Genomic DNA, 57,671 nt, shown 5'->3' with positions numbered 1-57,671 from the left:
GGAGAAGATGTCGAAAAGAAATTGAAATTGGCGATGAATGATGGAATGGATGTGCTTCTTGGTGGTGTGACGACATATGCCTTTGCAAAGCGCAACGGCCTCCCTGTAGTTCTTGTCGAATCCGGCGAGACTTCTGTCAAATATGCTCTAGAGGAGGCAAAGAGGATTGTTGCTGCCCAGCGTTTGAAGGAACGCCGTGCAGAAGAACTTCGGATTATTACTGAAAGCATCAGCGAGGCAATTATTGCGATCGATGAGAAAGGAGCAATTTCCAGAATGAACAATGCGGCTCGCCAGCTTCTTTCAAAATCTCAATATTCGTTTCGCGATCATGGCACTCGAGGGAGTAGCAGCAGCCCAAGAATGGGGACAGAGGATGCATCATTGCCCGCTGCTCTCCGGAATGTCATCCATGAAAAAAAGGAAAGCCGGAAGATTATTGAGCTCGGGAATAAGCGTTTGCTAGTAAATGTCATTCCTGTCACAGTAAAAGGAGCAGTAGCAAGTTCGGTAGCGACGCTCCAGGATGTCAGCCATATTCAAGCGATGGAAGAAGAAATACGCCGGGAAATGTATTTCAAAGGATATACGGCAAAATTCCATTTTGATGACATCGTCGCACATGATCCAATCACGCAAAAAACGATTGATCTTGCAAAGCGATTCGCATCCACAAACGCAGCAATTCTTATTCATGGCGAATCTGGTGTCGGGAAAGAAGTCTTTGCGCAGAGCATTCATAGCGCCAGCATGCGGAGTTCTCGTCCTTTTGTAGCGATGAACTGTGCGGCTATTCCAGAATCTCTCATAGAGAGTGAGCTTTTTGGATATGTAGATGGCGCTTTTACCGGAGCTCGCAAAAAAGGAAAACCCGGGCTCTTTGAACTTGCGCATGGTGGTACAATTTTTCTTGACGAGATTTCTGAAATGCCTTTCCATTTGCAGGCACGGTTATTGCGCGTGCTTCAGGAGCATCAGGTGATGCGCCTTGGCGATGATAAAATTATACCTGTCGATGTTCGCATCATTGCTGCTACAAATCGAGATCTTCCTATGCTCATAAAGAGTGGCCAATTCAGAAATGATTTGTATTGGCGCCTTAATGTGCTCAACCTCTACCTGCCGCCGCTGCGTGAGCGTAAAAAAGACATTTTGCCGCTTATTCATCATATGCTCCATGAATCGGATGGCTGCGGCTTAGCTCCACAGATCTCTGATGACTGCAAGCTTTATTTGGAATCCTATCCTTGGCCAGGAAACGTGCGCGAGCTCAAGAATTTTTGCGAAAGAATATCTGCTATCTGTGATGAACCTATTCTTACCACTGCGCTCGCGGCTTCTCTCCTTCAGGCTGATAATCGAGCAGCGGAGCGCTCTGAACAAAAAATGGGGACAGAGCTTGGCTCGACTTTTCCCCCGCAGATTCCGAAGGACATCTTTTCTTCTTCTGAAAGCTTGCGGAACTTGGTGGATAGCTTTGGATCTATTCAGGCAGCAGCACATTATCTGGGAATTCATCGCACAACGCTTTGGCGCCATCTCAGCAAGCCGGACCTTGCAAAAAGAAAACAATCTGGCGTATCACAATGATGCATTATGTTGCAAAAGTGTTGCGTGATGTTGCAGCGTGATGCGCATGCAATAAGGTATCGGCATTTATAGCAGCTTGAGAGTATTTATCTTGAACAGCCTTAATGCATCGTAATTGCATAGGCATAGAAGAAAACGGCTCGCTAAGATTTTAATGATTTGGCATCTCAAAACTGCTTTTGGCACAGTTTTTGCATAAAATTCCATATGCACGCAATCGAAAAAATCCTGGCCCTGGCATCGGGCAAATCTCAGGTTTCAGCAGGCGAGATTGTCACGGCCGAAATCGATGTCGCTGAAGTGAATGATCTCTATCTGCAGGTTGTGAAGTCTTTTTATGAGCTCGGGGGGACAGAGGTTAAGTTCCCTGATCGAACAACGTTTGTATTCGATCATTATTCTCCTGCGCCCACCATCAAGGCAGCGGACAATCATCGCCAGATGCGCGAGTTCTGCAAGAAGATGGGGATCAAAGCTCTCTTTGATATCGGGAAAGGAGTCTGTCACCAAGTCCTGATTGAAAGTGGGTTTGTTTCTCCCGGCTCCCTCGTCGTGGAAACTGACTCGCATACAACCACTCTCGGTGCGTTGGGCGCATTCGGTACCGGAGTGGGAGCCACCGACATGGCTTTAATCTTGCGAAATGGTTCACTATGGTTCAGGGTTCCCGAGGTGATGAAGATTGTGCTAGATGGCGAGCTTAAACCGGGAGTTATGGCGAAGGATCTTATTCTTCATGTAATTGGAAAACTCAAGCAAGATTGCGCCATCTACAAATGCGTTGAATTTGCCGGCAGCGCAGTCGATGCAATGTCGATCGATGAGCGCCTCGTTCTCTGCAACATGAGTGTCGAAATGGGTGCGAAAGCTGCATACATCCAGCCCGATGAAAAAACCTATGCCTATTTGGCCCGATATGGTATCCAGCATGCAAAGCGCGAAGTATTCACAGACCCAGATTATCGCTACTCGGCAGAATATCATTATGATGTTGGTACTATCGAGCCTAGTACAGCGCTTCCGGGGAGCGTGGACAATCTTGCTCTCGTTCGCGAGCAGGAGGGCATCCATATTGATCAGATATTTATCGGCACCTGCACTGGCGGGCGCCTTAATGATATTGAAACAGCTGCTCGAATCCTCCGGGGCAAAAAAGTTGCGCAGGGGACTCGCCTGGTCGTTATCCCAGCTTCTGAAGTGGTGTTCAAACAAGCTCTCGCTAAAGGCTATGTGCAGACGCTCGTTGAAGCAGGCGCGGTATTTTCGACACCGGGCTGCGGCCCTTGCCTCGGTGCGCATGAAGGCGTTCTAGCAAGCGGTGAAACCTGCCTTACCACTTCCTCGAGAAACTTCCCTGGGCGCATGGGCAGTACAGAAGCCAAAATTTATGTTGTTTCGCCTGCTACAGCCGCCGCATCAGCCTTAAGCGGGACAATTACTGATCCACGTTCGAACTTGTCAAAGTAAAGTGAGACACGCATGAAAATAACAAGTAGTTTGGTCTATAAATTCGGAAACAATATCGATACCGATCAGATTTATCCAGGAAGATATCTTGAGCTGACTGACCATGAGGAAATCGGGCGCCATGCGATGGAAGGGGCCGATCCGACCTTCCCTTCCCGCTTCAAAAAGGGCGGCATAATTGTAGCAGGAACGAATTTTGGTTGCGGATCGAGCAGAGAGCACGCGGTGATAACGTTGAAAAACATTGGCGTTGCCGCAGTTCTCGCAAAATCGTTTGCCCGCATTTTCTATCGCAATTGCATCAACCTTGCCTTGCCGGCAATCATGATTCCCGAACTCGATTCATTCGGGCTCGAAGAGGGACAGAGCATTGATCTTGACCTGGCCCGTGGGGTACTCACATCGAACGGCGTTTCACATCATTTTGTTCCTTTGCCTGAGGATATTTTGGAATTGATCGATAGAGGCGGCGTTTTTGCTCTTTACAAATCTTGAAGCGAGGGCAGATAATTCTTGCAAGGTGAATTTGCCTGTTCCGCTGAAGCGGAAGGCTTATGATAGGGAGGCTTTCATGAAAATGGTCAAGCGTGTAGCAATGGTTCTCATTGCAGTACTCGTGCTTGCAGGATCAGCGTTTGCGCAATTTCCGCAAAAACCGCTGAGCTATGTTATTCCTTTCAACCCGGGTGGCGAGTCGGATATCTTTGCTCGCGCACAGCAGCCGCTTCTCGAAAAAATTTTGGGCCAGAAAGTCGTTGTTTCCTACAAAATTGGCGGCGGAGGCGCGGTTGGTTGGGCTGAGCTTGTAAGGACCAAACCCGATGGCTACACCTTCATGGGATACAATCTTCCGCATATCATTCTCCAACCTCTGTCCCTCGCGAACGCTGGTTATAAAACAAACGAGATTGTGCCGGTCTATACTTTCATGTCGACCCCCAACATCCTTGCGGTCAGCGCGAACAGCCCATTCAAGACCCTCGATGATTTTGTGAAGTTTGCCAAAGCGAATCCAGGAGCAGTCACGGTGGGAGGAAGCGCAAGCGCATCAGCTAACGAAATTGGAACTGTCCTTTTCAACAAGTTGGCTGGGATAAAGACGACCTATATTCCATTCACCGGCTCCGGAGATGCTATTCCTGCGCTTCTGGGCGGCCATGTTTCTGCGCTCATGACCTATACGACGATGGGCAATCAGTATGAAGGACAGATCAGAGTGCTCGCCGTGGCTTCCGAAAAGCGGGTGTCTTCATTGCCGAATGTGCCAACCTTCAGAGAGCTCGGTTATGATCTTGTGGAAGGAGCTTACCGTGGCGCGGCAGTCCCGCCCAACACTCCAGAAGGCGTAAAAAAAGTACTTGCCGATGCTTTTGACAAAATCAACAAAGATCCGGAATTTGCAAAGAAAATGGAAGCGAATGGCTTTAAACTCGAATTCTATGGTCCAAAAGAGAGTGAAAAGCTGGTTGAAGAGAAGATAAAAGTCTATACACCGCTTGTAAGCGAATTAGGCAAATAGGCCCAAGCTGAATATTCGGGATGCCTGGTCTCTCAGCCAGGCATCTCTTTGTGCATTATGTGAATTCCTACAAAGGACTGCTCATATGACATATGAAGTGTTGATGCAATCTTTGACATCAATTTTTACAGTACAAAATTTGCTTTACATGATCATTGCCATTGTTCTTGGAATTATGGCGGGAGCGCTACCAGGGTTTACCGCAACAATGGCAGTAGCTCTGATGATTCCTTTTACTTTTACTATGTCGCCTGTTTCAGGGCTCATCACTATCGGGGCTCTATATTGTGCGACAATTTTTGGTGGAAGTTTTTCTGCAATTCTATTGAATACTCCTGGAACCCCCTCGTCTATCGGAACGACATTCGATGGCTATCCGATGGCGAAAAAGGGAAGAGGTATGGAGGCTATCTATACCGCGACTATAGGTTCAGGAGTAGGAGGTATACTCGGGACATTCGGCCTCATTCTTTTCGCTGTGCCGCTTGCAAAAGCTGCGCTGAAGTTCGGTCCGCCTGAATTCTTTTGGGTCGCTATTTTCGGTCTTACCATAATATCGAGCATTTCTGAAGGTTCTTTGCTGAAAGGAATCACTGCGGGGGTTTTGGGGATACTGGTAAGCATGATAGGCAATGCGCCAGTTGGCGGCGATATGCGCTTCGATTTCGGCCTGGTATCGCTGCAGGGCGGTGTCGAAATTGTATCTGTGCTTATTGGGTTTTTCTGTATTCCCGAGATCTTCAGAATGGCAATGAATCCTTCGTCAAAATACACAGACGAAAATGTTGTTTCTCTGGAAAAAGGCTCGCTAAAAAGAGCTTTCCATCATGTATTCGGGCATCCTTTAGCAACGCTCAGGGCTTCGATTATCGGGCTTTTTGTCGGTATTCTGCCAGGAGCTGGCGGCAATATCGCCAATCTCATTGCCTACAATGAGGCGAAGCGTGCATCGAAGCATCCAGAGACATTTGGAACAGGTGAACCGCAGGGCGTTGTCGCAACCGAAACTTCAAACAACGCAGTGGTGGAAGGTGCAATGGTTCCCTTGTTGGCATTGGGAATTCCTGGTTCTCCGCCAGCTGCGATAATTTATGGTGCGCTCTTGCTACAAGGGCTTTCTCCGGGGCCTCAGCTGTTTGTCCGAAATGCGTCTCTGGTTTATGCATTCATGCTTTCATTCTTTGTAGCGAATATCCTGATGGTAATCATCGGGTTTTTTGCGGGCAAAGGAATGTACAAAACGGTAATAAAAGTTCCTGTGCGCGTGCTGATTCCGTCAATCCTGTTTTTGACTATCCTCGGTTCCTATGCGATTCGCAATAATGCGATGGATGTCATAATCATGTTTCTGAGCGGGATCATCGGCTATATCCTGAAAGATCTCGGTTTCAATACTGGAGCTTTTGTCCTCGGGTTGATACTCGGCCCTATTGCCGAACGAGGCTTCGTTCAGGGATTCCTTATGGGGAACATGGTTTCTGTCAAGATGCCATGGATTATCTTCTTTACAAGGCCTCTTTCTATTGTCTTGATTGTGTTGTCCATCATTTCGGGTGCATGGCCGATCTTTCGGGCGGCAATGAAGAAGCGGAAAGACCGCAGTGCAATTGCAGAAGCCCTTGCATTCAGTACATCTGGATCGGGGACAGATGTTGATGGTAGTCAAAAGAAAACCATAAACTCAGATTATATCGGTGCCGCCATTGTGTTCGGCATTAGCGCGCTGTTCTATCTGCAAATCGGGAAATGGAGCAAGTACGCTATCATGGCGCCGCGAAGCATTCTTATTCTGCTCATTGCTTTGGGTGTCGCGCTCCTCGTCAAAGGAAGAATAAAACCCGAAAAAGTGATTCCAAGTTTCGCTTCAATAAACCGCTCGCTCGTATTTCTTGTAGTAGTGGGCCTTCTTTGGGTATTCTTGATGGAGAAAGTCGGCTTTGTTGTCACTAGTATGGCGGCTTATACTGCTATCTTGATTGCGTACTATCCTGGCAAGGGCGCACGGCGGGTGATCGAGTCGCTCTTGATCGCTGGTGTGATCGTTTTTGGAATGTATTTGCTGTTCGAAAAGCTTTTGAATGTGACGCTTCCGCTTGGCATCCTTATTTGACAGGTGTAGCCGAAACTGGAAAGCGAGGAGAGAAAGATGCACTTCAACTTGAAATATGGTAGCGGGACTGCCGCGGTCGATTTGGATGATTCGCGGATTATAGATGTAGTTCTCCCCAAGCCGCGGAAGCCGCTTGCCGATGCGCTTGAATCTGTGCGGCGCGTTCTTGCCAAGCCCGAAGGCACGCCGCCGCTTGCGGAGATGCTCGCTGCAAGAAAGCCTAAAAAGCTCGTTATTGTGGTGAATGATATCACCCGGCCAACTCCGTACTCAGTGCTCATGCCACCTCTCCTCGAGGTCATTCAGAAAGCGGGCATTCCGGATAGTCATGTAACTCTTGTTACCGCGACCGGCATCCATGATCCGCATACGCCAGAGCAGAACATATTAGTCTATGGTGAAGAAGTCTGCCGGCGCTTTAAGGTTATCTCGCACAACGCAACAGATCCGGCAGGGCTTGTTTATAAAGGCAAGCTGCCTTCGGGGTATGATTTCTGGCTCAACAAGCTGGTCGATGAGGCTGATTTTCTCATAACGATCGGTGTCGTGATGCCGCATTATTTTGCAGGTTTCTCGGGCGGGCGAAAATCAATTCTCCCCGGAGTCGCGGGCAAAGAAACGGTGCAGAAGAACCATGCGCGCATGGTCGAGCTCATGGATAATTTGCCTCCTATCCGGGAAAATCCGGTAAGCCTTGAGATGATCCATGCAGCGCGCCTTGCTGGTGTTGATTTTATTCTCAATGTGGTCGTCGATGATAACGAGCAGGTGGTGGAGGTTGTTGCGGGCGATCTTGAAAAAGCATGGTACAAGGCTGTGGATGTGAGCGAATCGATGTACATGATTCCAATCAAGGAGCAGGCGGACATCACGGTTTCAGCTGCATCCGGATTCCCGCGGGATATCAATCTCTATCAATCGCAGAAGGCGCTCGACCATGCGGACAGAGCAACGAAAAAAGGTGGAACAATTATCCTCGTTGCCGAATGCCGCGAAGGCTACGGCGAAAAAGTGTTTGAAGAGTTCATGAACCGTGGCTGGACGCCTCAGCATATCATGGCTGAAATCAAAGCTCATTTTGTGATGGGCGGGCACAAAGCATATGGATTTGCGAAAGTCGCCGCAGAAAAGAACATTATCATGGTCAGCTCGCTTCCGGAAAAGATTGTGGCGAGCTGTTTTGCGCGAAAAGCTGGCTCTGTCCAGGAAGCGGTTGAGATGGCGCTGAAAGAGCAGGGGACAGAGGCCAGATTCATCATTATGCCGGAAGGCAGCGTGACCGTGCCAGTAATAGCGGCAAAGGACGGCTGAAAAGGGGCAAGCGGAGGGGCGTGCGCCTAGAAAAGCCGCCGAAAATGGCTAGAGAGGACAGCTATACCATAATGGCTTTCCCTTCTTGTATCGATTTATATGCTGCTTCAATGATTCGAACTGCCGCAAGGCCATCTTCGCCTGTCACTGCAGGCTGGCGACCTTCTTGGATAGCTGAAATGAATTCCTCGATCATTGCTTGGTTCGCATCGGAGCCCCAGTAAAGCCATCGTGGCCCGAAACCTCTGTCCCCGTGGCTGTGTGCAGTTGTCCAGTCGTGGTCAGCGCCAGCCCCGGACGCGACGCCGGTTGTATCAGCAGGTGCGGTTTTTGCATTTGCGCTCGAAGCAGAGGCTTTCGGCGCTGGATATATAGTTAGATTCTGCCTGAACGCATCAACGCGAACTGCTCCTTTATCAGTGATAAGATCGAATGACAATCCGCCCCAGCTCGGCCAGCTGTCGGGCCTCGACCATGAGCAATCGATCGTCGCAAAGATGCCGTTTTCAAACTGCATTGAGACCATGCCGCCTGTCTCGACCTGCACTTCGTCAGCATGGAAGATTCGATTGGCTGCTGCATAGACTTCCACAACCTCTGTCCCCACATACCACCGCATGATGTCTGCAAGGTGGACGACATGGTCTGCAATCGCACCACCGCCAGCAAGCACCGGGTCTGTGAACCATGCTCTGTCCCTAGGCGGAAGCTGCCCCTGGTTCGAAGCATTGAAGCAAAGCAGCGCGCCCAGCTTGCCGGAAACGAGCTCTTCCTTGACTGTCCGAACGGGGACAGAGAATCGCATCGGGAATGCGGTCATCAAGATGACACCTGCTTTTTTGGCAGCATCCACAATTTCTTTGGCATCGCGGACATTCGTCGCCAGCGGCTTTTCGCACAGGATATGAACACCGGTCTGTGCCGCCTTCTTTGCCAGCTCGATGTGAAAGGCGTTTTCGCTTGTGATGATGACGCCATCGAGCTTCTGCCCAAGGAGTGCTTCATAACTCGCAAAATAGTGAAGGCCATACTGCTGGGCAAACAGAGCGCCCCGTTCGTTATCATGGTCAGCGATACCAACAATATCCACTTCCGGAATCGATCGCAGGCAGCCTATGTACGCATCAGCGTGAACATGCGCGGCGCTCATTATCCCGATTTTCATCGCTGGCCTCCTTTCGATGTGGCAGGTTCTCCTGTCAGCTCAAGCTCAGCTTGCCGGGCCTCCTCTCTGCGCGAATCCAGTGCGATCACCTGCCCTGTCTTTGCTGATTCAATCGCCGCGCAGGCGATTTTGAGCGCGGCAAGCCCGTCTGCAGCGCTGACTCTCGGTTCGCCTCCTTCTATGAGGCACCGGTAGAAATCCGCGATTTCGAGGTCGTAGGGGCTCTCGGCCAGGGGGCTCGCGGGGAGGCCGACATCGGGCGCTTCGCTTTTTTCCTGCTTGAGCAGCGCTTCGATTGGAGACTCAGAATCAGAGTCGTGCTGGATAACCCCTGCATCGCCGCACACTTCAAATCCCGTTTTGAATACCGGCGGCGGATACGCCCAAGCGCCTGCAACATGTGATAAAGCTCCGGATGCGTGTGTAAGTATCACCATGCCATAGTCTGCAGGGCTCTCTTTTCTAAACGAGGACACTTTTTTTGCATAGACCGATACGACATCCCCTGCAATCCATCGCGCAATATCGAAATCGTGAATCATGAGATCGAGCAGAATGCCGCCGGATTTTTCCTCGTCCAGAAACCAGTTGCCGACCGGTTTTTTCGGCCGGTAGCTCAAGCGCCGATACTGCGCGGTTCCCACTTTTCCGATATCCCCTGCATGAACGCGCGCAGCCGCAAGGGCATATTCAGGGAAGTAGCGCACTACATGGGCAACGAAAAGGCGCACTCCCGCGATCCTGCATGCATCGAGCATCGCTTCACCTTGTTCCACGGTTCTCGCCAACGGCTTTTCACACACGATATGCCTGCCCGCGCGAGCTGCGGCAATCGCCATGTCGCTGTGGAGGTGGGTCGGTGAGCAGATATCGACCACATCGACACTTTCTATCAGCTCTTCAAGCGAGGAAAAGACATGTGCCCCATATTCCCGGGCGATCTGCTCCGCTTCCGAGGGCGGGTCAGCCAGAAAGCCCGCAATTTTGGTCCCTGTTTTCTTCCAGGCCGCCGCATGGGTCGAACCCATGAACCCTGTACCGATTATTCCAATTTTCATATGCATTCTCCATGCGCGGGTTATGCTTTGATAGCGCCCGCGGTAACGCTTCGTATCATTTGTCTCGAGAAAATCAGATAGAGCAAAAGAACTGGAACCATCGCGAGCACAAGCGCCGAGAGCACCGCATTCCAGTCGCTGACATACTGGCCCAAAAATTGCTGGACTCCTAGCGTAATTGTCGCAGTTTTTGCGCTGGGTGCGACTATTAGCGGGAACCAGAGATCGTTCCAGATAGGGATCATGGTGAAAATGCCGATCGCTCCAAGGGCGGGCCTTACAAGCGGCAATACAAGTGCATATATCCGGTATTCGCTTGCGCCATCGATGCGCCCTGCGTCCTTGAGCTCATCGGGAATTTGCGACATGAAGCTTGTAAGGATGAAAATCGTGAGCGGCAGCCCCTGCGCGATGTAGATAAGGATAAGCCCCGTCAGAGTATTGACAAGCTCCAGCGATGCCATGAGTTTGAGGAGGCTCACCGTGCCTAGGCGAATCGGGATCATTATGCCGATCGAAAGATAGAACCCCAGGAAGGCGTTTCCGCGGAATTTGTAGCCTGAAAGCGCGAACGCCGCCATCGATCCAAACAACAGAATCAAAAAGAGCGAGGCAACAGTCACTATGATTGAGTTGCCGAAATTCACAATGAGATTGGATCGCTGCAATACTGTGTCGTATCCAATCAAACTGAAAGTCTTTGCATTTGGCAGCGCAAAAGGAGCCGCAAAAATATATTTCTTGAGCTTGAATGAATTCATCAGAATGAGCAGTATGGGGAAAAGCGCGATCAGCGAGAAAAAAACAAGGATAATATGCTGCAGAAGTCCGCGAAATCTTTGTCGCGCCAAGTCTCTGGAAGCTCTCGATGCTCGCCGTTTCATCATGCAGCCTTCCTCTATAGCTGATAGGTTTTCACGCGCCGCTGGAACAGGAACATATAGATTAGAACGCCAGTCAAAATAATTAGGAACATCATTGTCGCCACGGTCGCGCCCATCGTCGGATTCCCCAGCTGCAATTGCTGGCCAAAGAACGTCCGGTAGAACAGGGTGCCCATAATATCGGTAGAGTAAGCCGGGCCGGCAAACGCTCCTTTCATTGTATAGATCAGATCGAACGCATTGAAATTGCCGACGAAAGTCAGAATCGATACGATGCCGATGGTCGGCAGGATTAGTGGAAATTTTATCTGCCAAAAGGCTTGCATCTCTGTGCATCCATCGACGACAGCCGCTTCGATAAGTTCATCCGGTATTCCTATGAGCGCGGTATAGAAAAGAATCATCGGGATCCCGATAAATTGCCATACCGAAATGAGTGCCACTGCGGGCAGCGCGTACTGCGGCAATCCTAGCCAGGGCTGGAATAATTTCCCGAGCCCTACTGCCCTCATCATCGATTCGGCGACACCCCAGAGCGGATTGAGGATTAGCTGCCAGATAAAGCCGATAATCACCACTGACAACACTGTCGGCATGAAGAGCACAGTGCGATAGAATCCGCGCGCCTTGCCCTTTGTGACAAGGAGCGAAGCGAGCAAAAGCCCGATTGGATTTTGTACCAGCATGTGAATTATGAAAAACAGCACATTGTTTTTAAGCGCGCCCCAAAATCGCGGCGCAGTATCGGAGTCGGTAAAAAGCTTTACAAAATTCGCAAAGCCCGAAAAAACATAGGAATTGTCGGGCTGTACCGAAAAGAAACTGAGGATCAGCGATTCTGCCAAAGGATATATCATAAAGAGGGTATAACAGATCGCCGCCGGTCCCAGAAACACAATGAGGAAAAAAGGGAATTTCCGGCTTCCGCGTATATCAAGCACTGCGTTTATCCTTCTTTTTTAAGAAATAGAATGATATCTCATTTGCCAAATGGCTCAGCCTCGAGCGTTTTCTCGAAGTAATGAAGGGTGGCGCCATGCAGCGCCTTCCCGGATGGGGCTGCCTTGCAAAGAGAGCCGGAACGCTTCTGCCGGAAGCATCCCGGCTCTCTCAATTCATCGAACTGGCCTTGTTATTTTTTCGGCTTGTACCACTTGTCGAGGCCGGCTTGGACTCTCTTGCCGGCTTCTTCGGGCGTCATCGTGCCGTTGATGACCGCAGCGCTCACCTGCCACAGCTCGTTTTCGAGGTTCGGCGCGCCGTACTGATCGCCGCGCGACAGAATCTGATAGGAGTTGCGGATGGTCGATTTGCAGGTTGCTCTCCAGGAGAGGAATTCGTTCGCGAGCTGATCTTTCAGGGTGATCTTGTGGTTCGACAGCGTGAAGAATCCCGGCAGCGCGTTGGAATAGAGGCTGGCGAATTCCGCAGTAGTCATCCACTCCAGGAATTTCTTGGCTTCTTCCGGATATTTGGTCTTGGCGTTCATGGCGAGCGCGATGTCAGTATGGTCGCTGATGTAGACAGTGTCGCCTTTCTTTTCAATAGGAGGCGGGAAAATGCCAAGCTCGAATGCCGCATCTTTCTCGAAGAGCCAGATTTCCCACGAGCCGGTGGGGTAAATCGCTGCCTTTCCGAGGGTGAAAAGCTGCTGGGCATCGGGATATTTCACAGCCTGATAGCCTTTGGGCAGGTACGGCGCCCACGAGGCGAGCTCTTTCCATGTCTTGATATACGGCTCATCGGTGTATTTCTGCTTGCCTGCAAGGAGCGCCTGTCTGCCTTCCTCGCCCTTCCAGTTATTGGGGCCGATATTCTGGAAGCCCATCGTCGCTGCTTCCCACATGTCTGCGGTGCCCATTGCGAGCGGGATATAGCGGCCATCTTTCTTGATTGCCTCGAGTACCTGCATGAACTCGGCCTTGGTCTGCGGAACTTTCAGGTTCAGTTTCTTGAAAATGTCCTTGTTATAGAAGAATCCGTGAATGACCGAAGCCATGGGGACAGCGAACACGTGCTTGCCATCGTCCGTGATCCATGCGCTCTTTGCAACGTTGGAGAAGTTGTTCATGCCTGGCAGATTGGTAAGATCAGCAAGGTAGCCCTTGTTGTACAGCGCAAGCGAGGCATCGAAAGGCCTTGCGGTGATAAGATCACCTGCAGTACCGCCTTCCAGCTTGGAATTCAGCACGCCGTTGTATTCTGCAGGCGGCGTGGGCGCAAATACCACGTGGATGTTTGGATACTTCTTTTCGAAAGCAGGAATTATCTGATCCTGCCAGATCTGGATATCATCGTTGCGCCAGCTTTCGATGGTAAGCGTTACTTTCTGCTGCGCGAACGCAGAAAGGGCGACAAGCGCGATCATCGCCGCCAACAGCAATCTTTTCATACGAGCCTCCTGTTCCCCGATTAAGGGGGATTGCCAAGATTTTTTAAAACCCAGAAAATTATAGGACAGGCATAGGGTGGTGTCAACGAAAAATAAAAATCTAGATACATAGAAGCGGTCAAATCATGGCTGACGGACAAGGATGTGCTCGAAGTTGTCGATGTCCAGGAACAAGCATACAAGCTCGATGAACTGGCTGCCTACGCGAAGCAATTCTTCCAGGAGAACACTTTCCCGATCGTGTATATCGATGACCGGCTTATCGCAATCGGACAGATCCCCGATAAGAATTCACTCTTCGAAGTGAGCGCAAAGCTCGATGAGTACCAGATCACACGCGAAGCCATCTATAAGGCAGCAAAAGAATATGAGCTTGTGCCTGCCGAGCAAGAGGCCGAGGAGGTTTGACAATGATCAAAAAGGCGGCCGCAAAAATCCTTTGTCGAAAAAATCGGCTCTAAGCCGAATACCTCACTTCTGCCCATAATACGCATTTTTGCCGTGTTTCCGTTCGAAATGCCGGGCGAGCAAGCTTGCCTGCATGGGGGACGGAGGTGCAATCATCCTTGATAATATTGCGATTTTAGCGACCTCTTCCAGCACCGCTGCATTGTGCACCGCTTCGAGTGCCGATGTGCCCCAGACAAATGGCCCGTGCGAATGCACGAGCGCAGCGGGGACAGAGCTTGGATCGATTGCGCGGCTCTTGAAAGTCTCAACGATCACTTTGCCTGTTTCGAGTTCGTAGTCGCCCAGTATCTCTTCGTCAGTGAGGAGCCGTGTGCAGGGGACAGAGCCATAAAAATGGTCGGCATGAGTTGTGCCCTCTGCTGGAAGATCTTGCCCGGCCTGTGCCCAAGCAGTCGCATACGTTGAATGAGTGTGCACTATTCCCATGGCTGAGGAAAAGGCTTTATAGAGCACAAGGTGCGTCGGCAAATCAGACGATGGTTTGAGCGTACCTTCGACAACCTTCCCATCCAAATCCACAATCACCATATCGCCTGCGGTCATTCGTTCATAGGGCACGCCGGAGGGCTTGATGACGATGAGCCCTCGCGCGCGATCAATTGCGCTCGCGTTTCCCCAGGTAAAAAGCGCAAGCCCTCGGTCCGAGAGCTCCAAATTTGCTTGCAGCACTTCTTTGCGCAGCGATTCGAGCATGCGGAAAACCTCCTTAGTTAAATTTCGGGGTCTGACCCCAAAATTTAAAAATTTCAGTTTGATTGGCTGTCGGTTGATGGCCTATCGCAGGAAATCTTTTTCCAGCTCTTTGCGCAAAAGGGGGACAGAGGTTTCTTTACCGATTACCACAACTTCGATTCCGGCCATTCGCGCATAATCCTCGAGCATTTCTGTTGTTACTGCGTATGAGAAGCTCGTATGATGCGCACCGCCTGCAAGTATCCACAGCTCAAGGGCGCTTTTGAAATTGGGCAAGGGCTTCCAGAGCGCGCGGGCTACGGGCAGCTTCGGCATAGCGCGGGGCAGGGCGACCGCTTCGACCTCGTTCAGTATAAGCCTGAAGGAATCTCCCTTATCAATGATAGTCGCAGCTACTGCCATTCCAGGTTTTGCATCGAACACGAGGCGTGCAGGATCATCCTTCCCGCCAATCGAAAGCGGGTGCACTTCAATTTGAGGTTTTACAGCGGCAATGGTCGGGCAGACTTCGAGCATGTGCGCGCCGAGCACAAGCTCGTTGCCAGGTTCAAGATGGTACGTGTAGTCTTCCATAAATGAAGTTCCACCCTCAAGACCGCGAGCCATCGTTTTCATAGCACGAACGAGGGCGGCAGTTTTCCAGTCGCCTTCGGCTCCGAAGCCATAGCCATCTGCCATAATGTTCTGAACGGCAAGCCCCGGCAGCTGTGGAAGGCCCGCAAGATCCTCGAATGTCGTGGTAAAGGCGCCGGCTCTGGTATCTGCAAGGAATTGCCTGAGCGCGACTTCAATGGCTGCCTGTTCTCGGACCTGCTTGAATTGGCTGCTATCATGGCGCACTGAATCAAGAATGACATAGCGGCTCTGATACTGTTCAAGCACCGCATCGATATCTCGAGGAGAAGCTTCCTCGTAGCGACGGGCAATTTCACCAATTCCATAGCCATTTACCTGCCAACCAAACTGAATCTGGGCTGATACTTTATTGCCTTCTGTTACCGCAACTTCGCGCATATTATCGCCCAAGCGCGCAACCTTGGCTGTTTTCCCGTCTGCAAAAGCGACTGCCGCGCGCATCCATGCAGCAATCCGATTCAGTACAAGCTCGTCCTGCCAGTAGCCGACCACGACCTTGCGAAGCGTTTTTAGGCGCGTATGAATAAAGCCGTGTTCTCTGTCCCCATGCGCTGACTGGTTCAGATTCATGAAGTCCATATCGATGGAGTCCCATGGAATGTCGCGATTGAATTGGGTGTGCAAGTGCAGAAGGGGCTTTGCATTTTCCGAAAGCCCTTGAATCCACATCTTGGATGGCGAGAAGGTATGCATCCATGTGATAATGCCTGCGCAGCTCGGGTCCGCATTCGCTTTGCGGAAAAGGCTTGTGATTTCTTCGGGCGAAGTGACGACAGCAGGTACGACAGTTGCAGGGATGGCGGCATTCTGATTAAGGAATTCCGCTATTCTCAGGGCATGGGCATTCACTTGCTCAAGGACCTTTGGTCCGTACAGCGTTTGGCTTCCAACGACAAACCAGAATGCATAGGAATCAAAGGCTTTCATGTGAGCTCCTTTTCGATGAATGATCCGAGTTTGAGATATTGTCGGTACAGGCCGTCATAGATTGCTGTGTTGGCAGCATTCGGCGTTACGACTGCTTCGATATCAGGCTTCATTGCAGCTTGCGCATGGGGGACAGAGGCATAGATTCGCGCGACCACTGCAGCGAACATAGCAGCTCCGAGCGCAACCGACTGGTCGCTCGCCACAATTTCGATCGGGCGACCGAGCACATCCGCAACAATCTGCATGACAAGCGGCGATTTGCGGGCAACTCCTCCTATTGCGCGGATTTTCCGGATCTGGACGCCTTCCAGCTCGAATCGCTCGACGATTGCACGGGTTCCGAAGGCGGTTGCCTCGATGAGCGCGCGATAGATCATTGGGGCTGTTGTGCCCAGCGTCAGGCCTGTGAGCGCTCCTTTCAGTTTCTGGTTGGCATCGGGGGTGCGCCGGCCGTTGAGCCAGTCGAGCGCGAGCACGCCAGATTTGCCCGGATTTATCTGCGACGCGGCTTTTTCGAGCATGAGCATGATGCGGCTGTCCAGTTCTTCGATGAAGGCGCGGGCATAAGCCGCATCAACCTCTGTCCCCGCCTGGCGGGCTGCGCCTTTTACAACCTCTGTCCCCTGATCAACCTCTGTCCCCAATTCGCGCAGCGGCCACATGAGCAGATTCTTGAACCATGCATACACATCGCCAAAGGCACTCTGGCCTGCTTCATAGCCGAGCATGCCGGGGACAATGGAGCCATCGACTTGCCCGCAGATGCCTTTTACCAGGTGCTCAGATTCGCCTGCGGCAGCGCGCCCCCCCTCAGTTTGCGCTTCGCCAACATGGTCCCCTGTAGCGCGACCCCCGCCAGCACGCGCCCCGCCAGCATGCCCCTCCTCTGAAGGTTTACCCGCACGATTTTCTTCCGCAGGCTTGGGTCCGACAATCATATCGCAGGTGCTGGTGCCCATCACCTTGACGAGGACTCCTTCTTCAACGCCGCCGCCGACTGCCCCCATGTGTGCATCATAGGCGCCGACAGCTACCGGAATCCCCGCAGGCAAATGCAGCAGCAAAGCCCATTCGTCTGTAAGCGCGCCAAACACGGTGTCGCTCGTGAAAGTCTCTGTCCCCAGCGTCTTTTTAATGCGCACAAGCTCAGGATGCAGCGCTCCCAGAAACTCATCTCCCGGGTAGCCTCCGAAATTTTCATGCCACATCGCCTTGTGCCCCATCGCACAGCGGCTGCGCTTGACCTGGGAGAGTGAGCGGGCACCTGTAAGCAGAGCTGGCATCCAGTCGCAGTGCTCGATGGCCGAAAAACCGGCGCGAATGACATCGGGCGCGGCCTTTGCGATATGCAGCAATTTCGCCCAGAACCATTCCGAGGAATACACTCCGCCTTCGTACATCGTAAAATCGACTTTCCATTTGCGTGCAAGTTCGTTGATCTGGAACGCTTCGTCAGTCGCGGTATGGTCTTTCCAGAGGACGAACATTGCATCGGGATTGTCCGAATACTCCGGAAGCATCGCGAGGGGTTCGATGTGTTCGGTGACAAGGCACGGCGTCGAGCCGGTGGTATCGATTGCCATTGCTTTTACATGCGGCAAAAGCTCTGTCCCCGTCTGAGCCGCCAGCTTTTGCATCACGGTTTCCAGCGATTCGATATAATCGAGTGGATGCTGACGGAACTGGTTTTTCGCAGGGTCGCAATAGAGCCCCTTAGACCAGCGAGGGTAGGGGGCAACTGCGCTGGACAACTCATGCCCATTCGATGCATCGGTTATCACCGCACGGCACGAATCGGTTCCATAATCGATGCCAATGACATATTGCGGGTTGTGCACTGCTTCCATTCTTTTTTCTCCTTCGGTTGTTTATGCTGAAAATACTGTGCTCATGATGTTTTCCTGAGAGATATCCTTTTTTTCGAGGACGCTTTTGACTTGCCCTTCGTGCATGACAACCACGCGATCGGAAAGAGCAACAATTTCCGGCAGTTCGGATGAAATGAGGATAATGCTCGTTCCCTTGTCTGCGAGGTCGGTAATGATCTTGTGTACTTCTGCCTTTGCATGCACATCGATGCCGCGCGTCGGTTCATCAAGGATGAGAATCGACGGTTTTGTCGCAAGCCACTTTGCGAGGACAACTTTTTGCTGATTGCCGCCCGAAAGATTATTCACTGTTTGTTCTGGCCCGCTCGTCTTGATGTCGAGAAGCCGGATGAAAGAATTTGTCACCTCGAGTTCTTTCTTTCGATCCAGCATGCCGAGCGTCCCTGTTACAGCGCTATGGATGGCCATTGTGATATTCGCCCGCACAGGCATCTGCAGGACAAGTGACTTCATTTTGCGGTCTTCTGACAAGTATGCTATGCCATGCTGTATTGCCTGCCAGGGAGAACGAACATCTATTTCTTTACCATGCAGTACCATGTTGCCAGAAGTTTTTTGTTCCGCACCGATCATCAATAGTGCGAGTTCTGTTCTCCCTGCTCCGATAAGCCCGGCCAGCCCGAGTATTTCGCCTTTCCGCAAATAGAAACTTACACCGCGGATGTAAGGGGGCCCCGAAAAATTCTCTATTTTGAGAATGGTTTCGTCCGACGCTTCTTTCGTTCGCTTTGAAAAGAATGAATGCATCTCGCGCCCGACCATGAGCGCAACGAGCTCATCTTGTGTTGCCGCGCTCGTTTTAAGTTCGCCTACATGTTTCCCGTCGCGCAAAACAACAATTCTGTCAGTTATAATAAAGACTTCTTCAAGCTTGTGCGAAATGAAGATAACAGCGATACCGCGTTCCTTGAGCTCTTTGACAATTTGAAAGAGCTTTTGAACTTCCTTATCAGTGAGAGAGCTGGTTGGTTCGTCCATGATGATGAGCTTTGCATTAGCAAGGAGCGCTTTGCCGATTTCGATCATTTGCTGGAGCGCAACAGAAAGCTTGCCTACCGGTTTTTCGAGCGGAATCTGTACATCGAGATAAGAGAAAATCTCTTTTGCTTTTTTCTTCATTGCGCGGAAATCGACAAAATTCGCGCTGGTTCTTATCTCATGGCCCAGGAAAAGATTCTCAAGCGCAGACAAGTTCGGGCAATTGTTGAGTTCCTGGAAAATGATCGCGATTCCCTTTTCCTGTGCATCCATGATTGATTTGAGCTTTATTTTTTTGTCTTGCCAGAAAATATCACCTGAATCTGGTGTATATACACCAGAGATTATTTTCATAAGTGTGGATTTGCCCGCGCCATTCTCTCCCAAAAGCCCGACTACTTCTCCTTTCTGAACAGAGAAATCGATGTCGTCCAATGCTTTGACACCGGGGAAGCTCTTTGAAATATGTTTAAGCGCAAGCAACGGTTCGGACATGGTTTTCTCCATTATTTATTCTTGATTCTGTCGAGTACCGCAGCGAGCACTATGATGATGCCGATGACTGCAGTCTGCCAATAGGGCGATACGCGCATCAACACAAGGCCGTTACGGATAACACCCATTATTGCAGCGCCTATGATCACGCCGAAAATACTCCCGCTCCCGCCCGAAAGCGAAGTGCCGCCGATGACCGCCGCTGCAATCGCATCGAGTTCCCAGCCAGTTCCTGTATCTGCTTGCGCCGAATTAAAACGAGCAATCAGAATGATGCCCACTACAGAAGCCATAAGTCCTGAAATCATATATAAAAATACTTTTATTTTCTTTACGTTGATACCCGAGAGAAATGTCGCTTGCTCATTGCCGCCGATTGCGTACGTCCGCCTTCCGAATGCGGTTCGCGATAGCAGAAAATGAGCGACTGCTGCCAATACAATCATAACCCAGAGGGGAATTGGCAGGCTTAAGAAATCACCCTGGCCGACGATAAGGAAAGGTTTCGGAATATTGGTGATCGGCCAGCCCTTGGTTACGATGAGAATGACACCGCGTGCAAAGGAAAGCATGCCGAGTGTTGCAATAAAAGGTGCAATCCTGACATAAGATATCAGAAGGCCATTGATGAGCCCTAAAGCAATGCCTGTTGCGAGTCCCAAAAGCACGCTCAGAATGATCGATTGCCCACCAGCCATCGCTCCAGCGGCAACGACACCCGATAAGCCCATGACCGAGCCCACCGACAGGTCGATACCTCCCGTAAGGATAACGAAAAGCTCGCCAAAAGCGACCACTGCGACGAATGAGATCTGGCGCGATACAAGATAAAGGTTGCTGCCGCTCATGAAATTCGGCGCAAAGATCGTTACGGTTGCCATAAGAATGATAAGGGCGAGAAAAATCGCCGATTCTCTGTACGAAAAAAGCGTTGCGAGAATAGATTTCTTTTCTTGGGCTACCATGTATTCCTCTTTTTAATGCATGCGGCAATTGGGCGGGCTCTGATTGCTTGCCGCCCGCACAACCGCACGCATGCAAATTATACATGAATAAACTTACGGATTGAATTCCTTTTTCATCTCATCCATGTAGGTATTCACGTTGCTTTTTGTGACAAAGAGAACGCCAGTATCGATGACTTTCGGAATCTGTTTGCCAGCCATAGCATCGAGCAGTTTCTCGACTGACAGCCAGCCCATCTTGTAGGTCTTCTGGACGAGGCAGAAGGACACAGTGCCATCTTTGATGCCTTCGAGGGTGTCCTTGAGATCATCAAATCCAGCAAGGATAATCTTGCCTGATTTTTTCTGCTGTCTCAGAACATTGGCTGCAGCAGGAGCTCCTTCCGCAGAGACCGCGAAAATCGCTTTCAGATTCGGATACGTCTGCAGGATGGCCTCAGTTTTGTTGGTAGCGACGGCGAAATCGCCCTGAACATCGACGACATCGAGCACTTTGATCTTCGGAGCGACTTCAGCAAGTGCGCGCTTGAAGCCTTTTGTGCGCAGGTTGAGGTTCGCTGCACCGAGCCCGCCCTGCAGGATGATGATCTCGCCTTCTTTGTTCATTAGGTCGGCCATCTTCTTGCCAGCCTCATAGCCGGCTGTCTCGTTGTCGGTGCCGATATAGGTGAGCGCAGCGCTCGAGGGAGCGGGTGCATCGAATGTGATGACCTTGATTCCCGCTTTGATCGCGTCTGCAATGACTGGCACAAGGCCTGCATCATCGAGTGCCGAAATCGCGATACCATCGACTCTTTGTGCGATCAAGTCTTCGATGACCTTGACCTGTAGCGGCAGTTCGAATTTCTGCGGATCGACTTTCTGGACTGTCACGCCATACTTGGCTGCAGCAGCCTTGAAACCTTCGTAGCATGGCTCATAGTAGGGATGCACTCCCTTTGGTACCATGACAAAGACCGGCTTTTTTGCTCCCTGCCCGAATACCGCAATCGGTACCAGCAGCGAAAGCACCAAGACTACTAAAAGTAGCTTTTTCATAAAGACCTCCTTGAAATATTTCAAGCCTCCCTACGGGGGCTGGATTCACTATGGGAAAACGCTAAATCATATTCCTTGCAGCCTTGCAGATGGCGCTATAGCTGGAGCTGGCGAAGATATGATTTTCTGCGGCTCAGGCAGCGCCTGCTGCAGCAGGTTTTCTTTAAGGTAAATATCGATTGGCATTTCGATCTCTGCCTCGACATCCTGTCCAAGGACAACCTTCCTATACAGCTGGTAAAGGCCCTGATAGCCCTGGTGATCCTGCCTCTGCGAAACAATGCAGTCGATAGTGCCCGCTTGCAACTGGCGCACATTTTCCGGTACCAGGTCATACCCCACGATGGCGACATGCGGGCTTTCTGCCCGTGAGTTAATTCTTGCCGCAATGCCATGCACCGATGCATTGGTGACAAATATCCCATCGATCGACGGGAATTCAGAAAGCAGCTGCCTGACGAAGAATTCGCGCTTTTCCTTGTGTTCGATATCAAAGCATTCGCGCAGCACGATTGTGTGCGGCGCAAGCGCAAAATATGCCTGGAAGCCTTCAATTCTTTTCTGGATATGATAATCTTCGCTATGTGTGCTGACGATGATATATGGCCCCTTGCGTTTTGAAAAAGCTTCGAGCAAGCGCCCCGCAAGCATACCGCTCTGAAACGCGTTCTGCCCGATGCGCGTGAGCGGCGTGAATGAAGGAATCTGGGCGTCGAAGAAGACGACAGGGAAGTCTGCCGGCATGCGCCTGAGGAGCAAAAGGCTTTCTTCGGGAATGACTGGCGCGATGAGAAGTCCTGAAAATAAGCCCGGGTCGAACGCAGCCATTGCTTTTGCAAAAGAAGACCGATTGTAGCGGTTGAATTCGAAGCGCTTGATATTGACGCCGAATGCTGCCAGTTCCTTCTGTGCTTTTTGAACTCCGGAATATGCAATGCGCCAATAGCCAGAGTCTTCATCCAGGTCCGGCATGACGATCGCGAACGTATGCTTTTTGTTGAGTTTGAGATGCCGCGCAATAGGGTTGGGTGTATATCCTGATTCTCTGACTATTGAAAGGATGCGCTCTTTTGTCTCTGGAGAAACACGTCCGCGCCCGTGCAGCACGCGGTCGACTGTGCCAATCGAAACTCCGGCTTTTTCTGCAATGCCTCGGACAGTCATCGTATATTCTCCCTTTTCTCGGCACGAGTGCCTGGTTCGCGTTAACGTACACACTAAGCGTTATCGTACACGCAGATTGTACGCCTGCTTTTGAAATCTGTCAAATAGAAATTTCAGGTATTTTTTGAGGAAGAACTTTTTCTTGACTTGAACTGATAATCGGTACACAATATTTATGTATAGCTTATGCAATCCCTGATCGAGGAGGAATTTTACATGAAACGTTCATTGGTGGTGCTGCTATTGGGTCTCATTATGCTACCAGCAGTGTTGTTCGCCCAGGGTACGCTGAATGTGTACACCATCATGCCGGAGAAGTATGCGACAGAGATCTTTGCTGCGTTTACAGCCGATACGGGAGTAAAGGTGAATTTTATCCGCCTTTCGTCCGGGGAGGCGCTCGCGCGCATTGTCGCGGAAAAAAAGAATCCACAAGTTGACTGTCTCTGGGGCGGGCCAGCAGATACGTATGAAGCGGGTATTCTCGAGGGTGTATTCGAGCAGTATAAGCCAAAAGAAGCGGATGCAGTGCCGGTTAAATTTAAGTCAGCGGACAGCTACTGGATTGGCATTGGAGTCATTCCCCTTGTGTTCATGAGCAACGGAAAATTCCTCAAGGATAAGAGAATCAATCCTCCGACGAGCTGGGAAGATTTGCTGAACCCAGCTTACAAGGGGGCTTTGCAGATGGCTGATGCTCGCACCTCAGGCACCGCGACAGAGCGCATTTACACGCTTGTAAAGATTTACGGAGAAGATGGCGCGTTTGCCTACCAGAAGAAGTTGCATCATAATATTCAGCTCTATACCAAGAGCGGTGCTGGCGGAGCCATGCCGATCGCTACCGGTCAGGCGGGCGCTGGCGTGTTCTATATTGTCGATGCGCTTGATATTCAGCAGCAAGGTTATGATGTTGTGCTTTCCTATCCGAAGGAAGGCGTGACCTATGGAGTTGAAGCTGCTGGTATTCTTAAAGGAGCAAAGAATCTCGATGCGGCAAAGAAATTGATGGATTGGGCTTCGTCGAAAAAGCTTGGGGAAGTCATGGTCGCCAAAAAAATCAACTATATCCCGACCAGGCCAGATGTAAAAGTGACTAACCCAAATCTTGACATGTCAAAAGTCAAGCTTCTTGACGCCGACATCGCATGGAAAGGCAAGAATCGCCAGGCATTCATCGAGCGCTGGGTGAACGAGGTTGTCCAGCAGTAATTTCTTTTGATATAGTGTTAAACCGAAGAGTCGTCCAGGAGCAGGTGCTTCGGGACGACTCTCGTTTTATCGAATACTTTGCTGCTATAAGGAAATATGTGAATGCCTTCGAATATAACTATTGAACAGCCGCCTGCCATGAACAGCAGCAAGGCGCAGCGAGCATCTCTGATTCGGAAGGATCCTGCGCTTTTTTCAGCGCTTATTGCAATCTGGCTTTCGCTTGCGATATTCATCTTCTTGCCACTAGTAAGACTACTGGCCGCTACTTTTATCGTCAACGGGACGCTTTCATTTGCAAATCTCAGCAAAATACTGAGCAAGGCTTACAATGTAAGAGCTTTCTATAACAGCTTGATCCTTGCTATGGCGGTGAGCGCTGCAGGAACACTTATAGGTTATCTATTTGCGCTCGCTATAACAAGGACCAATTGGCCAAAACCGCTCAAATGGCTTTTGAGTGCGATTACGATTTTGCCGCTCATCTCACCTCCCTTTACAAGTTCCATATCTCTGACTCTGGCGCTCGGACCGAATGGGATGCTCTTAAAGGCTCTTGGGCTTGGGCAACTCAATTTCTATGGATTTTGGGGGACATGGATCTCTGAAACGCTGACATATTTCCCGGTCGCATTCATGGTGCTGACTGCCATTTTGACAACCATGGACGCAAATCTGGATGATGCAGCACTGTCGCTCGGTGCGTCGCGCTGGAGAATGTTCGGTACAGTGACTGTGCCTCTCTCAATGCCGGGCATCGCGAACGCGATCCTTCTTTTGTTCGGGTCGAGTCTGGCAGACTTTGCGACACCGCTCATTCTGGGGGGGCACACTTTTCCGGTGCTTCCGACACAGGCGTATTTGCAAATCACTGGCCTTTATGATCTCAAGGGAGGTTCAGGGCTTTCATTTCTTTTGTTGGTTCCAGCCCTCCTTGTGTACCTGTTCCAGCGTTCTCTTGTTGGCAAGCGAAGCTATGTAACAATTACAGGCAAAACGGGAGCCAGGTCTCAGTTTTCGCATCTTCCGCACGCTCTCGAAATTGCTGTGGGAGCGGTCTCCATATTTATTTCAGCATTCATTCTATATTTGTACTTTATTATCCTATGGGGTTCTTTTGTAAAAATATGGAGCGTAAACAATACGTTTACCCTTGATCATTTTATCTATGTCTTCAGCCACGGGCGCAAGGCAATTACCGATACGCTCAAGATTGCGGTGGTATCGACGGTGGTCGGCTCGCTGTTGGCAGTTGTGATTGGCTATGTGATTCAGAGAAAAAAGTTTGCCGGGAGGCGAGTGCTTGAATTTTCAAGCATGCTGAATTATGCGCTTCCGGGCACGGTTGTCGGTATCGCCTACATTCTTGCTTTCAATGAAAAACCGATATTGCTCACCGGAACGATGACTATTCTTGTGGCGGCATATGTTTTTCGTTACTATGCGACGGGCATACGGTCTGTTATTGCTTCGCTGCAGCAAGTCGATCCAGCGCTCGAGGAGGCATCGCTCAGTTTGGGTGCCAGTTCCACAAGGACATTCTTTAATGTGACTGTGCCGCTCATTATTCCCGCAGTCCTTGCTGGAATGCGCTATCTTTTTATTCACTGCATGACAGCTATAAGCGCGACGATATTTCTCGTGTCTGTCCGATGGACACTGCTCACAACTCGAATTCTGGAAAGCATGACGGAACTGCAGTTTTCGCAGGCTTCGGCATTTTCTATCGTGCTCATCGTGCTCGTTTTTATTGCAGATGCACTTATGCTTTGGCTCATGCGCCTCAGCACACGAAAATTTGGAACAACCCAGGAGACTCTGTATGACAACACCGGCGCTTGAATTGGTCGATGTAACGAAGATCTTTCAGAAAGACAAAGAGAAAGTAAAAGCGGTCGATTCAGTCAGCCTCTCGGTAAGCAAAGGCGAGATGGTTATTTTTCTTGGCCCATCTGGCTGCGGAAAAACAACGACATTGCGCATGATTGCAGGCTTCGAGCTGCCAACCTCCGGCAGGATCACCATTGATGGCGCAGAAATGACAAATGTACCGGTGAACAAGCGCGGTATAGGTTTCGTTTTTCAGAATTACGCGCTCTTTCCTCATATGAGCGTTTTCAATAACGTCGCATACGGGCTCAGATCCCGAGGAGAGTCCGATTCCATTATCCAGGGAAAGGTGAAAGACGCACTTGCGCTCGTAGGCCTTGCAAATGCAGGGAACCGTTATCCGAACCAGTTGTCTGGAGGTGAACAGCAGCGTGTTGCGCTTGCTCGCGTACTCGTGATGGAACCAAAATTGCTGCTGATGGACGAGCCTTTGTCGAACCTCGATGCCAAGTTGCGCATCTATATGCGCACCGAGATAAGACGTATCCAGAAAAAACTGGGAATTACCTGCTTGTATGTGACTCATGATCAGGCAGAAGCGCTCACCATGGCTGACAGAATCATGGTCATGAACAAAGGGCGGGTGGAACAGGTGGGAGCGCCGTATGACCTCTACAGCCAGCCGCAGTCGCTTTTTGTAGCTGATTTTATCGGTCAGGCTAATATCCTAAAGGTACCCGTGACGGGCATCCACGGAGAAACAGTCCAGGCAGCAATGCCTGGCGGTTGGGTGCTCTCGGCTCGTGCCACAATCCCCGAGCGCATCGAGCCAGGGAAGAATGCATCTCTGGTCATTCGGCCTGAAAATGTGCTCGTAGTCTCTAAGGCGCAAAAAGAAGGCCATCTCCCAGCTCGAGTCATGTCTGCAATATTCATGGGCAGCCATATTGAATACCATCTTGATCTTGGCAATATGGGCAGCCTTATCGCATTCTCATCATTCAAGCCTGGGATGCATATATTCAATGAAGATGATGAAGTTTCGGTAGTGTTGGATTCGGCCGTTTCCATGTTTTTACCCGCATAATGAAAGGGGAGCGTGATGTTGTCTCATGAGGTTTACCATGCTTACTGCGCAATTTTGCATGAGGAACTTGTGCCAGCGATGGGCTGTACTGAGCCGATTGCGGTCGCATATGCTGCAGCATATGCCCGCGATGTGCTTGGGATGAGGCCTGAGCGAATCGAACTGCGTGTCAGCGCGAATATCGTCAAGAATGTAAAAGGCGTGACAGTACCGAATACCGGAGGCATGCGTGGGCTTGAGGCTGCGGCAATCGCAGGCGTGGTTGGCGGAGACGCGGCAAGAAAGCTCGAGGTGCTGCAGTCGCTCGATCCCGGCCAGCTGGAGGAAGTTCGCAGGCTTGTGCAGGAAGGGATGTGCAAAGTCTCGCTGGCAGAAGGCATCGAAGGCCTATATATCGAGGTTTGGGCATTCGCCCCGCCTGAAGAAAAGGCTGCAAGCGCAACGGAAACAGCGGGCGTTCCTGTTCAGGCTTCTGCGCATGTTGTCGTCGAGCACACGCACACCGGAATTGCGCTTGTTGAGAAGGACGGGCGCCTTGTGTTCGACAGAAACAATGCGAAGGCGGCGGATACTAGCGGCCAGAGCACCATGGAACTCCGCCGCGATGAATGTGCTGGCTGTGACGCGGCTCCACGGGAATCCTCTATGGCTTTTGTGAGCGCAGACCGGCATGAATATGCGTTTCTCAACGTCCGGGACATTCTTGAATTTGCCGATACACTGCGATTGCGCGATATCGAGGCGCCCCTGCGCGCGCAGATCGAATTGAACCAGGCGATTGCACAAGAAGGGCTGAAAGGCGATTGGGGTGTCTCTGTCGGCAAGACTCTCATGAAATACCGTGATGCGTCGGATGTGCGAGTGCGCGCGCGGGCGCTGGCGGCAGCAGGCAGCGATGCGCGGATGGCTGGCTGTCCGATGCCGGTTGTAATCAATTCGGGTTCGGGAAATCAGGGCCTTACTGTATCCTTGCCGGTCATCGAATTTGCGCGCACGCTTAAGGTTGGCGAGGAAAAGCTGCTGCGTGCGCTTGCAGTGAGCAATCTCGTCGCGCTCGAACAGAAGGAATATGTTGGTAAGCTTTCGGCGTATTGCGGCGCGGTGAGTGCAGCGGTTGGCGCAGCAGCAGGAATTGCATATTTGCAAGGCGCGAGCTACGAGCAGCTTTCCGCGGTAGTTATCGATTCAATCGCAACGGCCGACGGCATTCTCTGCGACGGCGCGAAGAGTTCATGTGCGGCCAAAATAGCGACGGCTCTCGAATCGGCAATGCTTGCGCTCGAACTTGGTATGCACGAAGGGAGGCGCTTCCGCGATGGTGAAGGGCTTGCTGGCGCCGATGTCGAAGAGACTATCCGCAATGTCGGCATTGTCGCTAAAAACGGAATGCGCGCGACAGATGCTGAGATTATTCGTGTAATGCTCGAAAGATGATGCGCGCTGCGGGCAGGGCAGATGATGGCGCGCCAAGCCCGCGAGGGGTCCGCGCCAGGTTCTGTCCAAATTCAGCCCGAGAGCCCAAGGGGCATATGGCGCATCGCTAGAGGTTTAGCTCCATAAAGCGCAGCGCAATCTCCGGGTCGAAATGCGTGCCGGCATTGTCGCGGATATATTCGATTGCTTTTTCTTTTGACCAAGCCTTGCGGTACGGTCTGTCGCTTGTGAGCGCTTCGTACACATCGATAACAGCGAATATTCGCGCGGCGAGCGGAATTTCCTCTCCCTTCAGACCGTATGGATAGCCGGTGCCGTCGTATTTTTCGTGATGGTACAAAGGGATATCGACGCAATCACCCAGCGATGGAATTCGTGACAGAATTTCTTTCGAGATGAGCGGGTGCTTCTGCATTACTGCTCGCTCTTCGGGCGTAAGGGGGCTGGGCTTGTTGAGAATTGCATCGGGAATGCCAATTTTGCCGATATCGTGCAAAAGCGAGCCGATTCTGAGTTTTTTAAGCTCATTTTCGTCCTGGATGAAGCGCGAAGCGAATGACATGAAAAGTGCGGTGACTCGCAGGGTATGGCCTTTGGTCTCTTCATCACGGAATTCGAGGGCGCTGGAGAGCCCTTCGATGATTGATTCGTTGGCACTCTGAAGCTCTTGGTATGCGCCATCGAGCTCTTCGATGACACTCTGGAATTCAAGGGCGAGGCCTGTTTGATATGCTGCAGCCTGAGCGAATGCGAGCCATGTTTCGTCGGGCTTGAATGGATGGCGGAAAAACAGCTCGAGCACGGCTTGAACTTCGTTGAAGAGAATGACGGGAACGCAGTACTGCGAGACAAATTGCTCCCGAGCGATGAGCTCGCGGAATTGCTGGACATATGACGAATCCTGCTCCAGATCGTCTACCGCGACAATGCGGCGCTCTTCCGCGGCAAGCCCGACATTTTTCTGGCCAGCCTGGATGATCGCTCCTTTTATAAGATCCGTCCTGAATCCATCATAATTGCGACAGGCAAATGTTCCATCATTATTGCTGATATATAACGTGATACTGTCTGCACGCAATGTCTCTCGTATCAATCTGATAACTTTCGAGATTGCTGCACCGAAATTCCGTCCCGAACCGAAATATTCCCTGAATACATCGAGCAAAGAAAGCCGCTTCATCCATTCTCTGGCGTTTTCCTGTGCTTCGAGCCTGGCCAGAGGCTGTTCCATTTTTTCGAGGGCATAGGAAAGAAGAAGGGCTGACCCTTCCATAAAGGATGGCTTCCACTCCACCACGCAGAGAGCCTTTGTCGTCCCACCAACGATGATGGGAAAGCGGGTTCCTTGAATTATGCCGAGCGAAAGCGATTGACTCATATCATCGCCATACCATGGCGGCACGCTCGTTCCTTGTTCATCCAGCCGTATGAAACCCGCGCGCTCGATATCGAACGTTCGTCTGATATATGCTGCAGCCTGCTGATAAAGAGCATGCAAAGTCTGACAGTTTGCGAGGATTTGGGGCAATTCCGCATCGATTTCGAGCCTTGTGCGGTATTCTTTTAAAAAGGTGATATCTTGACGAATCAGCAGATAACGCTGCGAAGTAGTATTTGTATCAAGCAGTTTTGCAAGTTGTCTGAGTTCATGGTATCGCGAACCGTCTTTGCGGGTTTCCATTCCTTCACACTGATGAGCTTCTTTGTGTTCCAGTTCTTCGAAAACCTGCGAGCAATCGCTTTGCGAAGAAGACGCAGTGAATTCATTCCCAAAGGGGATGTCCCTTGAGTTCGGCCAATGTCCAGCCGGTGAGCACTTCGTACGCAGGATTGATCCATTCGAACGTTCCCTCATTGTCTAGTATCGCCATCGCTATGGGTGAGCAGCTGAGGGCTTTGGTCTGCATTTCGATCTGCCTGCGCTGTTCTTGTTCAATCCGGCGCTGATCCGCCCATTCAAGGGCTTTCGTTATGATATAGGGGAGGTGGGCCGATTGGTCCTTGAGCACGAAATCATACGCGCCCGCTTTTATGAGCGCGACTGCGGTCGGCTCTCCGATCGTTCCGGACACCACGATGAAAGGGATAGTTTCGTCGACATCCTGCAATGCCTGCAGGGCTACAAAGCCATCGTAGCCCGGCACCGCCCAGTCTGAGATGATTATATTGTATGAGGTCCTGTCAAGTTTTCCATTTGCTAGGTGCCTAACCGCTTCGAGGTACTGTTCCAGAGTCGAGACATGGGTATAGCTGACTGACTTGAACGATTTGCGGAGCCTGTACATGAGAAGGTCGACATCATCTCTGTTGTCTTCGACTATAAGAATGTTCAGGTCGGTTTCTTGCGGTACAATCGTCATGAGGTTGGCCTCTGGGAAATCGCTAGAGCAGGGTGCAAGTTTGTATGGAGCCAATAGCAGCATATGAGCTCGATATAGTGCTGGAAGGTAGCAAAATCGACAGGTTTTCTGACAAAGCTGTTTGCGCCATTTTCATAGCTTTGAATCATGTCTTCCTCCAGCATCGATGTGGTGAGCACTACTACTGGCACATAGCGGGTGCGCTGCGAAGCGCGAAGTTCCCTGAGCACTTCGATTCCATTTTTGCCAGGCAGTTTTAAGTCGAGAAGAATGAGCCCGGGCTCTATTGGCTTTTGGTCGGGCAGAGGCTTGCGTCTGAAGGCAATGTCCAGCGCCTCTTCACCGTCCCGGGCAATCAGATACGGCAGATTGATCCCTTTTTGGCGAAGGGCAATGACCGCAAGCTCTGCATCGTCGGGATTGTCTTCGACGATGAGAATGCTCTCGTGGCTGGTGGTTGCCGTCATGTCTGTTTTACCTCGCCAAAATCGAAATAGAATGTTGCTCCCTGACCTGGCACGGACTCTGCGGATACCCTCCCATTATGTCGCGCAACAACCCTTTTGACAATCGAAAGCCCAATACCTGTTCCTTCGAAGCTTGCCTCGCTGTGAAAGCGCTGGAATGGGGCAAACAGTCGATCCCCGGCTGCTGCAACATCGAATCCGACACCATTGTCGCGCACGAAAAAGCGCGGCACATCGCTATTTTGCTCAGCCCCAACTTCGATGTGCGCTATATCGCGATCTTTTGTGAATTTTATGGCATTCGATATAAGGTTGACAAGGAGGATTCGGGCCAGGTCGGGGTCGGCGATTGCCGTCATCCCGTCCTGGACTGTGCATTCGAAATGCCGGTTACCCTGTTGCTCGGCCAGCTCGCCTAGGATCTCGCGCGCCATCTGGGTGAAATCGATGGGCTGAGGATTCATTTTTCTCGTTCCTGCGCGCGAGAGCATGAGCATGTCGTCGATGAGCTGTTGCATACGGGAGACGTTTGACTGAATCCGATCGAGGAGGTGGCCAAAGTCAGGTGTCTGTAAGGTATTCGCTTCCGAGCCTGCGCTTTTTTGATCTGGAGCCGGCTTCAGGATACCTTGCGCTTGCAGAGATTCGCCGAGAATGGCCGAAAAGCCGGCGATCGCGCGCAAGGGAGCACGAAGGTCATGCGAAACGGAATACGCAAACGCTTCGTACTCCTTGTTCAATTCCTGCAGGCGGCGGCTCTGCGCTTCGAGGAGCACTGTGCGATCCAGGACTTGCTGCTCAAGGCTCTGTGTGAGGGCTTGAAGTTCCCGTTCGGCGCGGACGCGCAACGAGTTGTCATGCACTATCGAGTATAAAAGCTCTTTGCTTTTGATGGTAATGGGCCCGCTGAAGACTTCGACATCGACGGGGTCGGCGTTCGCGCGCCTGTGCTTGAAATAGAAAACATTTTTATCGCGCATGCGTGCCCGCGCCATTTCCGCTTCGACTTCTTCCGGGCTCAATGTATTGATATCCTGGATGCGCATGCTGGTGAGCGTGGCGCGATCCCAGCCGTAGAATTCGACAGCGGCGGGGTTTGCGTCGATAATCCGGCCGGTGGATGGATCGATGATGAGCATTACGGTATGGTGATTTTCGAAAAGGCTTCGATACCGCGCTTCAGATTCGGCAAGGTCCAGCGCTGCCTTTGTGATGCGCTCGTTATCCAAAAACAGAAGGCAAATCAATGAAAACACGAGGGGAAATACGACTAGAAACGGGAATAGCATAAGTGGAATGATCTGGTGCCATCTGCCGCCAGGCAGCGCCAGCTGAGCGAGCACTACGCTCGCATGGATGATGAGGCCCAGAAACCATGTCTCGAGCATTATGTGTGGCTTGCGCCCCTGTGGGTTCGCGGGATAGCGCTGGCGTGCCTGCCATGCGATTATTGAAAGAATTGCGGGAAAGACAATCGAAAGCGAGCCCGGAACAACACCTGCTCCGCCCCGCAGGATGCGATATGCGAGAGCGATTGCAGCAGCAATCCCAGCAGTCAAGGGGCCTCCGAAAAACCCCGCAATGCCGATCACGACACTGCGCGCATCATAAAAGAGGCCTTTTTCTATTTCGAAGGGGGTGAGCATGGTGAGAATCGCGGTGACGCCAAGCAGGACTCCGTTGAGTACTGATACTGCCCACGGTGTACCCTTGAGCGATCGGGAAATGAAGTGGTAGAGCACCGATATGGAAATGAGAATCGTGATATTCTGGAAGAGAGCGGTCAGCACCTGAGACCTCCCCTGGGTGGGCTTGTCTCCAGCGACACAGCAAATGCTTGAACAGAAAGCCCCTCTTTATATCTATCGGTAAGTATAAAGGATACAAGCAGAAAAATCAAAAGAAGGCGCGGTGCGGGCCGATTTTCGCGGAGGCGCTGCAATACTGTCTGATTTTTCGAAAATGCAGTGAAGGCCGATTTTTCCAGTGGGCAGTACAGGGCCGGGCCCGCTGGATCAGGCGTTAGCGCAGCTCAGTCCAATGCCGGGAGGCGAATTTTTCATCGGCAAGGCGCTGGGCTTCCGCTAATTCTGCTTCGTCCGGGCTGGAGCCGACCAGCGAAAGGTCAAGGGCGCTCGCAAACCCTTGTTTTAGTGCGGCAACTGTCTCTTCATACAAAAATTTAAAAATGGGGTTCTGACCCCGATTTTTAAAAAAGTGCTGCACACTGGTCACGCGCTCCTTGACATCTTCGATGAGCTTGCCTCTGGCCTTTTCTTGGGGAACCTTGAGCAGGCTGAACATGAGATCCACTTCGACATCGAGGAGAATGGTGCCATGCTGGAGTATGCAGCCGCGCTTGCGCGTTTGCGCGTTGCCGGAAATTTTCTTTCCACCAGTGACGATGTCATTGATGGGCGCAAATTCGGCTTCGATGCCGAGGAGGGCAAGACCATCGATAATGCCGCCCAGCAGCAGGCGGTACGAATCGAGGATGTTGGGACGCGCAAGCTGATGCGAAAGCGGTACAACGATGCTGTACGTCACTTCATAATGATGAAATACCGCGCCCCCGCCGGTGATTCTCCGGACCACGTCGACGCCTGCAGCACGGCAGGCGTCGACGTCGACCTCTTCATGCAGGCCCTGGAAATAGCCAATGGAGACTGCAGGCGGCTTCCATCCGTAAAAACGCAGGGTGGGCAGGCTTTTGCCTTCCGCAACTGAGCCAAGAAGCGCCTCATCGAGGCCCATATTGAATGCCGCTGTATGAAAACCGGTTTCGAGAAGTCTGAATTCATGTGCCATGTTGCTGTTCCTTTTGCACAAGCAAGTTCTGCACGAGCTCAGCCAGGCCCGCCCCTCCGATTCCCGCACACTGAATGCCTTTTTCGAGCACAAGAGCATCGAAGCGCAGGCCGAGCTCATCAAGCGCGGTACCCTCAAGTTCGTGCTCAACCTCCTCGAAGGCTTCTTCCGGCACGGCAAAGAAATCGCCGCGGATCGAAATTCTTTGCAGGCGCGAAGCGGGAGAGAGGGGAGGCTCCACTTCGAGCGTCATGCGCAAAAGCTTGCAGCCGCCGGGTTTTCCGATAAGCTCGAGTTTCATGATATTAAACCGCCTTGAGTATTGCCCTCAGTTTCAGCCTCGTGCCCGCGCCGTGGCCCGGAGCCAGTTTTCCGCGCCGGGTTGTCCACAGCACCCCACGCCTCGCGCGCATGGTAGCTCGTCCGCGCGAAGGGCGCCGAGATAACCGACGCAAAGCCGAGAGCCCGCGCTTTTTCGGCATATTCCGCAAAGCGGGTGGGGGTAATGTATTCGGTAACAGGTATTTCCTGGGGCGTCGGCCTCAAGTACTGCCCCATGACGACAATGGATACACCAGCTGAGCGAAGTTCTCGCAACGCATCGAGCACCTCGTCCTCGGTTTCGCCAAGGCCGAGAAGCAGGCTCGATTTGGTCGGAATGCCCGCTGCATAGGCTTCGCGGAGGGTCTGCAGGCTCTTGTCGAATGATGCGCGCCGGTCGCGGACGGATTGCAGACGGCGCACTGTCTCGACATTGTGCGCAAGGACATCGGGTTTGGCTTCAAGCACTGTCGAAAGCTCTGTCCCCACATAGTCGGGGATAAGCACCTCGACCTGCGTCCCAGGGCTCAGTTCGCGGATCGCGCGGATGCATGCCGCAAAATGCGCAGCTCCCCGGTCCGGAAGGTCGTCGCGGTCCACGGAGGTGATCACTGCGTATTTGAGGCCGAGAGCCTTGACGGCTTCTGCAAGGTGCAATGGTTCAGCGGGGTCGAGCGGCTGTCCCTGGTGGGCGGTTTTTACGGCGCAGAAGCGGCAACCGCGCGTGCAGGTGTCGCCCATGATCATGAAGGTGGCGGTACCGGCGCCCCAGCATTCGCCTTTGTTCGGGCAGCGCGCTTCGTCGCAAACAGTGTGTAAACCCTTGGATGCGAGCACTTCCTCGACATGGCGCCATTCTCTGCCATGGGGAAGCTGCACCTTGAGCCAGGACGGCTTGGGGATAGTCATGGAATCTGACATGAGAAGAGTATAGACGAATTTTTAGGAAATGTCAGGAGAGGGCAGAGCCGGGGCGCCGGCAATTGGCATTGCCGCCCTCCGCCAGGAAGCCCATGCCATCGGCGATGAAGACGCGCGCATGTGCCATGCCATCAGCGAGCTGGGCGTCGCCATTCTCGACGTCTGTATTCGCAGGGCGAAGTCAATAAAAAAGCGATAAATCAGGAAAGAAAATCCAGCTCCTGCTGAGTTGGAGGCACCGGCGGCTTTTTATCCTTGATGATTTCGCGCAGGATTTCAGGATGATCAAGGGCGCGGGAAACAGCGAAGCCGGGAGCAAACACGCCAAAACCGGGATCATCTGGCAGGAAAGCATCAAAGCCCGCTTCCATGAACGGCGTTTTGCCGCGGAGCGTGATGAACCAGGCTGCGTTTCTGAGGCGGATGCGCATTTTTTGCAGGTGCTGAAAATCCAGGCCTCCTTTCTTGCGAGCTTCGAGAATGCGGCGGGCAGCGGTGGGCCCGATGCCCGGCACCCGAACCAGTTGCAAAAAATCTGCTGTCATAAGTTCGACAGGAAAAAGCCCGGGGTGGCGCAGTGCCCATGCAGCCTTCGGATCGAGATCTTCATCGAGATACTCGCTCTGCTCGAAAAGCTCGTCAGGCTCGAATCCGTACCAGCGGAAGAGCATATCTGCCTGATACAGCCTGAATTCGCGAGTATAGGGAGGAGCGGCGGGGTGGGGCAGCGAAGGGTCTGTCCCCTCCGGGCGGAACGCGGAATAGTATACGCGACGGACATTGAAGCTCTGGTAGAGATGACGGGCAAGCGCAAGAATGGTCGAATCGGGTTCGGGGCTTGCGCCGACGATCATCTGTGTTGTCTGGCCCGCGGTCAGGGGCGAAGCGGCAATGGTCGAGAGAGAATCGCTGGCAGGCTTGTCCGCCTTGTTCAGCTGCAATTCTCTCATATGCTCAGCAATCAGGCTCATTGGCGAGAGGATCGCGTCAGGGCTCTTGTCAGGGGCAATCCGCACAAGGCTTTCTTCGCTTGGCAGTTCGATATTGACTGATACTCGCGTTGCATAGCGCATGGCAAGGCGCACAAGGTCCGGTGAGGCGCCGGGAATGACTTTCAGATGAAGATATCCCTGATACCCGTACCGCTCGCGCAAGCTTCGTGCTGTCCAGATAAGCTGCTCCATCGTTTCGTCGGGGGTTCCCAGTACGCCGGAAGATATAAAAGCTCCATGGATGCGTCCACGGGCATCGAAATCCGAAACAGTGCGCGCCAGCTCGTCGGGCTGAAAGGATGCGCGGCGAACATTGGAAGAGCGGCGGTTTACGCAATAGGCGCAATTGTATGAGCATGCATTGGAGAGCAGGACTTTAAGAATGGGAACACTGCCCCCGCCAAGGCGCTTGACTCTGCAGATGCCATAGGCTGCGTCTTCGCGGACAGCAGAATCTGGCGGCGAGGAAGAGCCGGCTCGAGACGCCTCTGATGCAGGGCAGGAAGGAGCTTTAGTGTGTGCTGAATCGAGCGGCGCGCAAGAAGATTGTTCGATGCGTGTGCTCGGCGCGGCGGCATCCCAATCCGCAGCCTGCGAGAGAATGCGAAGGGTCTCCAGACGGTCCATGTACTATACAAAAGTATAGTTTCAAGAAATGGCTGCGTCAATTAGTATTGCATCAAAGGAACTGCCATGCTGCACAAATCCGCCACCATTCGGCAAACCGATATTGCCCTCAATCCGATCGATGTTTCATATATCCCCCATCACATGAACGAAGATGCACTTTCTGAGCACGCTGTGAGCCCTCCCATCTTCCAGACATCGAATTTCTGCTTTTCCAGCTTCGTCGAGCTCAAAGCCGCGCTTGAAGATGAGGTAGGCAGCTGCCTGTACACGCGAGGCAACAACCCAACGGTGAACCTTGTCGAGTCCAAGATTGCCGCCCTCGAACATGGGGAAAAGGCAAAACTCCTCGGCGCAGGGGTCGCAGCGATTTCCAATGCAGTCATGGCTTTTGTCAGGCAGGGCGACCACATCATCTGTGTAGCCGACAGCTATGGCTGGATGCAACGCCTCCTTACATATCTCGAACGCTTTGGCGTTTCGCACACCATCGTTGATGGCACACGCACCGAGGACATTGAGCGCGCCATTCGCCCCGAAACCAGAATCATTTATCTCGAAAGCCCGACATCTCTGACATTCTTCATCCAGGATATTCCTGCCATAACAGCAATTGCAAAAGCGCACGGAATCCGCACAATCATGGACAACAGCTGGGCCACACCCATTTTCTGCAACCCAATCGATTTCGGTGTGGACCTCGTCGTCCATTCGCTGAGCAAATACCTGGGCGGCAACAGCGACATCATTGGCGGGGTCATTGTCGGCAAGGCTGAAGATATCGATCATATTGTTTGGCAAGAATCACTCCAGATGGGAGCTGTGGCGGATCCATTCATGGCATGGCTTGTGATGCGGGGTATGCGGACGTTGCATATCCGTATGCCCGTGCATTACCGAAGCGCCCTTGCTGTCGCGCAGTTTCTCGAGAACCACCCGCGAGTCGCGAGCGTAAACTATCCGATGCTCGCATCCCATCCGCAACACGAACTCGCGCAGAAGCTTTTCAGAGGCGGCTCCGGGCTCTTCTCGTTCAGGCTCAAGACACATAGCGTCGAAGATGTGGCGCGTTTTGTCGATTCGCTTTCGCTGTTCAAGCGGGCAGTGAGCTGGGGCGGCTACGAAAGCCTTGTCTTCCCCGAGGCTGCGCATTACGCGGGCTCTGTCCCCGCGGACCGCCTGAACCTCATCCGGCTGCATATCGGTTTGGAGGATGCGAGTCTGCTTGTTCAGGATCTGGCGCAAGCGCTGGAGGGGGTCTGAAAAGCAAATTGGCTTTATTGTTCGCCCCTCATCAGCATGCCGCTGTTAAGGAGCCATCAAAAATAAAAAAGGCCCCGATTTCCGAGGCCTTTTTCTAGCGGGGGAGGGGATTGAACCCACGACCCAGCGGATATGAGCCGCTTGCTCTGCCAACTGAGCTACCCCGCCGTGCAGGTGGTTGTATATCGCAAAATTGCCTCGTTGGTCAATACCTTGAGTGTTTTCTGTACCTCCGTCTATAATTGATTATTGAGGTACGAATGGCTGAATGGCATGAAATCAAGTATCAGGAAATTTTCGAGGGGACGCTGACCGGCCTTAAGCGCCGCCGCGAAGTGGATCCGGTATTTTCGATCGAGGATGCAGAGCGCCAGCTTTCGCACCTCTATATTCTCGATGGCAATGATTGGCTCGGGCGCGGGGAGCTTGGCGACATTGTGTCGCAGGCGACGATTGCGGCGTATGAACTGTTCATCCAGGAATGGAAAGTTGAAATTGGGGGCGAACATGGCGGTTGAAATCAGAAAAGTAGAGTCGGGCAAAGATCTGCGGCAGTTTATCGATTTTCCTGTGCGGCTGTATTGGGATGAGCCCAACTATGTGCCTGCCCCGCGCCTTGACGAGATGCGGACACTCAGAAAGGACAAGAACCCTGCCTTTGAATTCTGCGAGGCCGAATATTGGACCGCGTGGAAAGACAGCAAGATGGCCGGGCGCATCGCGGGCATTATCAATCATCGCTACATCGAAAAGTGGGGCAACAAATACGCGCGGTTCGGCTGGATCGATTTTATCGATGACCCTGAAGTATCGAAGTCGCTTCTGGAGACAGTCGAGCGATGGGCAGCATCGAAGGGTATGAAAGCGGTCCATGGGCCTCTGGGCTTTACTGATCTCGATCGCGAGGGCATGCTGGTTGAGGGCTTCGACCAAATGGCCACGCTTGCGACAATCTACAATTATCCATACTATCCGAAACACCTCGAAGCGCTTGGATACCGCAAGGACATCGATTGGCTTCAGTATCAAATATTCACGCCAAAAGAGATTCCCGAAAAGGTTCAGCGCGTTACCGAGTTGCTTGCCAAGCGTTCGGGCGTCCATCTGTATGAATGGACAGACAAGCGCGTTATCGTCCAGAAATTCGGCAAAGAGCTTTTCAAACTCATCGATGAAACCTACAGTGGCCTCTATGGCACAACTCCTCTCACAGAGCGCCAGGTCGAGACCTATATCAAGCAATACCTCGGCTTTGTGGAGCCGCGTTTCACCAAGATTCTCGTGGATGAAGAGGAGCACCTCATCGGTTTCGGCATTTCGATGCCAAGCCTTTCTGAAGCTTTCTACAAGTCGCGGGGAAGGCTTTTCCCATTCGGATGGTATTATATACTCAATGCTTTGAAGCATCCGAAAGTGCTGGATCTGTATCTGGTTTCTGTAAAGCCTGAATATCAAGCGCGCGGTGTATTGGCGATCATCATGAATGCCTTCCAGCGTTCTGCTTTGGAGGCAGGCGTCGAATACGCGGAGACCAACCTCGAGCTTGAGGACAATGTCAAGGTTCAGAGTATCTGGAAGGATTATCCTAAGCGCCAGCACAAGCGGAATCGGGCATATATCAAGGAGCTTTGAGAGAGCGGCCGGCAGCTAGCGCGCCAGCGGTATGCCAATTTCCGGCTCGCGGAGGTATATTGGCCTTGCTGCGTCGTCTGCAGGGCCTTTTTCTTCGAAAATGCGCAAGCCTAGTTCAGCAATCGCGGCAACTTCCTTTTCTGCGTCGGGCTCGTGGATTATCCACCCCGGCCTCTCGAGGCAGATCGATTCGAGAAGATCCGCATCAGGGCCTATAAAATGCACTTCCTCTTCAGCATCTATTTTCGGAAGAAGTTGGTCAGGCTCGATGTCCATCAATTCGCCCATATTCTGTCCATGGCTGTACCGAGCGCAGTAGATGCGGTGTTTGCGTGCGTCGATGACAGGAACGACAATCCCGCCCATCTCGCGCCATGCAAAACCGTAGATATCGAGAGTGGGCACCAGAACAAGAGGGATTCCGAGCGCGAGCGATAGCCCTTTTGCCGTTGCGATGCCGATGCGCAGGCCAGTAAACGAGCCTGGTCCTCCTGCCACCGCAATCAGTCCAGCATTCGCGGGCGCGATGCCAGCTTTGCGAAATGTTTCCTCAATAGCCGGGATTATCTGTTCTGCATGCGTCAGCGGAGGCTGCACAATAGTCGCTTGGATGAGGCAACCTTTATATACGCCGATTTTGAGAATTGGCGTGCTTGTATCGATAGCCAAGATGGTCATAATGAAGTCTCCTTGCATGCAGGAATGGTAAAATGGCCCCAGCGCAACGCCTCGATCCAGTCGCCTTCGAGCATTATAAGGCGTGCTCCATTCTCTTCGACCGTGATGGTGATGATCTGGCTCTCTGGCGGCAGAATATGTGCGATGCGCTCGCTCCATTCGATGAGGCTGAGCGTTCCTGGAGCGCCCAGGAGCTCTTCACCGCCGGTCTGAAAAAATTCTTCTTCATCTGCAAGGCGATATGCATCGATATGCACAAGGTGAAGTCGGCCGTCGTATTCGGATATGATGGTATAGGTCGGGGAGATAATCGCTTCTTTGATCCCGAGTCCCTGGGCAATGCCTTTGGAAAGCGTGGTTTTTCCGGCTCCAAGATCCCCTCTGAATGCAATGACAGCACGTTCCGGTGCAGCAGCGCCGATTTTCCTGCCGATTGCAAGTGTTCTGCGGACATGTGCACTAGGTAGGACAATCAGAGAAACGCCTCCATCGAGAATACATTCATGGCTTTATACTAGAATGCTATTGCGGATTTTTCTAGATCTGCAGGCTGGCACAGTCTGCAATGCCTCATTATATGATCAGTCCGAAATATGGTCTTTACATCTGCCCCGTTGCGTATAATAATTCTTGATTGAAAATATTAACTTTTGCCGATAATTATAGTGAACGTTCATTCAAGCTGGGGGTCTGTTATGAAAAAATTCCAGGCGAGCGACGGAAAGGAGCTGGCCTATCTCAGATACGATCCTAAGGAAAAGCCGAAAGCGGTTGTCCTTATTGGCCACGGCATGAATGATCACAAAGAGCGCTTTATACCTCTTGCTGAAGCGCTTACTCCGATCGGGATATCCTGCTGGATTCCCGATCTCAGAGGGCATGGCGACACCGACCCGGATGTGAATAAAGGGTATTTAGCAGATTCCGATGGATTTGAGCGCGTGGTTCAGGATCTTGTCGAGCTCGGTGATTATGCATCGAAAGAGATGGGCGGCTTGCCGCTTTTTTACTTTGGGCATTCGTTTGGTGCGCTTGTCGGCATGGCGCTCATTGCAGTGAATGGCAAGTATTTCGATGGCGCGATTCTGTCGGCGCCCCCGGCTCAGCCGAATCCTTTTCTGGATAAAATTGGTGGGCTGATTGTCAGTATTGGCGCTGCCATTCGAGGACTCCATGCGCCTGCCAAACTGGCGAATCAGATGACATTCGGGGATTATGCAAAGACTGTTCCCAACGCGCGCACCCGTTTCGACTGGCTTACTCGCGATGCCTCCATTGTCGATGCGTACATTGCAGACCCCAAATGCAATTTCATATGTACCTATGGCTTTTATCGCGACCTCATCCATGGCCTGCGGAAAGTGTATGGGGAGGGTTTCCTCGAGAGCATCCCACCGACTCTGCCGCTTTTCCTTTTCTGCGGTTCGGCCGATCCCGTGATTGGCATGCAAGCAGGCTGCGAGAAGCTTGCGCAGCAGTTCCGTTCGCTTGGCATTATCGATTTTGAAACGAAATGTTACGAGGGCGGAAGGCATGAATCGATCAACGAGATCAACAGAATGGAGGTTCTGAACGATATTGCCGACTGGTTCTCTCGACACATTCGCTGATTTTCTGTAGTGTATCGGAGTGCACAGTGGAGCAGCTTTGTGAGAATCCGATACTTCCGTAATACAAAAGGCGGCCTTCAGGCCAAAGCCAGAGTATACGATAACACCGAACACAACATCGATCCTTCACTTGTCGATCGCGATGCTTCGGCTATTGTGAAAAGGCTTGTATCGCATGGCTTTACTGCCTATATCGTTGGAGGCGCAGTCAGAGATCTTCTTCTGGGAAAGCGCCCCAAGGATTTTGATATCGTCACCGACGCGCTCCCGAACCGAATCCGGAAAATTTTCAGCAATTCGCGAATCATTGGGCGCCGTTTCAAACTTGTGCATATCTATGCAAACCATAAAATTTTCGAGGTCAGCACGTTCCGTTCGCTTTCTACAGGGACAATCGGCAACGAATATGGCACAATCGATGAAGATGTCCAGCGCCGCGATTTTACCATCAATGCGCTGTATTACGATCCTTTGACATTCGAGCTTCTGGATTTTCTCGGTGGGCTTGAGGACCTGCGTGCGAACCGTCTCAAGGCCATCATTCCGCTCGAAAAAATATTCCGCGAAGACCCCGTGAGGATGATCCGCGGTGTAAAATATGCTGCGGTCAATAATTTTTCATTTTCATTTGCCCTAAGATTTGCGATCCACCGCGATGCTGCCCTGCTGAAGGAAGTGAGTTCATCGCGGCTCGCTGAGGAATTCTACAAAATCATTGCATCGGGCAAATCGGCGATTATTATCCAATGGCTGGACCGTTACAAGCTTCTCCAGTATTTCTTGCCCGAAGTGTCGAATTCTTTGCGGCGCAGCAAGGACTTCAAGGATACCTTTTTTCAGCATCTCGAATCGCTCGATGCTCTTGCCCGAACGCCCGAAGATGCTTCGCTGTTGAACAATGCGAGCGCTGCAGAAATTGTGCAGACCGACAGGCGGCTTATTTCTCCATTTGTCGCCTGGTTTGTTCGGCAGCGGCTAAGAGATTTCGCCAGGCGCGAGGACGTGCCCAAAGAACCGCCTGCTTTCAGGCAGGCGGCGTTTGCCGATATCCGGGAATTCCTTGCCCCTCTCAACCTGCCTCGAGTCGCGCTGGAGGAAGCAATGGAATGGGTATTGCAGGAAGACAGCCTCATGCCCGCACCCCCGGTACCTAAGCGCCGCAAGCGCAGCCCGCGCCGGAAAAAGTCGAAACAGCGGGCGGAGGCTGCTCATATCGAGATTTCTGATGCAAATTTGCAGTAATTTAACAAGCTTGAAACGAATTTCTCATAATTTTTGTATCTTATAGATGCATGTCGAGGGATGCAATAATGGCGAGACGGAGCGGGTGATGGATCTTGCGCGGTTCATAGCAAAGCGGCTTTTGCGGCTTGTTCTCACTGTGCTTCTTATTTCGACAATTGTATTCTTTGTGATCCGCGTCATTCCTGGCGACCCCGCTCTGCTTATTGCAGGTATAGATGCAACGCCATCGGATATTGCGGCAATCCGTGCGAAACTCGGGACGGACAGGCCTCTCTCTGCACAATATTTCGATTTTCTTTGGAAGGTTGCACATCTCGATTTCGGCAATTCAATGATATCAGAGGAGCCTGTCACCGCATTAATTCTGCAGCGCTTTCCGCTCACGCTGGCGCTGGCAGTGCTCGGAATGGTGATCGGCACTGTTATCGCAATTCCGATTGGCATACTGTCGGCAGTAAAGCCCTGGTCGGCATGGGACTATGTGGGGTTGGTGATGTCTCAGCTCGGCATGGCAATTCCGAGTTTCTGGCTCGGGATTTTTCTTTTGCTGGTGTTTGCTGTAAAGATTCCGATATTCCCGCTCTTCGGCGCGGAGACATTGGCCAGTCTTGTGCTTCCTGCATTTTCGCTGGGCTTTGCGCGTGCTGCTATTCTTCTGCGTCATACGCGGGCATCGATGTCTGAAGAACTTTCGAAGGAATATATCATCGCTGCAAAGGCAAAAGGCCTTACCGACCGTATGATAAAGTACAAACATGCGCTCAAGAATGCGTTATTGCCGATTATCACTGTAGCGGGCATTGAATTTGGATATATGCTCGGCGGCGCGATTATTATCGAACAGGTTTTTTCCTTGCCCGGACTGGGCAGGTTGTTTCTGTATGCGATCTATCAACGGGATTTTCCGCTTATCCAGGGAGGGGTGGTGTTTATCGCTATTGTGTTCTCCCTTGTGAATTTTGCTGCGGATGTGCTGTATAGCGTGGTCAACCCGAAAATAAGGCTGGAATAGATGGATGAATCTGCGCCATTGCTGAAAATCGAAAACCTCAACGTTCGCTTTTCTCATAGAGGAAAGAGTGTCCATGCGCTGAGAGGGATAGATATTTCTTTTTATAAAGATGAAATACATGGGCTTGTCGGCGAATCCGGTTCAGGAAAGACAGTAACTGCCACCAGCATTATGGGCCTTTTGCCCCGGCCTTCCGCAGAAATCATTTCAGGAAGCGTATTCTATAAAGGCAAGAACTTGCTGTTGATGCCCGAGGACGAGCTGCGTACCTATCGAGGCCGCGCAATTTCGATGGTATTTCAGGAGCCAGCAAAATATCTCAACCCAGCCTTCAAAATTGGCGGACAAATCGAAGAGATGGTGATGCTGCATATGGGGTTGAGCAAGGTGGCGGCCAAGGCCAGAGCGCGCGAGCTACTGAAGCTTGTGGGTCTTGGCCGCGATGGAAGAGTTCTTGATGCATATCCTCACGAACTCTCAAGCGGAATGAAGCAGAGGGCAATGATTGCTATTGCTATTTCCTGCAACCCCGATTTCCTGATTGCCGACGAGCCGACAACTGCGCTCGATGTCACGCTTCAAAAGCAGATTCTGAAATTGATCCGCACGCTTAAAAATATCGAAAACATGGGAGTGCTTTTTATATCGCACGACCTCGGTGTCATCAGAGAAATTGCAGATCGCATATCCGTCATCTATGCAGGAAAAATTGTCGAATCAGCAGGCAAAGAAAGTCTTTTCAATAAGCCAATGCATCCGTATACTCGCCTTCTTATGCTGTCTATTCCTGATGCGCGGCATCGGGGGCGGAAGCTTGCGACCATTCCTGGGCAAGTGCTCGATGCGACCAGCACGCCCGAAGGCTGTCTGTTTGCTCCTCGGTGCCCCCTTGCGGAACAGCGGTGTTTTTCCTTAACTCCTGAGCTTGTCGAGCACGAGAAGGGGCATCTGGCTGCATGCCATTTTGCGGGGAAATCATGGAATCTCTAATGCAATGCCGCAATATTGTAAAAATCCACCGGGGAAGAGGCGTGGAGGGGGAGAGGCATGGTTTCAGAGCCGTCGACAATGTTTCTATTGAAATAGAACGAGGGCGTATTTTCGGGCTTGTAGGAGAATCGGGATGCGGCAAAACGACGCTTGCGCGAGCGATTCTGTATCTGGATCCTCCTACTTCAGGGAGCGTGCTGTTTGACGGAGTCGAACTCGGTTCTCTCAAGCCACCTATGCTGAGGAAGTACAGAAAGCGCATGCAAATCATATTCCAGGACCCACATTCCGCACTCGATCCGCGAATGACTGTCTACGACAGCCTGTCCGAGGGGCTTATCAACATTGGCGTGGATAAAGCAAGGCGAGATAAAAAAATACGCGAGTTGCTCGATCGGGTTGGAATAAGTAGTACGTATTCTCGGCGCTTTCCGCATGAATTTTCAACAGGGCAGCGGCAGCGAATCGTCATCGCCCGGGCGCTCACGATGGATCCTGAATTTCTCATTCTGGATGAACCTGTTTCAAATCTCGATGTTTCGATTCAGGCCCAGATAATCAATCTTCTCATGGATTTGAAAAAAGACTTGAACCTTACCTATTTGTTCATTTCGCATGATCTGAATCTTGTTTCCTATATGTGCGATGTGGTTGCCGTGATGTTCGGCGGCAGAATTGTGGAACAGGCTCCGACTGAGGCTCTCCTTGCTCATCCTGGGCACCCCTATACGCGCAGGCTTCTGGCTTCGATACCTGGAGGTGCGGGGAGATTCTGAATGCAAAAACAGCGCTCCGCTTTTGCGTGAGTTCTCAAAAGGGCACGTTGTGTCCTGCTATAAAAACTCTGCCGGCCAAGAGCCGGAAGGAATCGAAAGAACGACATGAAAAAGGTGCCAAGAATAGCCAGTCTTTGTATATTATTTGCTTTTTCTGCAGCAAGTCTTGTAGTTGCGCAAACCAAGGGGACTTTGGTGTTTGGGCTTTCAGGTAATCCTGACACGCTCGATCCGCAAAAAACTGCGGGCACACTTACATTTCAGGTAGTCAAGAGCTTTTATGATACTCTTGTAGAGCCCAATACTGACGGCACGATTGTTCCGGCTCTTGCGGAGAGCTGGACAGTCTCGCCTGATGGCTTGATCTGGACATTCAAGCTCAGACGTAATGTGGTCTTTCACAACGGCCAGCCATTTACCTCAAAAGATGTAAGAGCGAGCCTCGAGCGAATCAAGGATGAAGCGACAGCATCGCCCAAACGAAGTGAATTTGCAGCGATCAAGGAGATCAGAACTCCGGATGCCGCTACTGTTGTGATCGTGCTCTCGCAGCCATATGCGCCGCTCCTTGCAAGCCTTGCCTCAGGATGGGGCGCAATCCTTCCCTCGGGCCTCATTGCATCGGGACACAATTTTGGCGCAGAGCCTGTGGGGACGGGGCCATTCAAATTTGAAAAATGGATTCGGGACAATAAAATTACAATGGTCCGCAATGATACATACTGGATGAAAGGTCTTCCGAAGCTCGCGAAAGTCGAATTCCAGATCATTCCGGAGCGGGCAGTGCAGGTACAGGGCCTGAGCGCTGGTGTGATCGATGCGGTCGAATTCATTGACCCCGAAGACCTGCCGCTATTCAGCTCGAATCCGAAAGTCTCGATCAAAAAAGAATTGACGTCTCTTATTATGGTGATGGCGATGAATTGCTCGCGCGAGCCGCTTAACGATCTGCGCGTCCGGCAAGCGGTAAACTATGCGATCGATAAGCAGGTTGTGCTCGATGTCGCGTATGGCGGAGGCAAGGTTGGCTCTACCTTCCTTGATACGGGGAATGCATACTACACCGATTTTTCGTATCTTTACCCGTACAATCCGGATAAAGCCAGGCAGCTATTGAAAGCGGCTGGTGTCGATACGAGGGAATTCACTATAACGGTGCCGCAAAATTATCCGCTGCATGTAAAAGCAGCCGAGCTTATCCAGCAGATGCTTGAAAAAGTTGGCATGCATGTAAAGCTGCAGCTCGTTGATTGGTCTACATGGCTTTCGAGCGTCTATAACGGCGGTAACTATGATTTTACGGTAATTGGGCATACTGGAAAGCTCGATCCAGACGGTACACTTGCGGGCTATGGCACGGGGAAATATGTCAAATGGATCAATGCGACAGCAGCACAGAAGATCAAAGAAGCAGCTGCCATTTCCGATTTTGCTGCGCGCAAGAAACTCTACACCGAAGTGCTCGAGATCATGGCGAAAGAAGTGCCCTTTGTATATCTCGGGACATCCTATCGCTATGTTGGAACCCGATCGAATGTCGTCGATTTCCGGATGACGCCGAATCTCGATACCTTCGATTTCAGATGGACGGAACTGAAATAAGATATGATAGCCCGTAGATCGCAGAAAATAGTGTTTTCACTCGCAGTCCTGTATCTGTTGATGCTCGTAGCAGCTGCGATTGCGGCGCCTTTGCTGTCGCCATATAGTCCTTCTGAGCAATATCTCGACAGGCGTTTCCATGCTCCGAGCCTAGATAATCTGCTGGGAACCGATAATCTGGGCAGGGATATTCTCACAAGGCTTCTCTACGGGGCAAGATCGGCACTCATTGTCGGCCTGGTAGCAGTGTCGATCGCGTTTTCTCTTGGGGGATTGGTGGGATTATTGGCAGGCATGGGGCCGAAGCATATCGACAGTGTCCTTATGCTCCTCATGGATAGCCTTCTTTCGTTTCCAACGATTTTGCTCGCAATTACGGTTGTTTCGTTTATGGGATACGGGCTTGTGCAGGTGATGGTGGCATTGGGAGTTATCAGTAGCCCCGTCTTTGCCCGGCTGGTGCGCGCGGAGACACTTTCTGTAAAAACAGAAGGCTATGTGGAAGCGGCGCGAGCGCTCGGCACGCCTCCTGCAAAAATCGTGGTAAAGCACATCATTCCGAACATTATGGGCAAAGTTATTGTGCAATGCTCACTTACGTTTGCGCAAGCGGTGGTTATCGAGTCTTCGCTTTCGTATTTGGGGGTGGGGACTCAGCCGCCAGCTGCAAGTTGGGGCTTGATGCTCAAGGATGCGCGAAATTATCTGGCGCAGGCGCCATGGATGGCGATGTACCCGGGATTGTGCCTTGCGCTTACGGTGCTTGCATTCAATATAATAGGCGACTCTTTATCAGAACGATTCAATCCTCGGCTTGGATGAATCCGGGCGAATGTTGTCGGGGCATTGGGCGGATGGCCCCCTCAATACTAAGCAGGAGTCGTTCAGGTGTCTTTGTTGTCAGCAGCACATTTGTATGGTAAAATTTGAATATTACCAGCAAGTATTCAGCTAGGAGGTTTTATGTCTGTTCAGCGCATCAATCCGGTTCCGCAGGATGTCGATATCGCACAATCTGCGAACATACAGCCGATTTCCGAAATTGCAGCACGCTACAGCCTCGATGAGAAATATCTTGAGCATTATGGCGTCGACAAAGCAAAAATACATCTGGAATTTCTGGCCGATCCGCCAAAACAGGCGAAGCGGGCAAAATATATCGATGTCACCGCAATTACGCCCACGCCGCTTGGTGAAGGAAAGACGACGACGACAATCGGCCTTGCTCAGGGCCTTGGGTATATCGGAAAAAAATCGATCGCAACAATTCGGCAGCCATCTATGGGGCCGACCTTTGGAATAAAAGGCGGAGCGGCAGGCGGCGGCTACAGCCAGATTGTGCCGATGACGGATTTCAATCTGCATTTGACCGGCGATATCCATGCAGTGTCAGCAGCTCATAACCTCTGCGCTGCAGCCCTTGATGCGAGAATGTACCACGAAAGCCGGTGGGCGGATTCCTACTTCGAAAAATTGGGCCTTAAGAAGCTCAATATTGATCCCTATGCAGTGCTTTGGAGACGTGTCGTCGACATGAATGACCGCACGCTCCGCAGCATTATCATAGGAATGGGCGGACTCGAGAATGGCCCGCTGAGAGAAACCGGATTCGATATCTCAGTAGCCAGCGAAGTGATGGCTGTTCTTGCGCTTGCAACCAGCCTCGATGATTTGCGAAAGCGGCTGGGGCGAATTGTCGTAGCGCTCGATAAGTCCGGCAATGCTATAACCACAGAGGACATAGGCGTCGCAGGCGCGATGACCATTCTCATGAAAGATGCGCTTAAGCCCAATGCGCTTCAGACTTTGGAGGAACAGCTCGCATTTGTCCATGCAGGCCCGTTTGCAAACATAGCCCATGGCAATTCATCGATTGTTGCAGATTTGATTGCGAGCCAGATTGCTGACTATGTCGTGACGGAGTCAGGCTTCGGCTCTGATATGGGATTCGAAAAATTCATGGACATCAAGTGCCGTGCTTCTGGGCTCATGCCCGATGCTGTTGTGCTCGTTGCGACGGTGCGAGCCCTGAAAATGCATGGCGGCGGCCCGAAAGTCACGCCAGGAAAGCCCCTGGCTTCCTCGTACACGCAGGAAAATCTTGAGCTTTTGCAGAAAGGGCTCTGCAATCTTCAAGAGCATATCAGAATTATTCGAACATATGGCCTTCCGGTGGTGGTTTCCATCAACGCCTTTCCGACAGATACAGAAGCAGAGCATGCGCTTATAAAAGATGCTGCGCTCAAAGCTGGAGCATTCGATGCAGTGATTTCAAAGAGCTGGGCTCTGGGGGGCGAAGGTGCTGCGGATCTCGCTATGGCAGTGGACAAGGCTGCCTCGATGCCACATGAGCCGAAATTGCTGTATCCGCTCGATATGTCGCTCAAGGACAAGATCGAGATTATTGCCAGGCAAATTTATGGGGCTGGATCTATCGTGTATACGCCCGAAGCGAATGCAGCTCTGGAAAAGTACACAGCCCTCGGGTATGGGAATTTCCCCATCTGTATGGCAAAGACCCAGTATTCGCTTTCCCATGATCCAGCGCTGAAAGGCGCACCGAAAGGGTTTGAGTTCCCTGTTCGCGAAGTGCGGCTGTCAGCTGGCGCTGGTTTCATTGTCCCCATAACAGGCGAGATTACAACAATGCCGGGGCTTCCTTCAAAACCGGCCTATATTGGCATGGATATCGATACCGCAACAGGGAGGATAACAGGGCTATCCTGACAAGCCATATGATACAGCGCTATAGGGAGAGCCCGGAGGAGTGCAAAGGCTCGGCTTGATCGGCAGATCTGGCTCGATTCGCGCGTGCCAGTGCGGATATTGACAAGCGGAGCCTTGCTCTCCCACTATAGCGCTGTGGATCCCGAAAAATTATCCTTGCTTTCGGACGATGAACTCAGACTTCTGGCCGAAAAAATGGGTATCTACGTGCCAGATGAGCTGGAGCGGGTATTTCTGATCGAGGAAATTATCGATGCCTTCGAGGAAGATACTTCCGAAAAGGTATTTTCGCATGATACGCCTGGGCATGTGGAAGAAAAAAAGCTTGCAGGTCACGGATTCATCCCAAGCCAGTCTGAAGAAATCGTCATTCCGGATCACTATAATGAAACCTATATCAGCGCAATTGTCCGCGACCCCTTGTGGATTTTTGCATATTGGGATATTGCGGCATCTTTGCGCGAGAAGATTCTGGCCGAATTCGAAGAGCCCAAACTGCTGCTGCGCGTAAGCGAAATCGCAGATTCAGAAAAAGCATTTCATTACGATGTTTCGGTCAGTTTTGATGACCGGAAATGGTACATAAACGTGCCATATCCGAAGCGGTCATATCGCATCGACCTGTGCATCGCAAAAACCCAGAAAGCAAAAGTCATTGCGCGTTCGAATGTTGTGCGCATGCCGGCGCAATATATGGACATGCCATCCAAGCTGCCGCAGATGACCAAAAGCTTGCTTATACTTTCAGGATCGGAAGATCTCAACTTGATCGAGCCCAGGGAAGAGAATTCCTTGCGCATTCTGAATATGGATGGAGAGTGACCATCATGAAGCACTCCCCCTCGATCGCGCTGGTGCTCAATGCTCACTTGCCATTTGTCCGAAAGCCGCAGTATGCCCAATTCTACGAGGAGCGATGGCTTTTCGAGGTTATTTCGGAAACTTATCTGCCGCTGCTCCGGATGTTTCGCAAGCTCGAGCTGGAGGGTGTGCCATTCAAGCTGGGTATGGTATTTTCTCCGACGCTTCTTTCGATGCTCTCAGATCCGCTTCTTTGCGATCGGTATGTAGCGTATCTCGACAGCCAGATCGAGCTTGCGCTCAAGGAAAAGCGGAGGCTTGGCAGCGATGCGGCCTTTGCGCCGCTTGCGGATATGTACTATGAAATGTATCGCCGAAGCCGCGATGAATTCGAAAACCTCCACGGGCGCAATATCATACGGGCATTCGATTACTATTCCAAAAAAGGGTATATCGAGCTGATGACGACTGCGGCTACCCATGCCTTTTTGCCGCTGTATTCGGACATTCCGGAAGTGATCAATGCGCAGATTGAAACTGCGATCATCGCGCACCGGTCGGAGTTCGGCAAAAACCCTGCAGGTTTCTGGCTGCCACAGCTTGGGTGGTATAAGGGGCTTGCGCCGCGACTCCGGGCATACAATATCAATTATTCTATTGTAACGACAAAAGGCGCCCTGCTTGGTTCGCCCTTGCCGTTCTATGGTTCGTTTTCGCCTGTCATGACGCCAGCGGGTCTTGCAGCCTTCATTCGGGATGCAGGCGCGACAAAAGCAGTATGGTCTGAAACTGAAGGCTATCCGGCACATCCGGTGTATCGGGATTTCTACCGCGATATTGGCTATGATCTCGATACTGGCTATCTGGCTCCGCATTTAAGTGGAGTGGAGAGGGGATATACCGGGTTCAAATATTGGGCAGTCACCGGGAAGACTGATTTGAAGCGACCGTATGAAGCAGCTGCGGCGTCGGCGCAGGCGGTTGCGCATGCGCACGAGTATCTTTCCAGCCGCAAAGTGCAGGCTCGGGCAGCTTCCTTCTGGATGAAAGACAAGCCGCCGATTATCGTATGTCCCTATGATGCCGAGCTTTTTGGGCACTGGTGGTTTGAAGGAATCCAATTCCTGGAAGCATTTTTCCGCGCTGCATCGCGCAGGGATGAGGAAGCGATTCGGCTTGTGACCCTGTCGGAATATCTAGCGGAAAACTCGGAGCTTCCTGAATCGGAGCCAGAGTTTTCATCGTGGGCAGAGGGCGGCTACGCTGAAGTCTGGCTCGATGGACGCAACGATTGGGTGCACCGCCATACAAGAAAGGCCGCGGAGCGCATGCGCGAACTCACCGTGCGATTTCCCAATGAAACGGGCTTGAGAGAGCGAATTCTGAACCAGGCAGCTCGTGAAGTGCTGCTTTCCATGTCTTCCGACTGGGCGCTGCTTCTGCGGAGCGGAAAAGCTGCTGATTTCGCTTCCCGGCAAATTCGCGAGTCGATTTACAATTTCAATCATATTTACGAAATGCTTTCGGCTCACACAGTCGAAACGGAATGGATCACAAGCCTCGAAAAGCGGCACAATATATTCCCCCACATGAATTATCGCGTTTTTTCGCCCAAACAATAGAGAATAGCGCAAGGAGCTGAAAATGAATGTAGTCATTATAGGAGCCCAATGGGGCGATGAAGGGAAGGGCAAGATTGTCGATTTTCTTGCCTCGGATGCCCAGATTGTCGTGCGCTTTTCCGGCGGGGCGAACGCAGGGCACACAATCGTTCTTGGTGGAGAGAAATATGCATTGCATCTAGTTCCATCCGGCATTCTCTATCCTGATAAGATTGTCATCCTCGGTTCGGGGATGGTGATCGATCCCGAAGCGTTGTTTCAGGAGCTCGCGGGGCTGGAGCAGAAAGGCATCGACTGGAAAGGCAGGGTATTTATTTCTGACAGAGCGCATATTGTTTTCCCACGATATCGAGAGCTGGACAAGCAGGCTGAAGCAGGCCGCGCCAGACCGATAGGGACTACAGGGCGAGGAATCGGGATAGCATACTCGCTCAAAGCAAGCAGAGACGGTATCAGGCTGGCGGACATTGACGATGACGAACGGCTGGTCAACCTGCCTGGCGACGATCGCGCATGGCTTTCGATATGGAAAGAAAGGCTTTTGCCGCTCAGGATCGATCTTGCCGCATATCTCAGGCAGCATCGCAATTCCTGGCGTCTGTTCGAAGGAGCGCAGGGAGCGCTGCTCGATATCGATACAGGGACATACCCCTTTGTTTCGTCTGGCATGTCGTGCGCCGCGGGCGCCGCTGCGCAAGGCGGCATTGGGCCTCGGCACATTGACCGTGTGCTGGGCGTGTTCAAGGCGTATACCACTCGCGTCGGCAACGGGCCGTTCCCGACTGAGTTTGCGGACGATTCGCCGGGCTCGCTTTCGCAATATATCCGCAATGTGGGAAATGAATATGGGACGACGACGGGGCGCCCGCGGCGCTGCGGGTATCTGGATCTTGTCGCATTGCGCTATGCCTGTACAGTGAACTCTATCGATCGGCTCGTGCTGACCCACATCGATGTGTACGATGGCCTTGAGGAATTTGAAGCCTGTGTCGGGTACAAGATCGGCGACAAAGTAATTGAGGATTTTCCTGCATCAGTAAGGGATCTCACCGGGGCCCGGCCGGTGCTGAGAAAATTTTCCGGCTGGAAAACCCCTCTCGGAAAATGCAGAACATACGAAGAACTTCCGCTCAGGGCTCGCGAATATATCGAATTCATCGAGGAATTTACCGAAACTTCGATTTCGATTATCTCGGTGGGGTCTGACAGAAAACAGACCATTGTCCGGGAGAGTCCATGGATAAAATAGTCATCCTCGATTTTGGAAGCCAGTATACGCAGCTCATTGGGCGGCGCATAAGAGAGCTGGGGGTATATTCCGAAATCGTTCCCGGCGAAAGGAAACCTGATTCAGCCTTGCTTGAGGGGTGCAAGGGCATTGTGCTGTCGGGTTCACCCTATAGCGCCTGGCAGGAAGGCTCTCCTGCGCCCGATCTGGCAATGCTCGGAACGGGTTTGCCGATTCTTGCGATTTGCTATGGCATTCAGTGGCTTACGATGCATGCAGGCGGTGTTGTGGAGCGCTGTGAAACTCGCGAATATGGTTCCATGCGGGTAAGGTTTTTGCCGGCAGTTCAGGATTCCGGGCGCGCTGCGACGCTTCTGGAAGGGCTTCCGGACTCTTTTTTAAGCTGGATGAGCCATGGCGACAGTATCGTTCGACCAGGAGAAGAATGGGATGTCGTTGGCATTTCGGAAAGCGGGGTGCCTGCGATATTGGCGCATCGGGCGCGGCCATGGTTTGGCCTGCAGTTTCATCCTGAGGTCAGCCACTGCGAACACGGCATGGATATCCTTGCCAATTTTGTGTTTCGCATCTGCGGAGCGGAGCGCGGCTGGTCAATGGAAGCATATCTCGAGCAAGAAGCGCGGCTATTGCGTGAGCGCGTAGGGAAAGAGCCGGTTCTCCTTTTGATTTCAGGCGGTGTCGATTCGACAGTTGCAGGCGCTTTTTTGCTCAAGAGTCTCGATCCGGATCAAGTGTATTTGCTCTATATCGATACCGGGCTCATGCGAAAGGCTGAGAACGAGGAAGTGATGCATAACCTTTCGCGTCTCGGCGCGCGCCATCTTGAAGCAGTCGATGCCGAGGCCCAATTCTTGTCAGCGCTCAAAGGTGTAGCAGATCCGGAGACCAAGCGGCACATCATTGGAGATATGTTTGTAAAAGTGCAGCAGGATGCCGTGGTTCGCCTGGGCATCCCTGATGCGTTTCTCGCGCAGGGCACCCTCTATACCGACCTCATCGAATCCGGGAAAGGTGTTGGCAACAAAGCGCAGGTTATCAAGAGCCATCATAATGTCCGAAGCCCGCTTATAGAAAAAAAGCGGGCAGAAGGCAGGGTGATAGAGCCGCTTGACCGTTTATACAAGGATGAGGTGCGCGCGCTGGGACGCGTGCTTGGCTTGCCAGAAGAGATTGTCGGACGGCATCCTTTCCCGGGGCCGGGGCTTGGCGTTCGTATTCTTGGCGATATCACAAAGGAAAAATGCGATATTTTGCGGGAAGCTGACAGCATTTTCATAGCGGAGCTTCGCAAGCGCGGGCTTTATGATCGTATCTGGCAGGCATTCTGTGTGCTCTTGTCTGTGCGTTCGGTTGGTGTTGCCGGTGATGAACGTGCGTATAAATACGTAGTCGCGCTGCGCGCAATCCAGAGCGAAGATGGCATGACGGCACAGCCTTTCGCGTTCGAGCCGAAGGACCTTTTCGAGATTTCGGCTGCGATCACGAACAGGGTTCAGCAGATCGGGCGAGTTGTCTATGATATCTCGTCCAAGCCGCCCGCGACTATTGAATGGGAATAAAACGAGCGCAGTGACGAAGAAGTGCTGCATTGCACTGCCTTACGCCGCAAAAATCAGCCTTCTTCTGGGTATTCGTGCAAGCTTCCATCCGGAGCTCTCAGAATCCATAGGTCAGCTCTTCTTTCTGCTATGCCCTCTGGCAGATATATTTTGCCGCCGCCTCCGGGAGCATCCACTGCATACCGTGGCAATTCCAGCCCGGATAATTCTTTTCTCAAATTTTCGTAGAGAGCGAGTCCTTTCGATAACGGCACGCGGAAATGGGCTGTGCCTGCCGCAAGATCTCCTTGAAATAGATAATACGGATGGATGCCGGCGCGATTGAGCGCGGAAAAAAGCTCGATCAGTACAGAAGCAGCGTCGTTGATGCCGCGCAGCAGGACAGTCTGGCTGTGGAGGGGAATTCCGGCTCTCAAAAGGAGCTCGGCTTTTTCCATGAATTCCTGGCTCAGTTCTTTTGGATGATTGATATGGAGCACCATTTGGAGCGGCCGCATCTTGCTCAACAGCGCGATGAGATCCGATGTGAGGCGCTGAGGCAGAACGACTGGCGTTCGTGTGCAGAGGCGGATGAGAATCGGGCGCGGTACAGAACGCACCGCTTCGAAAAGCGAGGCAAGACTGGCATCGGGTGCGGTGAGGGGGTCTCCTCCGGAAATCAGCACTTCTCGCACTTCCTGATGCACAGCGAGATATGCTGCGAGCGCCTTGATCGCTTTCGAATCCATAAAGCTTCGCTCGGATGGCAAAAGCGATCTGCGAAAACAATGTCTGCAAAAAAGAAAGCATTGCCCCGTTGCGCGGACGAGCACACGCGAATGGTACTGGCGGACAGCATGCTCAAATATCGTATGGGATGACTCGCCAAGCGGATCCCGCAATTCCCATGACGTAACCAGGGCTTCTGATGGCGAAGGGATCGCTTGAGCCAGAATTGGGTCGACCGGCACTCCATTTTCATTCTTTTTGCAGTTTTCGGGCGGCTCATTCGCAAGCGAAAACCAGAATCGAGTGGCACGGAATGGCAATCCGCCTTGAGCAATAACATCATGCATCGGGAATCAATATAGTTTTTTGGTCATTGAATGACAATAGTATGGAAAAAAGAGAATGCGGCGGGGCTGTTCTTTTACATGGCTTTCAAGGCGAATGCTTTTCCTTGCCTTTTTGGCAATATTATGCAATAATATACATTTGCCGCTTGTAAATTTCCCAGAAAAGGACGCATGAGTTTTAGTATTTCGAATGCGCCAGCATTGCTGTGATGCAGGCTAGGGGGAGTGTGCGGCTTATGGAGCAATTATGAAAGAGCGAGCAGAGCGACTTAAGACCATCAAGGCTATTATCAAAGAGAACCGCGTGGATTCGCAGGAAAAGCTCCTGCAGCTTCTCGAGGACCATGGATATTCGGTAACCCAGGCAACGCTTTCCAGAGATCTCAAGTTTCTCAAAGTAGGCAAACTGTCGGACGGTCGTTCGGGTTATTATTATTCCATTCCTTCAGAAGAAGAGCGGAGGGAATCCGAGCGCCACTACATTCAGGACTTTCTGAGAGGGTATGTGTCGATTGAGTGGAATCAGAGCCTTGTTGTGGTCCGCACATTCTCGGGGCATTCGGATTCGGTTGCGCTTGCGATCGATAACATGGGGTTCGATGAGGTTATCGGCACGATTTCCGGAAGGGACAATGTCGTGTTCATCGCCCTGAAGCAAGGGATAAGCGGCGACGAATTCATTCGCTCGCTCAAAGCGAAAATCCCTGATTTCGAAGAAGAATAACCAGCGCAAAATTTGCATAGTGTTACGAACCTTGCAGAAGGTAGGTAGGAGAAAACTCACGCAAGCGCATAGCGAGGCAGATACTCCGCAGAGGTTTTGAGAGGGGTCGAGAATGCGCGCTTCCAGAGCTTCTGATCCAGTAGATCGAGGGAGAGCCTACTTACAAATGCCCGTTCACGGAACATCCATGCGCGCCCCATGGCCACGAGCTCGCGAGGTATGCCTGCCGCTTCTCCATGGGTCATACGCGCCTTTCGGTTCGCTTTGATCCGGAAGGGCTTTGCGTAGTTGTGCCACGCCATGTAGACGCAG

At 51.8% G+C, this 57,671-nt stretch carries 52 protein-coding genes and 1 tRNA gene (1 of these 53 running past the window's edge); 28 read left to right on the top strand and 25 right to left on the bottom strand.

The features are described 5' to 3' along the window. From GAP13_RS01085 to larAH6, 6 genes are all read left to right on the top strand, one after another. Nucleotides 1-1,590, top strand: the 3' portion of a protein-coding gene (locus tag GAP13_RS01085) for a sigma-54-dependent Fis family transcriptional regulator (RefSeq protein ID WP_158905309.1). Its footprint begins 384 nt before the window's first position; 1,590 of the gene's 1,974 nt are visible here — the last part of the coding sequence; its start codon lies off the left edge, out of view; the stop codon is at nucleotides 1,588-1,590. 207 nt (nucleotides 1,591-1,797) lie between these two features. After that, entirely contained in the window at nucleotides 1,798-3,057 is a 1,260-nt protein-coding gene (locus tag GAP13_RS01080) for a 3-isopropylmalate dehydratase large subunit (protein ID WP_158905307.1), read from the top strand. Nucleotides 3,058-3,069: 12 nt separating this feature from the next. Further along, nucleotides 3,070-3,552: a LeuD/DmdB family oxidoreductase small subunit gene (locus GAP13_RS01075; RefSeq protein WP_158905305.1), complete on the top strand. Its 483-nt coding sequence runs from the start codon at nucleotides 3,070-3,072 to the stop codon at nucleotides 3,550-3,552. Nucleotides 3,553-3,628: 76 nt separating this feature from the next. After that, nucleotides 3,629-4,576 carry a tripartite tricarboxylate transporter substrate binding protein gene (locus GAP13_RS01070; protein WP_158905303.1) on the top strand — a complete coding sequence of 316 codons (948 nt, stop codon included), beginning with the start codon at nucleotides 3,629-3,631 and terminating at the stop codon, nucleotides 4,574-4,576. 148 nt (nucleotides 4,577-4,724) lie between these two features. Then, entirely contained in the window at nucleotides 4,725-6,686 is a 1,962-nt protein-coding gene (locus GAP13_RS01065; protein ID WP_222126110.1) for a tripartite tricarboxylate transporter permease, read from the top strand. 36 nt (nucleotides 6,687-6,722) lie between these two features. After that, nucleotides 6,723-7,997: a nickel-dependent malate racemase, LarAH6 family gene (gene larAH6, locus GAP13_RS01060; RefSeq protein ID WP_158905299.1), complete on the top strand. Its 1,275-nt coding sequence runs from the start codon at nucleotides 6,723-6,725 to the stop codon at nucleotides 7,995-7,997. A gap of 61 nt (nucleotides 7,998-8,058) precedes the next feature. On the opposite strand, the gene GAP13_RS01055 is transcribed toward larAH6, so the two are convergent. The 5 genes from GAP13_RS01055 to GAP13_RS01035 form a co-directional block, all read right to left on the bottom strand. Then, entirely contained in the window at nucleotides 8,059-9,162 is a 1,104-nt protein-coding gene (locus GAP13_RS01055) for a Gfo/Idh/MocA family protein (protein ID WP_158905297.1), read from the bottom strand. Further along, nucleotides 9,159-10,220 carry a Gfo/Idh/MocA family protein gene (locus GAP13_RS01050; RefSeq protein WP_158905295.1) on the bottom strand — a complete coding sequence of 354 codons (1,062 nt, stop codon included), beginning with the start codon at nucleotides 10,218-10,220 and terminating at the stop codon, nucleotides 9,159-9,161. The genes GAP13_RS01055 and GAP13_RS01050 overlap by 4 nt, the downstream gene beginning before the upstream one ends. A 20-nt stretch (nucleotides 10,221-10,240) precedes the next feature. Further along, a complete protein-coding gene (locus tag GAP13_RS01045; protein WP_222126109.1) occupies nucleotides 10,241-11,107 on the bottom strand; it encodes a carbohydrate ABC transporter permease in 867 nt (288 codons plus the stop codon). An 11-nt stretch (nucleotides 11,108-11,118) separates the two neighbouring features. After that, on the bottom strand, nucleotides 11,119-11,949 hold the full coding sequence (locus GAP13_RS01040) for a carbohydrate ABC transporter permease (protein ID WP_241864254.1): 831 nt from the start codon (nucleotides 11,947-11,949) through the stop codon (nucleotides 11,119-11,121). 287 nt (nucleotides 11,950-12,236) lie between these two features. Then, complete coding sequence (locus GAP13_RS01035; protein WP_158905291.1) at nucleotides 12,237-13,496, bottom strand: ABC transporter substrate-binding protein; 1,260 nt, start codon at nucleotides 13,494-13,496, stop codon at nucleotides 12,237-12,239. A 144-nt stretch (nucleotides 13,497-13,640) separates the two neighbouring features. On the opposite strand from GAP13_RS01035, the gene GAP13_RS01030 reads away from it, so the two are divergent. Then, a complete protein-coding gene (locus GAP13_RS01030; protein WP_158905289.1) occupies nucleotides 13,641-13,904 on the top strand; it encodes a hypothetical protein in 264 nt (87 codons plus the stop codon). A 63-nt stretch (nucleotides 13,905-13,967) separates the two neighbouring features. Here the strand turns inward: GAP13_RS01030 and GAP13_RS01025 are convergent, their stop codons facing one another. The 7 genes from GAP13_RS01025 to GAP13_RS00995 all read right to left on the bottom strand — a co-directional run bounded on the left by GAP13_RS01025 (nucleotide 13,968) and on the right by GAP13_RS00995 (nucleotide 22,755). Next, the gene (locus GAP13_RS01025; RefSeq protein ID WP_158905287.1) at nucleotides 13,968-14,660 is read right to left on the bottom strand and encodes an L-ribulose-5-phosphate 4-epimerase; all 693 of its coding nucleotides are present in this window, start codon (nucleotides 14,658-14,660) and stop codon (nucleotides 13,968-13,970) included. Nucleotides 14,661-14,741: 81 nt separating this feature from the next. After that, nucleotides 14,742-16,223 carry an L-arabinose isomerase gene (gene araA / locus GAP13_RS01020; protein ID WP_158905285.1) on the bottom strand — a complete coding sequence of 494 codons (1,482 nt, stop codon included), beginning with the start codon at nucleotides 16,221-16,223 and terminating at the stop codon, nucleotides 14,742-14,744. Then, entirely contained in the window at nucleotides 16,220-18,073 is a 1,854-nt protein-coding gene (locus tag GAP13_RS13155; RefSeq protein ID WP_158905283.1) for a ribulokinase, read from the bottom strand. Before GAP13_RS13155 ends, araA begins: the two co-directional genes overlap by 4 nt. A gap of 21 nt (nucleotides 18,074-18,094) precedes the next feature. Further along, entirely contained in the window at nucleotides 18,095-19,588 is a 1,494-nt protein-coding gene (locus GAP13_RS01010) for a sugar ABC transporter ATP-binding protein (protein ID WP_158905281.1), read from the bottom strand. An 11-nt stretch (nucleotides 19,589-19,599) separates the two neighbouring features. Continuing rightward, nucleotides 19,600-20,553: an ABC transporter permease gene (locus GAP13_RS01005; RefSeq protein WP_158905279.1), complete on the bottom strand. Its 954-nt coding sequence runs from the start codon at nucleotides 20,551-20,553 to the stop codon at nucleotides 19,600-19,602. A 93-nt stretch (nucleotides 20,554-20,646) separates the two neighbouring features. Continuing rightward, on the bottom strand, nucleotides 20,647-21,591 hold the full coding sequence (locus GAP13_RS01000; protein ID WP_158905277.1) for a sugar-binding protein: 945 nt from the start codon (nucleotides 21,589-21,591) through the stop codon (nucleotides 20,647-20,649). A 66-nt stretch (nucleotides 21,592-21,657) separates the two neighbouring features. Beyond that, a complete protein-coding gene (locus tag GAP13_RS00995; RefSeq protein ID WP_158905275.1) occupies nucleotides 21,658-22,755 on the bottom strand; it encodes a LacI family DNA-binding transcriptional regulator in 1,098 nt (365 codons plus the stop codon). Between the two features lie 216 nt (nucleotides 22,756-22,971). Here GAP13_RS00995 and GAP13_RS00990 point away from each other — a divergent pair, with 216 nt between their 5' ends. From GAP13_RS00990 to GAP13_RS00975, 4 genes are all read left to right on the top strand, one after another. Beyond that, on the top strand, nucleotides 22,972-23,967 hold the full coding sequence (locus GAP13_RS00990; protein WP_158905273.1) for an ABC transporter substrate-binding protein: 996 nt from the start codon (nucleotides 22,972-22,974) through the stop codon (nucleotides 23,965-23,967). Between the two features lie 102 nt (nucleotides 23,968-24,069). After that, nucleotides 24,070-25,809, top strand: a complete 1,740-nt coding sequence (locus tag GAP13_RS00985) for an ABC transporter permease (RefSeq protein WP_241864253.1) — start codon at nucleotides 24,070-24,072, stop codon at nucleotides 25,807-25,809. Beyond that, nucleotides 25,790-26,884: an ABC transporter ATP-binding protein gene (locus GAP13_RS00980; protein ID WP_158905271.1), complete on the top strand. Its 1,095-nt coding sequence runs from the start codon at nucleotides 25,790-25,792 to the stop codon at nucleotides 26,882-26,884. The genes GAP13_RS00985 and GAP13_RS00980 overlap by 20 nt, the downstream gene beginning before the upstream one ends. 78 nt (nucleotides 26,885-26,962) lie before the next feature. Beyond that, entirely contained in the window at nucleotides 26,963-28,318 is a 1,356-nt protein-coding gene (locus GAP13_RS00975) for an L-cysteine desulfidase family protein (protein WP_241864263.1), read from the top strand. Between the two features lie 106 nt (nucleotides 28,319-28,424). On the opposite strand, the gene GAP13_RS00970 is transcribed toward GAP13_RS00975, so the two are convergent. The 7 genes from GAP13_RS00970 to lipA all read right to left on the bottom strand — a co-directional run bounded on the left by GAP13_RS00970 (nucleotide 28,425) and on the right by lipA (nucleotide 35,195). Next, on the bottom strand, nucleotides 28,425-29,999 hold the full coding sequence (locus GAP13_RS00970; RefSeq protein WP_158905269.1) for an HD domain-containing phosphohydrolase: 1,575 nt from the start codon (nucleotides 29,997-29,999) through the stop codon (nucleotides 28,425-28,427). A gap of 82 nt (nucleotides 30,000-30,081) precedes the next feature. Continuing rightward, the gene (locus GAP13_RS00965; RefSeq protein WP_158905267.1) at nucleotides 30,082-30,678 is read right to left on the bottom strand and encodes a response regulator; all 597 of its coding nucleotides are present in this window, start codon (nucleotides 30,676-30,678) and stop codon (nucleotides 30,082-30,084) included. Continuing rightward, nucleotides 30,675-31,145, bottom strand: coding sequence for a response regulator (locus GAP13_RS00960; protein WP_158905265.1), 471 nt, complete (start codon nucleotides 31,143-31,145; stop codon nucleotides 30,675-30,677). Before GAP13_RS00960 ends, GAP13_RS00965 begins: the two co-directional genes overlap by 4 nt. Beyond that, entirely contained in the window at nucleotides 31,142-32,935 is a 1,794-nt protein-coding gene (locus tag GAP13_RS00955) for an ATP-binding protein (protein ID WP_158905263.1), read from the bottom strand. Before GAP13_RS00955 ends, GAP13_RS00960 begins: the two co-directional genes overlap by 4 nt. 232 nt (nucleotides 32,936-33,167) lie before the next feature. Next, nucleotides 33,168-33,953 carry a lipoate--protein ligase family protein gene (locus GAP13_RS00950; RefSeq protein WP_158905261.1) on the bottom strand — a complete coding sequence of 262 codons (786 nt, stop codon included), beginning with the start codon at nucleotides 33,951-33,953 and terminating at the stop codon, nucleotides 33,168-33,170. Continuing rightward, a complete protein-coding gene (locus tag GAP13_RS00945) occupies nucleotides 33,943-34,254 on the bottom strand; it encodes a hypothetical protein (RefSeq protein ID WP_158905259.1) in 312 nt (103 codons plus the stop codon). The genes GAP13_RS00950 and GAP13_RS00945 overlap by 11 nt, the downstream gene beginning before the upstream one ends. After that, on the bottom strand, nucleotides 34,251-35,195 hold the full coding sequence (gene lipA, locus GAP13_RS00940; RefSeq protein WP_241864252.1) for a lipoyl synthase: 945 nt from the start codon (nucleotides 35,193-35,195) through the stop codon (nucleotides 34,251-34,253). Before lipA ends, GAP13_RS00945 begins: the two co-directional genes overlap by 4 nt. A gap of 28 nt (nucleotides 35,196-35,223) precedes the next feature. On the opposite strand from lipA, the gene GAP13_RS00935 reads away from it, so the two are divergent. Then, the gene (locus GAP13_RS00935; protein ID WP_158905257.1) at nucleotides 35,224-35,394 is read left to right on the top strand and encodes a hypothetical protein; all 171 of its coding nucleotides are present in this window, start codon (nucleotides 35,224-35,226) and stop codon (nucleotides 35,392-35,394) included. Between the two features lies 1 nt (nucleotide 35,395). On the opposite strand, the gene GAP13_RS00930 is transcribed toward GAP13_RS00935, so the two are convergent. Next, nucleotides 35,396-36,814 carry a putative DNA modification/repair radical SAM protein gene (locus GAP13_RS00930; RefSeq protein WP_158905255.1) on the bottom strand — a complete coding sequence of 473 codons (1,419 nt, stop codon included), beginning with the start codon at nucleotides 36,812-36,814 and terminating at the stop codon, nucleotides 35,396-35,398. A gap of 66 nt (nucleotides 36,815-36,880) precedes the next feature. On the opposite strand from GAP13_RS00930, the gene GAP13_RS00925 reads away from it, so the two are divergent. After that, nucleotides 36,881-38,077 (top strand): aminotransferase class I/II-fold pyridoxal phosphate-dependent enzyme, encoded by a 1,197-nt coding sequence (locus tag GAP13_RS00925; protein ID WP_158905253.1) that lies wholly within the window; start codon nucleotides 36,881-36,883, stop codon nucleotides 38,075-38,077. A 95-nt stretch (nucleotides 38,078-38,172) separates the two neighbouring features. On the opposite strand, the gene GAP13_RS00920 is transcribed toward GAP13_RS00925, so the two are convergent. Continuing rightward, nucleotides 38,173-38,245: transfer RNA gene (locus GAP13_RS00920), tRNA-Met, on the bottom strand. Between the two features lie 92 nt (nucleotides 38,246-38,337). Here GAP13_RS00920 and GAP13_RS00915 point away from each other — a divergent pair. Both GAP13_RS00915 and GAP13_RS00910 read left to right on the top strand, forming a co-directional pair. Further along, complete coding sequence (locus GAP13_RS00915) at nucleotides 38,338-38,595, top strand: hypothetical protein (protein WP_158905251.1); 258 nt, start codon at nucleotides 38,338-38,340, stop codon at nucleotides 38,593-38,595. Then, the gene (locus GAP13_RS00910) at nucleotides 38,585-39,709 is read left to right on the top strand and encodes a hypothetical protein (RefSeq protein WP_158905249.1); all 1,125 of its coding nucleotides are present in this window, start codon (nucleotides 38,585-38,587) and stop codon (nucleotides 39,707-39,709) included. Before GAP13_RS00915 ends, GAP13_RS00910 begins: the two co-directional genes overlap by 11 nt. A gap of 15 nt (nucleotides 39,710-39,724) precedes the next feature. On the opposite strand, the gene tsaB is transcribed toward GAP13_RS00910, so the two are convergent. Continuing rightward, a complete protein-coding gene (gene tsaB / locus GAP13_RS00905) occupies nucleotides 39,725-40,387 on the bottom strand; it encodes a tRNA (adenosine(37)-N6)-threonylcarbamoyltransferase complex dimerization subunit type 1 TsaB (RefSeq protein WP_158905247.1) in 663 nt (220 codons plus the stop codon). Then, a complete protein-coding gene (tsaE, locus tag GAP13_RS00900) occupies nucleotides 40,384-40,860 on the bottom strand; it encodes a tRNA (adenosine(37)-N6)-threonylcarbamoyltransferase complex ATPase subunit type 1 TsaE (RefSeq protein WP_158905473.1) in 477 nt (158 codons plus the stop codon). The genes tsaB and tsaE overlap by 4 nt, the downstream gene beginning before the upstream one ends. 222 nt (nucleotides 40,861-41,082) lie before the next feature. On the opposite strand from tsaE, the gene GAP13_RS00895 reads away from it, so the two are divergent. The 12 genes from GAP13_RS00895 (at nucleotide 41,083) to guaA (ending at nucleotide 55,580) form a co-directional block, all read left to right on the top strand. Next, a complete protein-coding gene (locus GAP13_RS00895; RefSeq protein ID WP_158905245.1) occupies nucleotides 41,083-41,997 on the top strand; it encodes an alpha/beta fold hydrolase in 915 nt (304 codons plus the stop codon). Nucleotides 41,998-42,036: 39 nt separating this feature from the next. Beyond that, the gene (pcnB, locus tag GAP13_RS00890; protein WP_158905243.1) at nucleotides 42,037-43,239 is read left to right on the top strand and encodes a polynucleotide adenylyltransferase PcnB; all 1,203 of its coding nucleotides are present in this window, start codon (nucleotides 42,037-42,039) and stop codon (nucleotides 43,237-43,239) included. A gap of 88 nt (nucleotides 43,240-43,327) precedes the next feature. Beyond that, a complete protein-coding gene (locus GAP13_RS00885; RefSeq protein ID WP_158905241.1) occupies nucleotides 43,328-44,254 on the top strand; it encodes an ABC transporter permease in 927 nt (308 codons plus the stop codon). Further along, nucleotides 44,255-45,244, top strand: a complete 990-nt coding sequence (locus GAP13_RS00880; RefSeq protein WP_158905239.1) for an ABC transporter ATP-binding protein — start codon at nucleotides 44,255-44,257, stop codon at nucleotides 45,242-45,244. It abuts the gene before it with no gap. After that, on the top strand, nucleotides 45,232-46,020 hold the full coding sequence (locus GAP13_RS00875; protein WP_222126106.1) for an ATP-binding cassette domain-containing protein: 789 nt from the start codon (nucleotides 45,232-45,234) through the stop codon (nucleotides 46,018-46,020). The genes GAP13_RS00880 and GAP13_RS00875 overlap by 13 nt, the downstream gene beginning before the upstream one ends. Before the next feature lie 195 nt (nucleotides 46,021-46,215). Then, nucleotides 46,216-47,622, top strand: a complete 1,407-nt coding sequence (locus tag GAP13_RS00870; RefSeq protein ID WP_158905237.1) for an ABC transporter substrate-binding protein — start codon at nucleotides 46,216-46,218, stop codon at nucleotides 47,620-47,622. A 3-nt stretch (nucleotides 47,623-47,625) separates the two neighbouring features. Further along, on the top strand, nucleotides 47,626-48,444 hold the full coding sequence (locus tag GAP13_RS00865; RefSeq protein ID WP_158905234.1) for an ABC transporter permease: 819 nt from the start codon (nucleotides 47,626-47,628) through the stop codon (nucleotides 48,442-48,444). A 141-nt stretch (nucleotides 48,445-48,585) separates the two neighbouring features. Continuing rightward, nucleotides 48,586-50,349, top strand: a complete 1,764-nt coding sequence (locus GAP13_RS00860; RefSeq protein ID WP_158905232.1) for a formate--tetrahydrofolate ligase — start codon at nucleotides 48,586-48,588, stop codon at nucleotides 50,347-50,349. Between the two features lie 135 nt (nucleotides 50,350-50,484). After that, on the top strand, nucleotides 50,485-51,171 hold the full coding sequence (locus GAP13_RS00855; protein ID WP_158905230.1) for a DUF4912 domain-containing protein: 687 nt from the start codon (nucleotides 50,485-50,487) through the stop codon (nucleotides 51,169-51,171). A gap of 5 nt (nucleotides 51,172-51,176) precedes the next feature. After that, nucleotides 51,177-52,772, top strand: a complete 1,596-nt coding sequence (locus GAP13_RS00850) for a glycoside hydrolase family 57 protein (RefSeq protein ID WP_158905228.1) — start codon at nucleotides 51,177-51,179, stop codon at nucleotides 52,770-52,772. Nucleotides 52,773-52,794: 22 nt separating this feature from the next. After that, on the top strand, nucleotides 52,795-54,021 hold the full coding sequence (locus GAP13_RS00845; protein WP_158905226.1) for an adenylosuccinate synthetase: 1,227 nt from the start codon (nucleotides 52,795-52,797) through the stop codon (nucleotides 54,019-54,021). Continuing rightward, nucleotides 54,009-55,580, top strand: coding sequence for a glutamine-hydrolyzing GMP synthase (gene guaA / locus GAP13_RS00840; RefSeq protein ID WP_158905224.1), 1,572 nt, complete (start codon nucleotides 54,009-54,011; stop codon nucleotides 55,578-55,580). The genes GAP13_RS00845 and guaA overlap by 13 nt, the downstream gene beginning before the upstream one ends. Nucleotides 55,581-55,633: 53 nt before the next feature. Here guaA and GAP13_RS00835 read toward each other — a convergent pair whose 3' ends face one another. Further along, nucleotides 55,634-56,635, bottom strand: a complete 1,002-nt coding sequence (locus tag GAP13_RS00835; protein ID WP_158905222.1) for a KamA family radical SAM protein — start codon at nucleotides 56,633-56,635, stop codon at nucleotides 55,634-55,636. A 247-nt stretch (nucleotides 56,636-56,882) separates the two neighbouring features. On the opposite strand from GAP13_RS00835, the gene GAP13_RS00830 reads away from it, so the two are divergent. Continuing rightward, nucleotides 56,883-57,359 carry an arginine repressor gene (locus GAP13_RS00830; protein ID WP_158905220.1) on the top strand — a complete coding sequence of 159 codons (477 nt, stop codon included), beginning with the start codon at nucleotides 56,883-56,885 and terminating at the stop codon, nucleotides 57,357-57,359. Between the two features lie 56 nt (nucleotides 57,360-57,415). On the opposite strand, the gene GAP13_RS00825 is transcribed toward GAP13_RS00830, so the two are convergent. Continuing rightward, nucleotides 57,416-57,671: hypothetical protein (locus GAP13_RS00825; protein ID WP_503473363.1), on the bottom strand; the 256-nt coding region annotated here is incomplete at its 5' end.

The organism is Rectinema subterraneum (genome assembly GCA_009768935.1).
Taxonomy (GTDB): domain Bacteria; phylum Spirochaetota; class Spirochaetia; order Treponematales; family Rectinemataceae; genus Rectinema; species Rectinema subterraneum.
The sequence above is the reverse complement of the archived record's forward strand: the minus strand, read 5'-3'. Positions and strand labels throughout refer to the sequence as shown.

Excerpts from the sequence above, each read along its gene's own strand:
- GAP13_RS01080 (WP_158905307.1), top strand. The coding sequence starts at position 1,798 with ATGCACGCAATCGAAAAAATCCTGGCCCTGGCATCGGGCAAATCTCAG.
- GAP13_RS01075 (WP_158905305.1), top strand. The coding sequence starts at position 3,070 with ATGAAAATAACAAGTAGTTTGGTCTATAAATTCGGAAACAATATCGAT.
- GAP13_RS01070 (WP_158905303.1), top strand. The coding sequence starts at position 3,629 with ATGAAAATGGTCAAGCGTGTAGCAATGGTTCTCATTGCAGTACTCGTG.
- GAP13_RS01065 (WP_222126110.1), top strand. The coding sequence starts at position 4,725 with ATGATCATTGCCATTGTTCTTGGAATTATGGCGGGAGCGCTACCAGGG.
- larAH6 (WP_158905299.1), top strand. The coding sequence starts at position 6,723 with ATGCACTTCAACTTGAAATATGGTAGCGGGACTGCCGCGGTCGATTTG.
- GAP13_RS01055 (WP_158905297.1), bottom strand. The coding sequence starts at position 9,162 with ATGAAAATCGGGATAATGAGCGCCGCGCATGTTCACGCTGATGCGTAC.
- GAP13_RS01050 (WP_158905295.1), bottom strand. The coding sequence starts at position 10,220 with ATGAAAATTGGAATAATCGGTACAGGGTTCATGGGTTCGACCCATGCG.
- GAP13_RS01045 (WP_222126109.1), bottom strand. The coding sequence starts at position 11,107 with ATGATGAAACGGCGAGCATCGAGAGCTTCCAGAGACTTGGCGCGACAA.
- GAP13_RS01035 (WP_158905291.1), bottom strand. The coding sequence starts at position 13,496 with ATGAAAAGATTGCTGTTGGCGGCGATGATCGCGCTTGTCGCCCTTTCT.
- GAP13_RS01025 (WP_158905287.1), bottom strand. The coding sequence starts at position 14,660 with ATGCTCGAATCGCTGCGCAAAGAAGTGCTGCAAGCAAATTTGGAGCTC.
- araA (WP_158905285.1), bottom strand. The coding sequence starts at position 16,223 with ATGAAAGCCTTTGATTCCTATGCATTCTGGTTTGTCGTTGGAAGCCAA.
- GAP13_RS13155 (WP_158905283.1), bottom strand. The coding sequence starts at position 18,073 with ATGGAAGCAGTGCACAACCCGCAATATGTCATTGGCATCGATTATGGA.
- GAP13_RS01010 (WP_158905281.1), bottom strand. The coding sequence starts at position 19,588 with ATGTCCGAACCGTTGCTTGCGCTTAAACATATTTCAAAGAGCTTCCCC.
- GAP13_RS01005 (WP_158905279.1), bottom strand. The coding sequence starts at position 20,553 with ATGGTAGCCCAAGAAAAGAAATCTATTCTCGCAACGCTTTTTTCGTAC.
- GAP13_RS01000 (WP_158905277.1), bottom strand. The coding sequence starts at position 21,591 with ATGAAAAAGCTACTTTTAGTAGTCTTGGTGCTTTCGCTGCTGGTACCG.
- GAP13_RS00995 (WP_158905275.1), bottom strand. The coding sequence starts at position 22,755 with ATGACTGTCCGAGGCATTGCAGAAAAAGCCGGAGTTTCGATTGGCACA.
- GAP13_RS00990 (WP_158905273.1), top strand. The coding sequence starts at position 22,972 with ATGAAACGTTCATTGGTGGTGCTGCTATTGGGTCTCATTATGCTACCA.
- GAP13_RS00985 (WP_241864253.1), top strand. The coding sequence starts at position 24,070 with ATGCCTTCGAATATAACTATTGAACAGCCGCCTGCCATGAACAGCAGC.
- GAP13_RS00980 (WP_158905271.1), top strand. The coding sequence starts at position 25,790 with ATGACAACACCGGCGCTTGAATTGGTCGATGTAACGAAGATCTTTCAG.
- GAP13_RS00975 (WP_241864263.1), top strand. The coding sequence starts at position 26,963 with ATGGGCTGTACTGAGCCGATTGCGGTCGCATATGCTGCAGCATATGCC.
- GAP13_RS00970 (WP_158905269.1), bottom strand. The coding sequence starts at position 29,999 with ATGGAAACCCGCAAAGACGGTTCGCGATACCATGAACTCAGACAACTT.
- GAP13_RS00965 (WP_158905267.1), bottom strand. The coding sequence starts at position 30,678 with ATGACGATTGTACCGCAAGAAACCGACCTGAACATTCTTATAGTCGAA.
- GAP13_RS00960 (WP_158905265.1), bottom strand. The coding sequence starts at position 31,145 with ATGACGGCAACCACCAGCCACGAGAGCATTCTCATCGTCGAAGACAAT.
- GAP13_RS00950 (WP_158905261.1), bottom strand. The coding sequence starts at position 33,953 with ATGGCACATGAATTCAGACTTCTCGAAACCGGTTTTCATACAGCGGCA.
- GAP13_RS00945 (WP_158905259.1), bottom strand. The coding sequence starts at position 34,254 with ATGAAACTCGAGCTTATCGGAAAACCCGGCGGCTGCAAGCTTTTGCGC.
- lipA (WP_241864252.1), bottom strand. The coding sequence starts at position 35,195 with ATGTCAGATTCCATGACTATCCCCAAGCCGTCCTGGCTCAAGGTGCAG.
- GAP13_RS00935 (WP_158905257.1), top strand. The coding sequence starts at position 35,224 with ATGTCAGGAGAGGGCAGAGCCGGGGCGCCGGCAATTGGCATTGCCGCC.
- GAP13_RS00930 (WP_158905255.1), bottom strand. The coding sequence starts at position 36,814 with ATGGACCGTCTGGAGACCCTTCGCATTCTCTCGCAGGCTGCGGATTGG.
- GAP13_RS00925 (WP_158905253.1), top strand. The coding sequence starts at position 36,881 with ATGCTGCACAAATCCGCCACCATTCGGCAAACCGATATTGCCCTCAAT.
- GAP13_RS00915 (WP_158905251.1), top strand. The coding sequence starts at position 38,338 with ATGGCTGAATGGCATGAAATCAAGTATCAGGAAATTTTCGAGGGGACG.
- GAP13_RS00910 (WP_158905249.1), top strand. The coding sequence starts at position 38,585 with ATGGCGGTTGAAATCAGAAAAGTAGAGTCGGGCAAAGATCTGCGGCAG.
- tsaB (WP_158905247.1), bottom strand. The coding sequence starts at position 40,387 with ATGACCATCTTGGCTATCGATACAAGCACGCCAATTCTCAAAATCGGC.
- GAP13_RS00895 (WP_158905245.1), top strand. The coding sequence starts at position 41,083 with ATGAAAAAATTCCAGGCGAGCGACGGAAAGGAGCTGGCCTATCTCAGA.
- GAP13_RS00885 (WP_158905241.1), top strand. The coding sequence starts at position 43,328 with ATGGATCTTGCGCGGTTCATAGCAAAGCGGCTTTTGCGGCTTGTTCTC.
- GAP13_RS00880 (WP_158905239.1), top strand. The coding sequence starts at position 44,255 with ATGGATGAATCTGCGCCATTGCTGAAAATCGAAAACCTCAACGTTCGC.
- GAP13_RS00875 (WP_222126106.1), top strand. The coding sequence starts at position 45,232 with ATGGAATCTCTAATGCAATGCCGCAATATTGTAAAAATCCACCGGGGA.
- GAP13_RS00865 (WP_158905234.1), top strand. The coding sequence starts at position 47,626 with ATGATAGCCCGTAGATCGCAGAAAATAGTGTTTTCACTCGCAGTCCTG.
- GAP13_RS00860 (WP_158905232.1), top strand. The coding sequence starts at position 48,586 with ATGTCTGTTCAGCGCATCAATCCGGTTCCGCAGGATGTCGATATCGCA.
- GAP13_RS00850 (WP_158905228.1), top strand. The coding sequence starts at position 51,177 with ATGAAGCACTCCCCCTCGATCGCGCTGGTGCTCAATGCTCACTTGCCA.
- GAP13_RS00845 (WP_158905226.1), top strand. The coding sequence starts at position 52,795 with ATGAATGTAGTCATTATAGGAGCCCAATGGGGCGATGAAGGGAAGGGC.
- guaA (WP_158905224.1), top strand. The coding sequence starts at position 54,009 with ATGGATAAAATAGTCATCCTCGATTTTGGAAGCCAGTATACGCAGCTC.
- GAP13_RS00835 (WP_158905222.1), bottom strand. The coding sequence starts at position 56,635 with ATGCATGATGTTATTGCTCAAGGCGGATTGCCATTCCGTGCCACTCGA.
- GAP13_RS00830 (WP_158905220.1), top strand. The coding sequence starts at position 56,883 with ATGAAAGAGCGAGCAGAGCGACTTAAGACCATCAAGGCTATTATCAAA.